We start from the raw sequence: 57671 nt of genomic DNA on the forward strand, positions 1-57671 counted from the left end.
TATTCCTGTTGTACAAATAGATTAAAAAGAGGTTTTGGTGGAATCGGTAATTGAACGTATAAAAAAAGGAAATTTTTCGCATTTTCACGGTGGTATTCACCCGCCTGAGCAAAAATTTCTTACCAGCACTAAACCTATTGCCAGTGCACAAATACCTGAGCAGCTAATAATTCCGCTACGCCAACATATTGGTCAAGCCGGCAAATTAATTATTAGTGTTGGTGACAAGGTACTTAAAGGACAAGCTCTCACGACTATAGATACCCCAATGTCGTTGCCTGTTCATGCACCAACAAGTGGTACAATTACTGATATCAAATTAATGCCGATACCTCACCCATCAGGGTTGAGCGAAGCTTGTGTAATATTAACTCCTGACGGTGACGACACATGGCAGCCGCGTAAAATATGTCCTGACTATAAGTTATTAAGCAAAGAAAATATTTTAGATAAAATTGCGAATGCTGGTATTGCTGGAATGGGCGGCGCTGGATTTCCTACCAAAGTAAAAGTAAGTACACTCTCAAAGATTGAATATTTAATTATTAATGCTGCTGAGTGTGAACCCTATATCACCGCTGATGATTTATTAATTCAAGAGCATAGCCCAACCATTTTAGATGGTATAAAAATAATCGACCATTTATTGTCACCAACAAACATTCTTATTGGTATTGAAGACAATAAACCCAAAGCAATTGACGCTTTAATGAAAGCTACCGCCGATATTGACCACCTTCAAGTTTGTGTTATTCCAACAAAATATCCGAGTGGCGGTGAAAAACAGCTGATTCAGATATTAACTGGGCAAGAAGTACCTTCAGGTGTTTTACCTAGCTCTTTAGGTATTATTATGCAAAACATTGGCACTTGTTTTGCCATTGCTGATGCTGTCATTAATGATACTCCTCTTATAAAGCGTGTAGTGACTATAAGCGGGCAAGCACTGGAGAAACCTCAAAATATCTGGGCATTAATTGGTACACCTGTCGGCTTTTTAACAAAGCATTGTGGTTATCAAAATAATGAAAAGCAGCATTTAATTATGGGTGGCCCTATGATGGGCTTTAGTTTACCCACAGATCAAATACCAGTCATAAAAAGCACTAACTGCATTTTAGCGCCGAGTGAAATTGAAATAGCTTCACCTTTTTCCTCTACCAGTAGTAAAGAAGTAGAATGTATTCGTTGCGGACAATGTGCTGATGTATGCCCTGCACAATTACTGCCTCAAGAATTACAGTGGAGTGCAAAAGCAAAAGATCAAGCTCAACTGGCCAAACTTAATTTATTTGATTGCATTGAATGTGGTGCTTGCGCTTATGTATGCCCTAGCCAAATTCCTTTAGTGCATTATTACCGTGTCGCCAAAGCTGAAATTCGTCAACAAAAGTTACTTGATATAAAAGCTGAAAAAGCCAAAGTAAGGTTTGAAGCACGAAAACTAAGACTGGAGCGTGAGAAAATTGCCCGCGCCGAAAAACACAAAAAAGCAGCAGAAGCTCGCAAAGCTAGAATGAACTCTGGCACAGCAGCAGCTAAATCTGAAAAATCCGCAGTTGCCGATGCTCTCGCACGTGTAAAAGCTAAAAAAGCACAAGCTAATAAAGCGATAGCTAGTTCAGATAACAACAAAGAAAACCCAGCAACAGAGCAAGTTGACTCAGGTAAAAGCCAAGTAGCAAATGCCATTGCTCGAGCAAAATCGAAAAAACTAGCTCAGCAAGAACAAGCGCAGTTAGACGCTATAGATACGCAACAAGACAACGAATCTCCAAGTTCACTAGCAACTAAACAAATCGAGCCTGTTGTAATAGATAAAAAAGCAAAAGTAGCCGCTGCTATTGCAAAAGCGAAAGCAAAGAAACGTCAAAAAGAAACAACAGCGAATAATACTGATAGTAATAGTGAAAGCGAAAGGAATGATTCAGCTACTACTCAAAGTACATCAAATAAAGCGGATCATGAAACAATAGATACCGCAGTAACAGAATCGGTTAATGCACCTGAAAGTGCTAACAAAACGCTAGATAAAAAAGCAAAAGTAGCTGCAGCTATTGCAAAAGCGAAGGCGAAGAAACGTCAAAAAGAAACAACAGCGAATAATACTGATAGTGATACTGATACTAATAGTGAAAGTAATAGTGAAAGCGAAAGTAATGATTCAGCTACTATTCAAAGTACATCAAATAAAGCGGAACATGAAACAATAGATACCGCAGTAACAGAATCGGTTAATGCACCTGAGAGTGCTAACAAAGCGCTAGATAAAAAAGCTAAAATCGCGGCGGCAATTGCAAAAGCTAAGTCAAAAGCTAAGTCAAAAGCTAAAGCTAAATCAGCTATAAAATCAGAGTCTGACGCAAGTTTACAAAATGTTGAGACATCAACAACAAAGATAGAACCAAGCCAAGAGCCAATGAAAAACGCTGAAATTGAGCATGAAACTAGCGACGTTCAATCAAAAGTTAACAATAATACAGCTGATATAGATAGAAAAGCTAAGATAGCCGCCGCAATAGCTAAAGCTAAAGCCAAAAAACTGGCTAATAATACGCAAAAATCTTCAAGCGAATCTTCTAAGCAAAAGCTACAACAACCAGAGCATTCAGAAATTGTTGAGGCAAAAGCCAAAAACCTTGAAGCTGAAAACAAAAAAGCGCGCGTTGCTGCTGCAGTCGCTAAAGCGAAAGCAAAAAAGCTGGCTGCTTCAGCCAATAAATCAACCCATTCAGAGTAAATTAGCACCATGGCATTTTGGATAGCAAGTTCTCCACATAATCATCAACAAAGCGAAACCTCGGCCCTGATGAGGCTCGTTATATATGCCACAATTCCGGGTATATTGGCTCAATGGTACTTTTTTGGTTGGGGGAATTTAATCCATATAGCTTTAGCTGTTACCACTGCAATCGTCGCCGAATTTACTGTTTTGTCTCTTCGTGATAAAAAAATCACATCACAGTTATTTGATGGTAGCGCGATATTAACCGCCGTATTACTTGGCATTAGTTTACCTGCTCTAGCACCGTGGTGGATAACCATTATTGGTAGCATATTTGCTATCGCAGTCGTTAAACAGCTTTACGGTGGTTTGGGCCATAACCCTTTTAATCCTGCGATGGCAGCGTATGTCATGTTGTTAATTTCATTCCCTGTACAAATGACCCAGTGGCAACCGCCATTGTCTTTGTTGGCTATGGACATACAATTTAATGACACACTTGCGGTTATTTTTTCTGGTTATACCCCTCAAGGTTACTCTGTAGAACAAATTCGTACCCATATCGACGGCTACACCATGGCAACACCTTTGGATACCGTGAAAACTAACCTTACCCTCGGTTTAACAGTCGCTGAAAGTATGAACTCACCCGTTATTGGCAAGCACTTTGGTTTAGGGTGGGAATGGATAAACGCAGGTTTTTTACTGGGTGGCTTATTTTTACTGTTCAAAAAAGCAATCCACTGGACCACACCATTTAGTTTCTTAATCAGTTTATTTGTTTGTAGTTTTATTGCTTTTATTATCAGCCCTGACAGCAGTACATCTACTATGTTTAACTGGTTTACCGGTGCAACAATGCTCGGCGCATTTTTCATTTTAACCGACCCTGTTTCAGGTGCAACCAGTGTAAAAGGTAGGTTAGTTTTCGGTGCGCTTGCTGGTTTATTAGTTTATTTAATTAGAAATTTTGGTGGTTACCCAGATGCAATAGCGTTCGCGGTATTATTATGTAATATGGCAGCCCCTTTAATCGACCAATACACTCGACCGCGTACCTACGGACATGATTTAGGAGCTAAAAAGTAATGTCTGAATTAACGCCAGCAATCAGTAAAAACTCACTAATATTAGCCTTATTTGCTATTTCTTGCACAGCGGCAGTCGCTATTGTACAACTGCTTACTGCTGATCGTATTGAACAACAAGCGCAACAAAAACTTATCAGGCAGTTAAATCAAGTCATTCAAAAAGATAATCACGACAATGAAATGTTTCTTGACTGTATTGTCGCGCCTGAAGATAACAATTCAGATTTACTCATCGATGTTATCTATCGCGCTAGGCTTAATAATGCTCCAACTGCCGCAGCAATAAAAACCGTTGCCCCTGATGGTTATAGTGGCAATATCGAATTGTTAATTGCTATTAATACCGACGGCAGTGTTAGTGGCGTTAGAACCCTAATGCATAAGGAAACACCCGGTTTAGGTGATAAAATAGAGCGTAGAAAAAGTGCTTGGATAGATAGTTTTTCAGGAAAAAAACTTCTCGACGACAACGATAGTCGCTGGGCTGTTATAAAAGATGGTGGTATGTTCGACCAATTTACTGGCGCAACTATAACCCCGAGAGCTGTAGTTAAAACGGTAAGAAAAACAATCGAATATTTTGAGAGTAATCAAGAGCGTATTTTTTCTACCGCCAGTAATTGTGGAGTTTACCCATGAAAATAAATCCAGAATATAAAGAACTCGCATGGCAAGGTTTATGGAAAAATAACCCAGGGCTTGTGCAGTTGCTTGGCCTTTGCCCTTTACTTGCTGTCACATCAACGGTTGTTAACGCCTTAGGCTTAGGCATAGCAACGCTGTTTGTGCTTATTTGTTCGAATGCTACCGTGTCTGCCATAAGACAATGGGTACCTAAAGAAATTCGTATTCCAATTTTCGTTCTTATTATTGCCACTTTTGTTACCTGTGTGCAATTACTCATGAACGCCTATACCTACGATTTATATCAATCGTTAGGTATATTCTTACCGCTTATTGTGACTAACTGCGCCATTATTGGTCGTGCCGAAGCCTACGCCTCTAAAAACCCGATCAAACAAGCAAGCTTCGATGGTTTAATGATGGGCCTTGGCTTCTTGGCAGTACTTCTGGTGCTTGGTGCGATACGTGAAATATTAGGCCAAGGAACATTATTTGATGGTGCAAACTTATTTCTTGGTGAATGGGCGACTCAACTTAAAATAGAAGTTTACCAGCTTGATAGCCAGTTTTTATTAGCCATACTTCCTCCGGGTGCTTTTATTACTATGGGCTTTTTAATTGCAGGTAAAAATGCTATTGATCAAAAAATAGCGCAAGCTAAACCTAAAAAATTAGAACAAGCCATTGAGCGTGTACGTGTAAACTTTGAAAGTTAACACGACATATTTACTTGAAACTTAAAGTATAAAGAATCAAAAAGCCTGATGAATAAAGATAAAAGAATAGAAATGCTAACTCGGTTAAGGGATAACAATCCAAACCCGACCACCGAGCTAAATTTTTCCAGCCCTTTTGAGCTTTTAATTGCGGTACTGTTATCGGCTCAATCAACCGACGTTGGAGTTAATAAGGCTACGGATAAATTATATCCTGTCGCTAATACCCCACAAGCTATACTTGACTTAGGCCTTGATGGCCTAAAATCTTATATTAAAACCATTGGCTTATTTAATACTAAAGCAGTAAACACGATTAAAACCTGTCAAATGTTAATAGATTTGCATGGCGGTGAAGTGCCTGAAAACAGAGCTGCGCTCGAAGCTCTGCCTGGTGTTGGTCGTAAAACGGCTAATGTCGTGTTAAATACCGCATTTGGTTGGCTAAAAGATAACGAAGGTAAATACTTTATTGCCGTTGATACCCATATTCAACGCGTAGCTAACCGCACAGGTTATGCTAAAGGTAAAACAGTTGAAGAAACCGAACAAAATATTGTTAAAAATACCCCAAGAAAAACTGAATTTTTCTTTAACTTGCACCACTGGTTAATACTGCACGGTCGCTATACTTGTGTAGCAAGAAAACCACGATGTGGCTCGTGTATTCTAGAAGACTTATGCGACTTTAAAGATAAAACTGAAGACTAATAGCTAACGCAAAAGTTTACGAAACATATTCATAAGCAATTAATAGCATTATCAATTGAACGTTAAAAGGATAAATCAACGATGAAATTTTTACACTCGATGGTTCGTGTTAACGACCTAGAAAAATCACTCGACTTTTATATTAAGCATTTAGGTTTAGTAGAAACTCGCCGTGTTGATATACCTGAAGGTAAATTTAGCTTAATATTTTTAGCAACTGAGCCAGGCGCGGCTGAAATAGAGCTTACCCACAATTGGGGATCGGAAGAAGAATATACTGTTGGCAGAAACTTTGGTCATTTAGCCTTTGAAGTTGACGATATTTATGCGTTATGTGAAAAGCTAATGGCTGCTGGTATTACCATCAATAGGCCTCCGCGTTGTGGCCATATGGCTTTTGTTAAATCGCCTGATAATATTTCCATTGAATTACTACAAAAAGGCGAAAAACTTGCGCCAAAAGAACCTTGGTTAAGCATGGAAAACACTGGTAGCTGGTAAGCTTAGTTGTTCTGTTTTAATAAGAAACAACGTTTACATTAACTTCTGTTATCTACTATCCTCTTGCACTAGCTCTCGTGAATTAAAGCCTGAACTATGATTTAGTTTAGGTTTTTAGTCATTTTATCTAGCCGTTTTTTGCTAATTATTATTTAATAAAAAAGAAAAGCTATATTTTTATCTCAAGTGTTGATTTTAAGTGCTTAATAAAAGCTTTACTGGCATTTGAGAGCGAATGACTCTTTTTCCAAGCTAAACTCAGTTTAAATTCAATGTTAGGTTCAAATGGAATTGAGGTCATCTGAGCTTCGTTTTGTAAAATACGCGACAAACATGTGGTTATTCCAACGTTATTACGCACTAATGATTTTTGTAATTCAATCAAGTTTGTTTCCATGCGTATATCGAGTTCAACTTGCTGCTGCTTAGCATATTGACTTACCACTTCACGTAAAAAATACCCTTGATGAAACAATACTAAAGGCTGTTGGCAAAATTTTGCGAGTGAAACCGTATTTGCTTTCGCCAATGGATGTAAGCTAGACATGCCTGCAACTATTTCTTGATTTATCAATTGTGTGTAACGCAGCTGCGAATGTTCTATATCGCCACGTATTAGCGCTAAATCTAATTCGCCATTCAGTAACATTTTCTCTAGCGCTGCTGTGCCTTGATCTATTAATTGAATTTTTATTTTTGGGTATTGTTGCTTAAACTCAGTTAATACTGTTGGGAAATAATAAGAGCCCATCATAGCTGAAACGCCAAAGCGAATAGCCCCTTGTTCAAGGTTTTTCAAATCTTCTAACGCTAACTCAACTTGGCCAACTTGGCTTAAGAGCTCAATGGCTAATTTATATAACACCTCGCCTTCTGCAGTTAATAAGGCATTTTTTTCTGCTCGATTTATTAGCTTGAGCCCAACTTCATGCTCTAGTTTTTGTATCGCAATGGTTAACGCTGGCTGAGCAATACCTATTTTTTCAGCTGTGCGAGTAAAGTTACCTAATTGGGCTAACTGGCAAAAATATTCAAGGCGTTTTAAGTTCATAGTAGCTCATCATAAATAAAATATATCAAACAAATAAAAACTATATATTATATTTATTTATCTATTAAAGGTAGAGTGAGATCATAATTTAAAAACACGACTAAATACTCACGCAACAAGGTATTCAAATGACAAAAACATTAGCCGCATTCAATTGGCAAGATCCTATGCTTTTAGATAATCAGCTCACTGAAGAAGAGCGTATGATCCGTGATACCGCTTATAACTATTGCCAAGAAAAATTGCTGTCACGGGTGCTTGAGGCTAATAGACATGAACATTTCGACCGTGAAATTATGCGAGAATTAGGTCAACTAGGCTTGTTAGGTGCCACGTTACCGGCTAAATATGGCTGCAGTGAAGTTAATTATGTTAGTTATGGCTTAATTGCACGTGAAGTAGAGCGAGTAGATAGTGGTTATCGTAGTGCAATGAGTGTGCAGTCATCATTAGTTATGCACCCCATTTATGCATACGGTACTGAAGAGCAACGTATGAAATATTTGCCTAAACTTGCTTCTGGTGAATGGGTTGGTTGTTTTGGTTTAACTGAACCAAACTCAGGTAGCGATCCGGCTTCTATGACCACTCATGCCAAGAAGGTCGAAGGTGGATATCGTATAACCGGCAATAAAATGTGGATCACCAATTCGCCCATTGCTGATGTTTTTGTAGTTTGGGCTAAGCTCGAAGGGAAAATTAGAGGCTTCGTACTAGAAAAAGGCATGACAGGCTTATCTGCCCCTAAAATTGAAGGTAAATTTTCTTTACGCGCTTCAGTAACTGGCGAAATCGTTATGGATAATGTATTTGTGCCAGATAAAAACATGTTTCCTGAAATTAGCGGTTTAGCTGGCCCGTTTGGTTGTTTAAATAAAGCACGTTACGGTATTGCTTGGGGTTCATTAGGTGCAGCAGAGTTTTGCTTTAATGCCGCAAGAACATACACGATTGATCGTCAACAATTTGGGCGTCCTTTAGCGTCAAATCAGTTAATTCAAAAAAAGCTCGCTGATATGCAAACTGAAATATCACTGGGCTTACAAGGTTGTTTGCAAATGGGCCGTTTAATGGATGCTGACCAATGTCCAGTCGAGTTAATTTCTTTATTAAAACGAAACAACTGTGGAAAATCACTTGATATAGCACGTGTTGCTCGTGATATGCACGGTGGTAATGGTATAAGTGATGAATTCGGTGTTATTCGCCATATGATTAACCTGGAAGCCGTAAATACCTATGAAGGTACACATGATATACATGCCCTCATTCTCGGACGAGCTATTACTGGTTATCAGGCTTTTTGCTAATGACAAGTGCATTAGGGAACATTAAGGTTGTCGATTTAAGTCGAATATTAGCTGGGCCATGGGCTTCGCAAATGTTAGCTGACATGGGGGCAGAAGTAATTAAAGTTGAACGCCCTCACAAAGGAGACGACACACGGTTTTGGGGTCCTCCTTTTATAAAAACTGCCTGCGGTGACCAACCGCCACAAGCAGCTTACTTTCACTGTGTAAACCGCAATAAAAAATCGATAGCAATCGACATAACACAACAAGCTGGTCAACAAGTTATAAAAGACTTAATCATGCAGGCTGATGTACTCATTGAAAACTATAAAGTCGGTGGATTAGCAAAATACAACCTTGATTATGACAGTGTAAAAGCACTTAATCCTCGTTTAGTTTATTGCTCTATTACCGGCTTTGGTCAAAGCGGCCCAAGTGCCCATAAAGCAGGTTACGATGCCATGATACAAGGTGAAGGCGGCTTAATGAGTTTAACTGGCCAGCCTGATGGCATGCCAATGAAAGTTGGCGTGGCCGTTGTTGATGTAATGACAGGTTTATACAGTTGTAATGCAATACTGGCAGCGTTGATGGCTCGACATCAAACTAATCAAGGGCAACACATCGATATTGCCCTGCTCGATGTGCAAGTAGCAACGTTAGCCAATCAAGGGATGAATTATTTAGCAACCAGTAAAAACCCACAAAGATTAGGCAATGAACATCCTAACATTGTCCCGTATCAAACCTTTGCAACACAAGATGGCAGTCTCATTTTAGCTATTGGTAACGATAATCAATTTATCAAATTTTGTCAGGTTGCTAACTGCCCTAGCCTTGCTGACGATGCATTATATGCTACAAATGCTCAGCGTGTGGTTAATCGAAGCAAGCTTATTCCATTGTTAGCAACCAAACTTGCTTCGCATCCTACCCTTTGGTGGATAGAGCAACTTGAGTCGGTCGCGGTTCCCTGTGGGGCCGTTAATACCTTAGAGCAAGTGTTTAATCATCCGCAAATTAAACACCGTGAAATGGTAAAACACGTTGCCAATCAACAAGGAGAGTTAATTAAAACAATTGCATCACCCATCAATTTATCAGCAACACCTCTACAGTATCACAGCGCTTCGCCTGACTTAGGACAACATAGTTATGAGGTTTTAACGAACTTACTTGCTTACACTCAAGCAGATATAAAAAAATTATTTACAGATAAAATCATCAGCTAAACAAACGGATAAGGTATTAATTTTACATTATCCGTATTCTTAACATAAAGTCGATACAACGAATTATTAACTCACCCAATACACTTCGATTCAATTCAAAACCTATAAAATTACAGCAAACGCTTATTGGTAACACAGGGTTGAAATAGCTAATTTCTGATAAGTCACTATCACGTGTGCTTAATTCACGTTAATATACTGAATTAATTACTCAAAATATTATTCAAAAATTCATGGCCTTAAAATCAACCATCAATAAAGCGACTGTTCATTTATCAGATATGGATCGTAACTATTACGACACCATACAACTGACCATAGCGCAACACCCGTCTGAAACCGATCGTCGTATGATGATCCGCCTTATCGCTTATGTGTTAAACGCCAGTGAAAACCTGCAATTTGGTAAAGGTGTGAGTGATGAAGACGAAGCAGCCATTTGGCGAATTAATTACAGTGAAGTTATCGAGTTGTGGATTGAACTGGGGCAACTCGACGAAAAACGTCTTAAAAAAGCCTGTAATCGCGCACAAGAAGTAAAACTGTATTGCTATGGCAGTAGTGTAGACACTTGGTGGCAACAGTCTAAAAGTAAGTTGAATCAATTTAGTAAACTGTCAATTGAATCTTTTAGTGAAGAAACAGCGCAAGCATTAGAACTGTTAGCTGACCGCTCCATGGAATTTCAAATTAGCATTCAAGATGCCCAAGTTTGGCTGACCAGTGGCGAACAATCCTTGTTAATTGAACTAACGAAACTTAAGTAACCTGAACTCTAGATAAGCAGCACTTGCTCAAAGCACACACATTCGCTTGCAGTTAGTGGCTTACTTTACTTTTTTTATGCTGTTGTAAAGTTTCGCTTCAGCTATGATAACTTTATGATTAATTGAACTAGAATGACAAAAACTATGATGAAAAAATTAAAGTTTATCCCTAAGAAAAAACAACATTCGACACTAAAAACTGTTTTAGTATCTCTCTTAATTACCAGTTCATTTTACACTACGGCTGAAATAATACCGTCTGAACAGGTTATAAAAGATATTACATATTTAGCGTCTGACGATTTAAAGGGCCGTGCAAGCTTTAGTCCTGAGATTGACAAAGCCGCAAATTATATTGCTAAACGTTTTGCTGAAATTGGTCTTCAGCCATTGCACAGCGAGAGTTTTTTACAAACATTTACTGTTAGTCAAATACAACCGAATACACTGAGTGTTAATCTAAATGGCGAAAAAATTAGTCCTAAAAATACGGCTATAGCTTCAACAATAGAAAAGCTTGAATGGGATAGTAATGTTGCTCAAGTGCATATTATTAATAAAGATGATGATATGCGAACAGCCTTAAGAGAGTTAAATCAGCAAGGTGGACAGCATTTAATCGTTATCGATAATTCACATAAGAAAACTTTTAAAGCTTATCAAGGGTATTTTAATCGTGGCTTAACTAAGCTTTCACTTGAACACTCTGGCGCACTTGTTTTGGTATTACGCGATGACAATAGCGTTGAAAGTAAAATTGAACAATATAAGGTGAGCGCCAGCGCAACAATTACGCAACAAACATTAACCAATGTTGTTGGTGTTCTTCCCGGTAAACAAAGCCCTGAAGACATTGTTTTATACTCTTCACATTATGATCATTTAGGTGTTACTGAAGATGGTAAGCAAATTTATAATGGCGCTGATGACGATGCTTCAGGCACTACAGCGGTATTAAACTTAGCACAGTTTTTTGCTAATAAAGGCGACAATAAACGCAGCTTAATGTTTAGTGCATTTACTGCTGAAGAAATTGGCGGCTTTGGTTCAAAGTATTTTTCGCAGCAACTTAATCCTGACCATGTTGTTGCGATGATCAATATTGAAATGATCGGTAAACCATCTAAGTTTGGAGCTGGCACGATTTGGATGACAGGTATGGAACGCTCGAACTTAGGTGAGCTACTGAATAAAAATCTCGTAGAAATTAACACAAAAATTTATCAAGACCCGTATCCAGAGCAAGGCTTATTCTATCGTTCTGACAACGCCACGCTAGCCCGATTAGGTGTGCCTGCACACAGTTTTAGCAGCACACAACTTGATAAAGATCAGCATTATCATAAGGTAACTGACGATATTAATAGCTTAGATCTTTCGTCAATGCATAAAGTAATAGAAACTTTAGCCACCGCGACTCAACCATTAGTTGACGGTTTAGCAACACCTACACGTATTGATAAAGCACAGGTGCGCTCAACGGGTAAGATTTACTAACATATTGAGAATAATCGCTGAGCCATAAGCCATGATAAATGATACGTGATACGTGATACATAATGGTTTTATGGCTTATGCGTATTAAATCTATTTTCAATGATTTATACCCTAGATTCAGCGCTGAATTTATCACTTACCTTGTTTAACCATTAAAACATTAATGTTGGCACTGCCAACGCATTTTAAACTCCAAAGCATTGCGCTCAGTTACCATAAAACCATGACGAAGATATAACGCCTTTGCAGGATTATGTAATAACACATTTAAGGTTATATCGAGCTGTTTCTCTTGTGCTTTTTGCTTAACTAAATCAAGTACCCTCCCGCCAATACCCAAACCTTGATAAGCCGGTAATAATTGAAATTGTCTGACATGAATTTTATCGGGAAATAAGCCTAATTTTAATAAACCAATGCTATCGTTTTCAATCAGAATAAGATGAGAATCAGCAAAAAATTCATCAATACGTTTTAAATGAGCGTTGTCATCAAGGTAAATTCCCGCCAGTTGTAAATGTTGATCCATAGCGGTTTTTCGCAAGGTTAACAAAAATGCTCTATCCGCTAACGTAGCTCGGCGGAAACTAATCATTGCAGAACGCTTTGACGAATTGCTTTTCTGCTTAAGAACTTGTGAAATTTTTGCCATTAAGAACCAATAACTAATTAACCCAGATACTTACTATATCAAGTTGATTAATTAGGTAAACCATTTACTCCTGCAGCTAAAAATTAGTAAAAAGTATTGAAGTAACGCAAAAAAACAGCCATTGAGCGCGCGAAGCTTGATCCGATGACAAAAATAACGGCAATATAAGGTATAAACTAATATAGGAAAATAACATGAACTTCAATAAATCACTTATTGTTATCTCTATCACCGCAGTATTAAGTGTTGCTTGTAGTAATGAAACAACTACTGCAGCTTCTAAAGGCAATAACGCCCTTGCAATGGCCACTGAATCAAACATTAATAGCACAGTAAGTGCTTCTCAAGCGGCTAATGAGTTATTCGACACAATTTTTATGGAAGGTGTTAATCGCAACCCCGTTAGACAAACCTATCTTGGTATAAAAACTGATTATGATAAGTGGCAAGACCTATCAGAAGAAAACAGTGCTAAAGAACTCGCTTATGCAAAACAAGCACTTAAACGTATTCAAATTATCAAGGTAGACAACCTTGATAAACAAACAAAGCTAAGTTATCAATTGCTGACTCAAAAGCTAGAACAACAAATTGCTGACTATCCGTGGCGTCATCATAACTACCCGGTTAATCAAATGTTTGGTGTGCATTCTCAAATACCGGCATTATTGATCAACCAACATAGCATTAAAGACACCAAGCAAGCACATGACTATATTGCCCGTGTAAAGAATGCAAAGGTATTGTTAGCGCAATTAGTTGATCAACTTAAAATCAGAGAAAGTAAAGGCATTATCGCGCCAAAATTTGTTTTTGGTCATGTTATTCGTGATTCAAAAAACTTAACAGTTGGCGCACCGTTTGATAATGGTGATGACAGTACGTTATACGCTGACTTTACGGCCAAAATAGCTAAGTTAGACATTCCTGATGCAGAAAAGAAAGCATTAACTGATGAACTATCTTCGGCATTAACCACTGAGTTTCAAACTGGCTACCAAACATTAGTTAGTTACTTAACCGAACTTGAGAAAAAAGCAGATAACACTGATGGTGCTTGGAAGTTTCCAAACGGTAACAAGTTTTACAACAATGCACTAAATCGCACGACCACAACAGATTTAACTGCTGATGAAATTCATCAAATAGGTTTAGATGAGGTGGCTCGCATTCATGATGAAATGCGTGTCATTATGACTAAAGTTGGTTTTAAAGGCACATTAAATGAATTTTTCCAATTTATGCGCCACGACCCACAATTTTATTATGCCGGAGATGATGCCGGACGTCAGCGCTACTTAACTGAGGCAACAGCCTTAATTAACACCATGAAAGGTGAATTAGACCAGTTATTTATCACTAAACCTAAAGCTGATTTAAAAGTTAAAAAAGTTGAAGAGTTTAGAGAAAAATCTGCCGGTAAAGCATTTTACCAACAGCCTGCACCAGATGGTTCACGTCCAGGTATTTACTACGCCAACCTATACGATATGGCCGCTATGCCAACTTACCAAATGGAAGCTTTAGCTTACCATGAAGGTATTCCTGGGCATCATATGCAAATAGCCTTAAAACAAGAGCTTGAAGGTATTCCTAAATTCAGAAAATTTGGTGGATATACAGCTTATAGCGAAGGTTGGGGCTTATATTCGGAAATGATCCCGAAAGAAATTGGCTTTTACCAAGACCCATATTCTGACTTTGGCCGTTTAGCCATGGAACTATGGCGTGCTTGTCGTTTAGTGGTTGATACCGGTATACACAATAAAAAATGGGATCGCGCTCAAGGTATTGAATATTATGTCAATAACACGCCTAATGCAGAGTCAGATGCTATAAAAATGGTTGAACGTCATGTGGTAATGCCATCGCAAGCAACTGCTTATAAAATTGGTATGTTAAAAATTGTTGAGCTGCGCGCAAAAGCAAAACAACAATTAGGCGATAAGTTTGATATTCGCGAGTTTCATGATGTTGTACTAACCAATGGCGCAGTACCACTTAACGTACTTGAAGATATGGTTAACGACTATATTGCCTCTAAAAGTTAAGCTTACTGAAAAATAACTATTTCAAAAGCTAACATTAAAAAACGCCAAATATTTATATATTTGGCGTTTTTGTTTTTGTATATTTTTACTTTTAGCTGTATTTTATTAAAATAAATCAGTGTATTAATAAAGCTTAAAGTAAAACCCTTATAAAATATTCTATCAGGGCATGTCATTAACAAGGAATAAAAATGGAATTGAAAGTTATCCCCGTATTACAAGTCGCCATTGCGGTAATCTTAATGAGCCTACTTCAATACTACCTGCCTGATATAACTTTCAGTAGCTATATTGCTTCCTCAGTTACAATTTCCTTAGTCATATTATTAATGGTTATTGCAATAGTGATTGGGTTTCTTGCCATTTATAGTTTTCGAGTACACCAAACGACTGTTAACCCGACTAAGCCTGAAACGTCATCTCAAGTAGTGGATAGTGGTATTTACAAGTATTCTAGAAACCCAATGTACTTAGCGATGTTACTAGCGTTAGTTGCTTTCGCTTGTTACCTTCAGAGCCCATTAAATTTATTAATTTGTGGACTTTTTGTTTGCTATATCACGAAATATCAAATAGTGCCCGAAGAACGTATGTTAATAAAATTGTTTGGTGAAGATTATGTCAGTTATAAAAACAAAGTTCGCCGCTGGCTATAGGTTTACAGAATTTTCTTTAAACAAAAAGTGTTACGTTTAGAAATGGTAAATATTGCGATATGAACTTCATACTAAGCAGATGTTTAGTCGTGACTTAAATTCGATTTTCACTGGTTATTCGAGGGAATATGCTGTTAAGACACTGGACACATAATCAGAAAAAAATTGAGTTTTCCCCTTTAACAGGTGAAGCTAAAACCATACTTTTAAAAAGTTCAAAAAGTACAGATTCTACCTGTTTAGGTTTTTCTCATTGCGAAAAAAAATTGTTTGGCTCTAAAGTCAATTTTGCGACTTACATTGAAGATACAAAAATAATATTTAACGCAGGTAAAAAAAGCTGGGATACGGGTGCTGATGGAATTCAATTTAAACATTCAACACCGTATCCATTTATATCTAAATTTCAAGTTATTGAAAATGGCAATTGTACTTTTAGTATTCTCTACTCCCATTTAGGCCGAGCACTACTCTCTCTTATTGATGTTACCTACGATCAACTTGATAAAGATGCTGACTTTTATTTAGAGTATATGGCAGAAGTCTTACTTGACTCTGAATGGCGAGCTACAGCTAAAGATAGATGGGGACAACATAAAGTAGGGTCAGATACACATTAATTGATTTTGGTGGTTTTGGTAACTGTAAAGCATTTATGTTGAGCTTAAAGCTTGATCATCTTGCTCGCTTTTGGAAATATCAGATAACTAAAGATTAATGTGTACCTGACCCTACTTTATTTGATTGTGTTTATATGGGGATAGGTCAATATCAGAATTATTCAATAGTTATAACACCTGACCAAAATATTAGGGAGGGTTTATTTCCCGTAACACTTTCATCAGGCTTTATGACAATCAAATTTAAACTAGGCTTTCTTTAAGTAACTGGCAACTAATACAATACGTGTACCATTTACCTTACCTTCAATATGCTCTGGGTTGTCAGTTAAACTGATGCCTCGAACCATGGTGCCTTGTTTAGCGGTAAAGTTTGCACCTTTTACTTTTAAATCTTTAATAAGCGTAACATTATCGCCATCTTGTAATTCAGTACCATTACTGTCGCGTGTAGGACCTTCTCGCTCGGCAGCAGCAATGCCCTGCTCAGCCCAAGTTTTAACAGCGTCTTCAAGGTAAATCATATCTAATGCATCTTGTGCCCAGCTTTCAGCTGACAATTTATGTAACAAACGATAAGCCATTACTTGAACTGCAGGCTCTTGATTCCACATAGCATCGGTTAAGCAGCGCATATGGTTAACATCAAGCGCTTTAGTGCCTTCAACTTGCTCTAAACAGTTGTTACATAGATAAATACTTTGCTGGGCACTTAAATCGCTAGTAGGAGGTACAGAAAATACCGATAAGTTATCTGGTGAGGTACATAATTCACAGCTGTTATTGCTGCGTGCTTTTAAAGCATTTTCAGTTGGCATAAAAGGATCTCCTAAAATTTTTGCGCTATTATGCTCCTAATTCACGAATTTAAAAAGTGGCGATTATAAAAACGAGAGATTTTATACTTAGAATGAGTTATCTAAGGCTGAGGGTTTTGCTGATTTTAAACTGCTGTTCGAAGAGAAAACAGCTTTGTTACTTTTAAATATTAAAGCAACAAAGCTAGAAATAAATTCAAATAAACATGTAAAGATTTACTCTAAATTTTTAGTGATATGATGAGATGCCGCTGCGGTAAATACCACATCAGTAGAGCTATTTAATGCTGTTTCAGCTGAATCTTGAATTACGCCAATAATAAAACCTATCGCAACAACTTGCATCGCAATATCGCTATTAATACCAAACAAACCGCACGCTAATGGAATAAGTAGCAATGAACCGCCAGCAACACCTGAAGCTCCACAGGCTGATACCGCAGCAACTACGCTCAGAAGTATCGCCGTAGCAAAATCAACTTCAATATTTAAGGTGTTAGCCGCCGCAAGTGTTAGTACTGTAATAGTAATAGCAGCGCCCGCCATATTAATGGTGGCACCTAAAGGGATAGAAACCGAATAAGTGTCTTCATGTAAATCAAGCTTTTCACATAACTCCATATTTACGGGAATATTTGCTGCTGAACTTCGGGTAAAAAATGCCGTAATACCAGATTCTTTGATACAAGTTAGTACCAATGGATAAGGGTTTTTGCGCATAATAATATAGACAATTAATGGGTTAACTACCAAGGCAATAATTAGCATTGCCCCGATTAACACTAGTACCAAGTGCGTAAATTCACTTAGAGTTTCAAAGCCAGTTGTAGCTACAGTATTGGCCACTAAGCCCATTATGCCTAATGGCGCAAAACGTATTACTAATTTAACCACGCTAGAAATAGCATCAGCAAGGTCATCAACCATGACTTTAGTGCTGTCACTAGCTTTTTTTAATGCAAAGCCTAAACCTAAGCCCCAAGCTAAAATACCAATAAAGTTACCAGTAATAACAGCATTAAAAGGGTTATCAACAATTTTAAATGCCAGTGTTGTTAACACCTCTCCTAGCCCTTGTGGCGGGTTAGCGCTAGCGCCAACAATATCTAAGGTTAAATGAACTGGAAAGAGAAAACTTAGCGCAACAGCAATTAGCGCCGCACTGATCGTACCAATTAAATAAAGCCCTACTATGGGTTTTAAATTAGCATCACTATTAGGTTTTTGATTCGCAATAGATGCCGCGACTAAAACCAGCACCAAAATAGGTGCTACTGCTTTTAAAGCATTTACAAACAAGTCACCTAAAATAGAAAATGACATCGCGAGTTTAGGCGATACAACAGCTAAAATAACGCCAAAAACAATGGCAATAATGATTTGATTTACGATATTTATTGACTTGAGTTTGGTTATAAAAGATGGGCTTTGTGTAGTATTTTCTAATGTCATAATTTATCTTATTTGAGTTATTATACTTATGAACACGCAAGCGTGTAGTGCAAGATTTTTACCATTTAATGGCGGTTATTGTCTAGTTTATTCGTTATATGGTTAGTTTAAAAAGACGATTCACTGTTCCATGATATAAACAAAGACTCTTCCTTGTTATCAACCAAAAAAGGCTTACAAACAAAGTGCCCCGCCACGGCTACTAATTCATTATCAAAAAAAATAAATGGCAGCCTTTTTCGTTGCCAGGGTGGAATATTAAGTTCTTGTAAAACCTTTTTTAAGGCACGTGAATGCTGTCTATATTGAGGTAAACATTTAGGGTTTTCGTGAGAAAATCTAACAGTAACAATTTGATCAGCTGTAGGCTTTTTGATAGCAGCTTGCCAGCTGTTTATTGTGTCAATCTTTTCTTTATTAGTTGAAATATTAAGAGCGCCAAGCGCATCAGGCAAGGTTAAATTGAGGCTATTTTCTAATGTGAAGTTTTCAAGATTAACCTCTTGTTGCCATGAACTAATATCTTGATAAATTGAAGTTAAATAAAACTCATCCTTAAAACGCCTAAAACAATAATTACTCAGCTGAATAACCGGCGACTTATCGATATTAGCATTTAGCTGTAAACATATTTGCTGCATCTGCTGACGTGAAGGCATGAGTAAATCATGACTGGAAATAAAATAGCGCAATAAATTTTTAAGCCGTATTTCACTGAGCTTATTTAACATAGCTACCGAAAGTTTACCTGGTGAAACCTGACAATTGAATAAGTCTTCTTGTGCTAATTCATCCAGTAATTGCTGCGCTTCAAAACAATGTTCGGCACTGCGAGCAATCGTATTATTAATACTAGGCCAACGCGTATTTAAGTTAGGTAAAACCTGATGACGAATGAAGTTTCGATCGTAGTGTTCATCATTATTAGATTCATCTTCAACCCAACTGAGTTGTTGTTGGTTAGCATAGTTAACAATATCAGCACGAGACACCGTTAATAACGGGCGAGCTATAGTGTGTTGAGCTAATTTGGCACTTGCTGGCATTGCCGATAAACCTTTAACCCCTGCACCACGCTTTAATGCCAGTAAAAAAGTTTCAGCTTGGTCATTAAGGTGATGGCCAGTAACAATAATTGCAGGCTCTGTACATGTTTTGATTAATACTTTATAACGCGCATCTCTTGCCATCGCTTCAAGGCTTTGCTGAGCTTCTTTCTTCAAATACAGTTTATGGCTAACTAATGGTAGAGAAAAACGCTCACATTGTTGCTGTGCAAAGAGCTGCCATTCATCGGCATGTCGGCTTAAACCATGATTAACATGACAAACGACAACATCATTGATTATCTTTTTCTGCTGCTTTAACGTCGCTAATGCTACCAATAGCACTTGTGAATCTACACCGCCGCTATAAGCAATAACAAGTGTTTGATCTGGAGTATCTTTAAAAAACTCTATCAGCGATGATTCAATTATATTCACAGGTTCAAAAACTATTAGGTAAAGTTACAAGTGCGAGAGGTATCATAATAAAGGTAATAAAAAGCGACCTATTGAGGTCGCTTATTTAATGTTAACAGTAACCAAATGACATGAGTTTTTCGTAACGACTTTCGATTAACTCGTCTTTAGACATTTTATCTAGTTCAGCAAGATCAGATTTTAACGCCTGCTTAAGGAATGCCGCCATCTGATCCATATCACGATGAGCGCCACCTAAAGGCTCTTCAACAACGCTATCGATGAGCTCTAATTCTTTAATTCGTTTAGCAGTAATACCCATTGCTTCAGCAGCTGTCGGTGCTTTTTCAGCTGTTTTCCACAAAATAGAAGCACAACCTTCAGGAGAGATTACTGAATATGTTGAATACTCAAGCATATTAACTTTATCACCAACACCTATAGCAAGTGCTCCACCAGAGCCACCTTCACCAATAACGGTACAAATAATCGGCACGTTCAAACGTGACATTACTTTTAAGTTCATCGCTATCGCTTCACTTTGACCACGCTCTTCTGCACCAATGCCGGGGTAAGCACCTGGCGTATCAATAAAAGTAATAATTGGCATATTAAAACGTTCAGCCATTCTCATTAAACGTAATGCTTTTCGGTAGCCTTCAGGACGAGGCATACCAAAATTACGTTTAACTTTTTCGTTAGTTGAACGGCCTTTTTGATGACCAATAACCATCACTGGGCGACCGTCTAAACGTGCTGTGCCACCGACTATCGCTTTATCGTCAGCATAAGCTCTATCACCTGCTAATTCATCAAACTCAGTAAAAATACGCGGTAAATAGTCTAAAGTGTATGGGCGTTGAGGGTGGCGAGCAACGCGTGCAGTTTGCCAAGGGTCTAAATTAGAAAATATTTTCTTAGTTAAGTCGCTATTTTTCTCTCGCAACTGAGTTATTTGATCTTCTAAATCGAGATCCAGTTCTTGGCCATTGTTGACCAATTGCAACTCTTCAATTTTCGCTTCAAGTTCCGCAATTGGAAGCTCAAAATCTAAAAAATTTAATGACATATGATTATTCTTACCTATGTTGTCTTTGAGTAACGTTAGTAATTAACACTACTTATTTAAATTTTAACTCGACTTGCTCGTCACCCAGTAGGGTTTTTAAATTGTATAATAGCATGTCGCTTGGCGATACGCGCCACTGTACCCCTAACTCTAGCATACCTTGCGCCTCATCTCTTTGATAAAAAACGCGAATTGGGCAAATACCATCTTTATAGGGTGTTAGCACCTGTGTAAATTGCTCGATAAACTGTCCTGACAGCTGATTTTTATCGACTTGTAAATCTAGTGACGTAACATAATTTTCCCTTGCATCTGCAATGGTCATTATGTCGCGAGCGGTCATTGTAATACCACCAGAGTAATCATCAAAGCTGACCTGTCCACTACAGACTAAAATTGCATCAGAAACAAGCAATTCTGCGAACCTATCGTAGTCGTCAGGGAATAAACGTATGTCCATTCTGGCGCTTTTGTCGTCTAATGTTACTAACGCCCAACGGCGCCCTCGTTTATTAACCAAGACCCTTACACCTAGTACCAACCCTACCGCTACGGTAGTTTTATCTTTATTCGTAGGTTGTAAACTGACTAAGCGCCCGGTTGCATAGCGCTTAATTTCACTTAAATAACGGTTAATAGGATGACCCGTTAAATATAGCCCTAAAGTTTCTTTTTCACCATCAAGCCATTGTTGTTCTGGCCATTTAGGTACTTCTTTGTAGACTTGCCTATTATCTTCAGGTTCTTCGTTGATTAAACCAAATAAATCATTTTGCCCCAGCGCTTGCGCCTTTGCGTGCTGTTCTGCGGCTTTTAATGCTTCTGTAAGCGATTCGAAGATAGCGGCTCTGTGTGGCCCATCTTTCACCTTAGGACCTAATGAGTCCATCGCACCTGATTTAATTAATTTTTCCAATACCCGTTTATTAATTTTTTTCAAATCAACACGGGCACAAAAATCAAATAAATCAATAAAATCACCACCGTTTTCACGGGCAGCTATAATTGCTTCAATAGGACCTTCACCAACACCTTTAACAGCACCTATACCATAGATAATTTGGTCTTCATCATTAACGGTGAATTTATATTGTCCTAGGTTTACATCTGGCGGTAATAGATCAATCCCCATGTTGCTACATTCATCAACTAAAGTAACAATTTTATCGGTGTTGTCCATATCAGCAGACATAACCGCCGCCATGAATGGCGCTGGAAAATGGGTTTTCATCCATAAAGTTTGATATGAAACTAAAGCATAAGCAGCAGAATGAGATTTGTTGAAACCATATCCGGCAAATTTTTCAACTAAGTCAAAAATCTTCATTGCCAGTTCGCCGTCAACACCTCGACCCACAGCGCCCGCTTCAAAACCTGCACGTTGTTTAGCCATTTCTTCAGGCTTTTTCTTACCCATAGCACGACGTAACATATCGGCACCGCCTAGCGAATAACCGGCAAGTACTTGCGCTATTTGCATTACCTGTTCTTGATACAAAATAATACCGTAAGTCGGTTCAAGAATAGGTTTTAAATCAATATGTTGCCATGTTTCATCTGGGTAGCTAATGGCTTCACGTCCATGTTTACGTTCAATAAAGTTATCAACCATGCCCGATTGTAATGGGCCGGGCCTGAACAAGGCTACCAAAGCGATAATATCTTCAAAGCAATCTGGTTTTAGTTTTGCGATCAGTGATTTCATACCACTAGATTCAAGTTGGAAAACAGCCGTTGTTTCCGACTTTAATAACACTTTAAAACTGGCTTTATCTTCAAGATCAATCGCAGCTAAGTTAATCGGCTCTTTGCCCTGCTTTAATAATTTTGCATCCGCCATTTCAATGGCCCACTGCAAAATAGTTAGTGTACGTAAACCAAGAAAATCGAATTTAACTAAACCAGCATCTTCTACATCATTTTTATCAAATTGCGTTACTGGATTTTTACCTTCTTCATCGCAATATAATGGAGCGAAGTCGGTGATTGTGGTGGGTGAAATAACAACACCACCCGCATGTTTACCTGCATTTCGTGTTGTGCCTTCTAGAATTCGGCACATATCAATTAAGTCTTTTACATCACTGTCTTGAGCATAAACCTCAGGCAGTTTAGGCTCTTCTTCAAACGCTTTGGCTAAGGTCATGCCCGGAGTTGGTGGTATAAGCTTTGAAATTCGATCAACAAAACCATAAGGGTGGCCTAATACTCGGCCCACATCACGAATAACGGCTTTGGCAGCCATAGTACCAAAAGTAATAATTTGTGACACTGCATCTCGGCCATATAACTCTGCCGTGTGTTCAATAACCTCATCGCGTCGGTCCATACAAAAATCGACATCAAAATCAGGCATCGAAACACGTTCAGGATTAAGAAAGCGCTCAAACAGCAAGTCATACTCAAGCGGATCAAGGTCGGTAATTTTTTGTGCGTAAGCTACCAATGAACCTGCACCAGAGCCACGACCGGGCCCTACGGGAATATTATTGTCTTTACTCCACTGGATAAACTCCATCACTATCAAGAAATAACCAGGGAACCCCATATTATTAATGACTTCCAGTTCGATAGCTAAACGCTCATCATAAGGCTTACGCTTTTCAGCAAAATCAGGTGCATCTTTATCAAATAAGAACTCTAAACGTTCTTGTAAGCCTTCTTCTGAAACTTTGACTAAATAGTCTTCAATTGCCAAGCCTTCTGTCGGAAAATCAGGTAAAACGTATTCTCCTAGCGTAACGGTAACATTACACCTTTTCGCTATTTCAACTGAATTTTGTAGTGCTTCAGGTATATCGTCAAAGAGTGCGAGCATTTCTTCTTCGGAACGTAAATATTGCTCTTTGGAGTATTTTCTTGGTCTACGCTTATCATCTAAAGTAAAACCATCATGTATCGCAACACGAATTTCATGGGCATCGAAGTCTTCTGGACTTAAGAACATAACTTCATTGGTAGCAACAACGGGTAAATTATGACTCGCAGCAAGTTCTACAGCTAGATGGATGTAATTTTCTTCATCATTTCGCCCAGTACGAATTAACTCAAGGTAAAAACAGTTTGGAAAGTATTGTTGATAAAACCCTACCATTTCTTCAACAAACTCACTATTACCTTTAAGTAGCGCTTTGCCTAAGTCTCCTTCGCGACCACCTGAGAGAAGAATTAAGCCCTCAGTGTGATCAATTAGCCAGTCTCGATCTATAACGGCTTTACCTTGAATATGTCCGCGTAAATAAGCTTTAGAAATTAATTCAGTGAGGTTTTTATAGCCGGCATTATTTGTTGTTAATACTACAATTCGCGATAATTCACCTTCTAATGCCTTGCTTTTAACCCAAAAATCGCACCCGATGATTGGCTTTAAGCCTGCACCATGTGCGGCATGATAATATTTAACTAAACCACACAAATTTGTTTGGTCAGTAAGGGCAATGGCAGGCATTTTAAACTCTGCAGCACGAGCAACAATCGGCTTAACTTTATTTAAACCGTCTGACATGGAGAAGTCGCTGTGTATTCTTAAATGAATAAACGCTGGATCATTACCTTTATCGACCACCATAGAATCAGGCGCGATGGTATTAATTGTTGCTAACTCGGTTTCAGACATTGAATACTCTAGTTATTTTTATTTGGTATAGCTGAGTTTGCGAGTACATTAGCTACCGGTTTAAAACTTCTTCGGTAACAATCTAGTACGCCATGCTCAATGATTTTTTCTAAATGAGCTTTTGTCGGATATCCTTTATGTTGAGCAAAACCGTAATAAGGATAAAGTTTATCCAAGGCTATCATTTCGTCATCTCTTGCTACTTTAGCTAAAATCGAAGCAGCACTAATTTCTATGACTCGGGCATCACCTTTAACAACACTTTGACTTGCTATTTCACCATTTTCATGAGCAAATGTCGGGCAACGATTGCCATCGACTAACACGAAGTCTGGTGTAATGCTTAAGCCTTGAACTGCACGTTGCATGGCTAACATAGTGGCATGAAGAATATTAAGGGTATCAATTTCCTCAGGAGAAGCTCGCCCAATAGACCAAGCGATTGCATTTTGTTTAATTTCTACTGATAATTGCTGCCTTTTCTTTTCTGACAGTTTTTTTGAATCCATTAATCCAGCTATCGGGTTATCGGGATCTAATATAACAGCTGCAGTTACTACATCCCCAACTAATGGACCACGTCCTACTTCGTCAACACCTGCAATACAATAAGCAATGGGATACTCAAAAGGAGGTAAAACTTTTTTAACTACCGGCATAATAACTCTGCTTAAAAATTATAATAAATTGGTTACAGCGATAGCCGCTTGTTCACTTGCGTTTTGCTTAAGTGCTAAATGAATATCTGTAAACGCTTGATTCAACGCTGACTGATCTTCAAACAAACGCTCTTCAACTAAAGGTAATATGTTTTCTACTGTTACTTGAGCTTGCAGTAGCTCAGGCACTAAACTTTTATTGGCCAGTAAATTAGGTAATGAAAACCACTTCAATTTTACAAAACCTTTAAACATATGATAGGTAAGCGGGTTGAATTTATAACAGATCACCATAGGACGTTTTATTAAAGCAGCTTCAAGTGTAACCGTACCAGACGCAGTTAATAAACAATCGCTAGCCGCCATCACTTGTTGTGTTTTACCAACAATAACTATTACGGGAAGTTCAGGTGCTATTTGTTGATGTAATTGATTAAATTGTTCTGCCCTTTTATCACTAACCATAGGCACAACAAAAGTTAACTCGTCAGCTTTATCTGGGTACTTGCTGAGTAATTTTTGGGCACTATGTAAGAATGGCTCAACTAAGCGCGACAGCTCACCACCTCGGCTACCAGGCATTAAAGCTAAAATTTTTGCTGAATCAAGTAAACCTAGCGCCTGTCTCGCCGAATGCTGCTCAGAAACTAGTGGAATATCGTCAGCCAACGAATGCCCAACAAAAGTACAGGGGATTTGGTGTTTGTCATAAAAAGCTTTTTCAAAAGGTAATAACGACAAGACCATATTGGTTGCTTTCGCAATTTTAAACACCCGCTTCTCGCGCCACGCCCAAACTGAAGGGCTAACGTAATGAACTGTTTTAATACCCTCTTTTTTTAACTTTCCTTCAAGAGTAATATTAAAATCAGGAGCATCTATACCAATAAACACATTGGGCTTGTTAGCAATAAAGTATTCTACTAAAGATTTACGAATATGCAGTAATCGGCGTAATCTACCCAGTACTTCAAAAACTCCCATTACGGATAGTTCTTCCATATCAAATAGTGATTCGAAGCCTAACGCTAGCATTTTAGGACCTCCAATGCCGATAAACTTAGCGTTTGGGTATCTTAACTGCAACTGTTGCACTAAACCTGCGCCTAAAGTGTCGCCAGAGTGCTCTCCAACGACCATAGCAAAAGTAATAATGGCATCAGGTGATGCTTTGATTGACGCAATATCTGTGGAGTTAGTTGTCATCACCATAAATTAACGAACAATGCCGCGACTAGAGTTTTCAATGAAATGAGTAAACGTATCGAGCTCAACTAACTTGTGTTCTGAAGCGTTAATTTTTGCTATCGCTTCATCAACAGTTAACCCTTGACGGTATACAGCTTTGTATGCACGTTTAATTTGCAGAACAACCTTGCTATCAAAGCCGCGACGTTTAAGACCCTCGCTATTTAAACCAAATGGTTTTGCCGGCTGTCCAGACGCCATGACGTAAGGCGGCACATCTTTAAGAATCAAAGAGTTTGCAGCAATAAAGCAATGATCGCCAATATGGCAGAATTGGTGAACGCCTGCCATTCCACCAATAATCGCATGGTCACCGACATGAACATGACCAGCAATTGAGGCACCGTTCGCTAAAATACAATGACTTCCTACCATGCAATCATGAGCAATATGGGTATAAGCCATAAATAAATTATTGCTGCCAATTTGGGTTAAGCTATTGTCTTGAACAGTACCACGATGAACAGTACAGTTTTCACGAAATGTATTGTTATCACCAATCACTAGTTCAGTTAATTCACCCGCATACTTTAAATCTTGGCAATCTTCGCCAATAGAAGCAAACTGAAATATGCGGTTACCTTTACCAATAGTAGTGGGACCATTAATAACAACATGTGAGCTGATATGACAATCGTCTCCAACAACTACATTTGCAGCTATATGTGTCCAAGGGCCAATTTTCACATTTTTGCCGATAACTGCGCCATCTTCGATAATCGCTTGCGGGTGGATCATTGCCGTTGAATCAATCATATTACAAAGCCTTTCTTGCGCACATTAAGTCTGCAGAACAGACAACTTTACCGTCAACTTTAGCTTCACCATAAAACTTCCACATACCGCGACGTTCTTTTATCAGCTCTAAATGTAAATGCATAGTATCGCCTGGATGTACTGGTTTTTTAAACTTTGCTTTATCGATTGAAGCAAATAGAAATAACTCACCTTCACTTTGATCTCTAACAGATTTAAAGCCAAGAATGCCACTTGCTTGTGCTAAAGCTTCAAGAATTAATACACCTGGGAAAATAGAATAATTTGGAAAATGTCCCATAAATGCAGGTTCGTTAACAGTAACGTTTTTAATTGCATGAATCGACTTACCAGGCGTGTAATCGAGTACACGGTCAACTAATAAAAACGGGTAACGATGGGGAATAAGTGTTTTTATCTCTTCGACATCAATAATATTTTTTTGCGATTCCAAAATTACTTCCTCTTTTTACTTATCTAAGACGTCAGATTACTAGTTTTTTCTAAAACACTTAACCGCTTAGTTAAGGATTCTAGTTTACGGATCCTAGCATTATTTTTGTGCCATTCTTTATTAGGCTGGCATGGCATACCCGATGAATAAACACCCGGCTCTTTTAAGGATTTGGTAACCATTGTCATGCCAGTAAAAACACAGCCATCTGCAATGTTAATATGGCCATTGACGCCAACCAGACCAGCAATAATACAATTTTTTCCAATTTCAGTGCTGCCAGCAATAACACTGCACGCTGCTATAGCGGTATTCTCACCGATCACAACGTTATGAGCAATCTGTATTTGGTTATCTAAAATAACGCCATTTTTAATGATAGTGTTACCTAAGGCACCTCGGTCAATGGTAGTACTGGCACCAATTTCAACATTGTCCCCAATAACAACTGTCCCCAACTGCGGTATTTTTACCCAAGTGCCTTTATGATTTGCATAACCAAAGCCGTCAGCACCGATAACCGTATTAGCATGTACAGCACAATTCTCGCCAATAATCACGCCATGATAAATACTAACATTAGACCAAATAGTAGAATTAACGCCAATGGTTGCACCAATCCCGATAAAACTACCTGCTCCTACGCTAACGCCCTCGCTAAGGTTAACCCCAGCTTCAATAACAGCATTAGCGCCAATTGAAACGTTATTACCTATAATAGCACTATCATCAATAACAGCTGATGCATGTATAAGGTTTGCAGGTTTAGGCGTTGTATCAAGTAATTGTGCTACCAAAGCATAACCAACGTAAGGGTTGTCCATAACTAAGGCATTACACTGACATTTTGAGGCTTCCGCTTGAGTTACAATAACCGCACTAGCATTGGTTGTGGCTAATTGATCACTATATTTACTATTTGCTAAAAAGGCGATCTGTCCGCTAGTGGCTGATGCTAAAGTTGCTAGACTGACAATATTGCATTGTTCATCACCTTGAACAACAGCGCCAATTTTTTCTGCGATTTCTGCAAGAGTGTAACTCATAAGAATAAACTTCTTTTATATGTGCTCTAAAGTATTATTTTAAAGTATAGGCTTAAAGGAAGCGTTAACCAGCATAGGGCTAAACGCAATATTCCGAATCAACTTGATTCGGAATATTAAAGAGTCGAGAAGCGATGAATAAAAATCGAAATGACTTTTATTCGAACAGCTTAAAACTAATGATTAGTTTAATTTGCTAACTTGTTTAACAACTTCTTCGGTAATTGCTGTTTGTGGTTTTGAATAAACAACAGCACTTTGTTCAAGTACTAAATCATAATCGCCTTTGGCTGCAATGTTATCAATTGCTTGACGAACTAACGCAATAATTTTGTTAGTTTCTTCATTTTTTCTAGCGCCTGAGCTCTGCTGAAAAGCTTTACCTTTAGTTTGGTAGTCTTGGTACAGCTTACCAATTTTACCTTCTAATTCTTCAATTTCTTTAGCGCTCATTAAAGCACCATCACGCTTACGTTTTTCTTGAAGGTATTTAAAGTCTTGCTCAAGTTGCGCAAGCACAGCTTTTTCATCTTTAAACTCTTCTTCTAAGCTTTTCATTATTGCCGCAGTTTGTGGGATTTTACCCATAACTTCTTGGAAGTTAACTACACCAATTTTTTGGTCTGCAGCCATCGCTGAACTAGCTAAAATATATCCTGATGCTGCTGTAGCGAATGCAATAGATTTAATCAATTTTTTCAAACTTTACTCCTAAAATATCTTCTAATATTTTTTATATAATTTTGTTATGCGGTAGTTATACCGCCTCAGTTAACTTGGTTCAAGCCTATTTATTTAAAGCGCACACATTTTGCGCAATTATTAGCCTTTATCTACTTAAAACCTAAATAAATTTAAAACGTTTGCCCAATATTAAAGCTAAAGAATTCGGTATCATCACCCTCTTCTTCTTTCAATGTTTTAGCAAAACTAAAAATCATCGGCCCCATTGGAGATAACCATTGAACAGATAAACCAGCAGATGCCCTATAACGCCCAACATCTGAATAGTCTGCTATTTTGTCAAACTCAACGCCATTTAAGTCTTTATAATCACTTAAACTGAACTCAGTATCCCAAACATTACCTGCATCAACAAATATACTTGAGCGTACACTATTACTAAAACCTTCGTCTAAAAATGGTGTTGGTACAATCAATTCAACACCAGCAATGGCGATGGCATTACCACCTACCGAGCGTCGTGATGTTTGAATAAAGTCGTGATCAGGACCTAAACAACAACCACCTGCCGAGCCAACGGCATCGGGTGTGCCAGGAATTGTTGTTGAACGGCGGTAAATAGCGCGTGGGCCAACAATATTAGATTCGAAACCACGTAACGTGCCTGAGCCACCTGCTCTAAAGTTTTCCCAAAATGGTAATATTTGATCATTACCTTCAACTGAACCATAACCGTTACCGTAGCCTAATTGAAACTTAGCTAAAACTGTCCAGCGTTGGTCACGTGTTAATGGGAAGTACCATTTTGTGTCCAAATTAATTTTGAAATAATTCACATCAGAATTAGGCGTTGTCATCTTATAAGATAAACTTTGTTGCGAACCATCTGTTGGGAAAGTACCACGGTTTAGTGTTGAACGAGATATAGCCGCGTTAATATCAAAACTTTCAAAGCTTAAGCCACCATCTGGATCGTTTGGATCTGAATATAATTCATAAAACTGTTGAATTTGTTCGTAAGTTTCTAAACGTGTAATACCGTTGTTTTTATATCCTAAACCAAAGCTTAATCTTACATATTCGTTAATCGGAAAACCTAAAGTAACACCAGCACCATAAGTTTTGTTGTTATATTCAACAAGGTTGGCGTTACCAGCATCAAATTCTTGATAGAAAATATTTCCGCCTAATGAGATACCATCAACCGTAAAATATGGGTCGGTGAATGAAATATTTGCACTTCTTGAGTAACTAGAAGTGTTTATACTAAAACCTAAACGGTTACCTGTACCTAAAAAGTTATTTTGTTGTACACCAGCGTTTAAGCTCAATTGTGTTTGTGAACCGTAACCAATACCTGCGGTAAAAGAGCCTGACGGCTGCTCTTTAACTTCAAAGTCAATATCAACAAGGTCGTCTTCGCCCGGAAGCTGATTAGTTTCAAATTCAACAGTTTCCATATAAGGTAAACGTTGTACCCAAGCTTTTGAACCTTCAACCAGGTTATTAGATAACCACGCACCTTCCATTTGACGCATTTCGCGACGTAGAACATGCTCAGCGGTAACATGATTACCTTTAAAGTTAATGCGGTTAACATAAACGCGCTTACCAGGATCCACTGACAATACTAATTTTACGGTTTTGTTTTCTTCATCAATTTCTGGAATTGTCACTACTTTTGGATAAGCGTATCCATAGCGACCAAGAAATTTACTGACCAATTCTTCAGAATAAGTGACTAACGCACCGTTATAAAGCGTATCTGTTTGAATGGGAGTGATGGCACGAATAGTTTTTTCAAAACCGGCCATATCGCCAATAAAGTCTACTTCACTAACGGTATAAAGATCACCTTCAGTTACGTTAAGCGTAATATATACCGCTTCTTTATCTGGCGTCATTGAAACTTGTGTAGAATCAACCTTATATTGCAAATAACCACGGTCAAGATAGTAACTTTGTATAGTTTCCATATCACCTTGTAAGGTTTGTTTTTGATAGCGATCTTGCGCCATAAAATCCCACCAGGGTGAATCGTAGGTTAATTCAATGCGTTCTAAAAGCTCAGCGTCTGAAAACTTTTCATTACCAACAATGTTAATTTGTTCTATCGCTGCTGCGTCGCCTTCTTTGAAAACGAAATCAATATTTACACGGTTACGCGGTAAGTGAGTAACATTGGCTTTAACATCAGCGTTGTATTTACCTACGCTGTGGTAAAAATCTTCTAGGCCAACCTCAATACCAGAAATAACGGTCATATCAAGTGTTTCACCAACACGAATATCACTACCATCAAGACTTTCAGTTAGCTGCTCTTCTTTTAAGTCTTTGTTACCATCAAAAGTTATCGCACTTATCGTGGCTCTTTCTCGTACACGATAAATAACGGTATTAGCATCTCTAGACACCACAACATCACTAAAATGACCAGATTTGTAAAGTGCTTTGATTGACTGAGAAACACGAAACTCGTTTAAGTTATCGCCAACGTTGAATGGAATATGTGTTAATGCTGCTCCCAACGCTACGCGTTGCAAACCTTTAACTTGAATATCTTCCACTTGAAAGTCATCAGCAGCTTGTGCTGTTGCTCCCAAACTACCTAATAATACCGCCAGGGCAAGTTTTTTAATAATCATAAAATATTAACTTTATACTTCTTTTAGTTATAATCGCGATAAATCGTTAAATATGGCGATACTCATTAAGCTTAGTAGCGCTATAGTACCAAATTTAAAACCTATTTCTTGTATTTTTTCTGGTACGGGTTTCCCCGTTAAAAGCTCGATAAAATAATAAAATAAGTGTCCTCCGTCTAATACTGGTAAAGGTAAAAGGTTAATTATGCCCAAGTTAATACTAATTAATGCTAAGAAGCCTAAAAAGTACACTAAACCATAATCAGCACTACTACCGGCACCTTGTGCTATCGATATTGGCCCACTTAGATTTTTCACTGATACATCACCGGTAAATAGCTTACCGATCATATCAAAACTTAATACTACTAAATTCCACGTTTTTTGAACGCTTTGCTCAATTGCAGCAACGGGTCCATATTGGTGATCAAACAAATACTCTTGAGGGTATGGTGCTGAAATTGGTTGTACACCTAAATACCCAACAACTTTATTCTGAGTTTTTTTTGCTTCAGGAAAAACATCGAGTGTAATTGTTTCTCCGTTACGTAACACTTCGATTGAAACATTTTGTTCAGGGTATAATTTAATTTTTTCTGAAAACCTTGACCATTGACCCTCAATGTTTTCACTAGCAATCGACAATAATTCATCGCCAGCCTTTAAGCCTGCTTTTTCTGCGGGGCTACCTTTGGCCACTAAGGCTAACTTTGCCTGTGTTTCAGCTCGATATGGCATAAACCCTAAACTCGCCATTGCTGATTCTTTCTCTGGAGCAAATGACCAATTGTCAGTATTTAAAGTAAACTCTTGGCTTGTTGTTCTATTCGCCTGTTTTACTGTAAAGGTAATTTGTTTATCGCCAATGGAACTCACTAAGGCTAAATTTACATCTTGCCAATCAACCGTTTTTTGTCCTGAAATAGCAATTATTTCACCTTGTTTTGGTAACTTGGCTTTAGCCGCAATTGAGCCGACCTCCACGTCACCAATTATAGGCTTAACACTCGGCACACCAATTAAAAACATGATGTAGAAAGCGACAATAGCAAACGCAAAATTAGCAAAAGGTCCGGCAGCTATAATAGCAATTCGTTGGTAAACCGACTTAGCATTAAATGTACGGATTATTTGGCCTTCGCTAACCTCGTCGACGCGGCTATCAAGCATTTTAACATAGCCACCTAGCGGTATCATCGCAATAACAAACTCAGTGCCATGGCGATCTACTTTTCGCCAAATAGCCTTACCAAAACCAATAGAGAACTTATCTACTTGCACCCCATTTTTGCGTGCAACCCAAAAGTGACCGTATTCATGAACAGTGATCAAAATACCCAGTGCAACGACAAAAGATGCAAGATTCCAAATAAACTCTATCATGCTACTACTCTATTTATGCTCGGGTTCAGTTATTAATGATTGCGCAAATACTCTGACACTTCTATCAAGAGCAACAACTTCTTCAATTGAAGTTACCTTTTCTGAGACAAATTTTTTCACAGAAGTTTCATTTATTTTTGCAATATCAGTGAATTTAATTTTTTCGTTTAAAAAAGCATCAACCGCAATTTCATTAGCAGCGTTAAGTGCAGTACATGCACCTTGACCACTTTTACATGCATCAATGGCTAATTTTAAATTTGGATATTTGATGAAGTCAACAGCTTCAAATTCGAAAGATTTAGCGTTAAAAAAGTCAAAGGGTTCAACACCAGATTCAATACGCTGTGGGAAACTTAACGCATGTGCAATGGGTGTTCGCATATCAGGGTTACCCATTTGCGCTAATACTGAACCATCTTTATATTGCACCATTGAATGAATGGTACTTTGCGGGTGCAGTACTACTTGAATATCTTCTGGCTCAAGATTGAACAGCCATTTTGCTTCAATAAACTCTAAACCTTTATTCATCATGGTTGCTGAATCAACTGAAATTTTACGTCCCATATCCCAATTAGGATGTGCACAAGCTTGTGCTGGAGTTACCGTTTCAAGTTCATTAAGTGCCCATGTTCGAAAAGGCCCGCCAGAACCAGTGAGTAAGACTTTACTAACACCTTCATGCGATAAATCGCAATAACCTGGTTGTTGTTGGGCGTTTAGGGGTAAACATTGAAATATAGCATTGTGTTCGCTATCAATAGGTAAAAGCTGAGCGCCCGACTGTTTAACAGCTTCAATAAAAATTGCACCAGAAGTTACTAGCGCTTCTTTATTCGCTAATAATACCTTTTTGCCTGCTTTAACTGCTGCCAGTGTTGATAACAACCCAGAAGCACCTACTATAGCCGCCATGACAGTATCTGTAGCACTATCTTGAGCAATAAGTTCTAGCTCTAATATGCCTGAAGTTACTATAATTTCACTTAGATTTACGCGTTTAAGTTTATCAGCGAGTATCTCAGCATGTTGCTTAGAAACCATCACCACTTTTTGTGGCTTAAACTCTATACACTGCTCAAACATAAGATCAACGCTAGAATGTGCCGATAAACTCACAACATTAAATTTTTCAGGATGTAGGCGCACAACATCCAAAGTACTTCTACCGATTGAACCGGTAGAGCCTAAAATACAAAGTGTTTGCATTTACTCTACCAACCCAAATATGCGTAACATAAGGCATATATTGGAGCAGTTGCCGTTAAACTATCTATTCTATCCAAAATACCGCCATGCCCAGGTAGTATTGTGCCGCTGTCTTTAACACCCGCTTGACGCTTAAACATGCTTTCGTTTAGATCACCAAGCACCGAAATAGTAGTAATTAGAATGGTTACTGGAATAACTATGCGATATTGTGCCATTGTCCAATCGATAAAATAACCGGCAATTACCACCATAACACAAGCAAATATAACCCCACCTAAAAAGCCTTCTAGTGTTTTCCCAGGACTTACATTTGGCAATAATTTATGTTTACCAATTGATTTACCGACAAAATATGCACCAACATCAGCGCTCCAAACCATTAAGAATAAGAACATTAATAATTGTGCACCGTGGTAGGGATCAACTTGATAGTCGCTGCTTCTTAGTGCCATAAAAGCAAGCCAAGTAGGTACTAAAGTTAACCAGCCAAATAGTCCTCGAACTGAACGATGACTTGACCAAAACTTGCTGAATCTTGGGTATAAAAACGTTAAGCCTGCTGAAAGTAACCACCAAGCAACCGCTAGCCACAGCACTATGTTAGCTTCGTCGACTAAATGTTTAGGTGCATCCCATAATGTATCTAACGGTAAAAAATACCACAATGTGGCTATTAAAATGCTGGTAACACTAACGAATGCAATACGATAACGTTTATTAGCACAGCCCATTAAAGGCCCCCACTCCCAAGCTCCTATTGCCATAACAACCAACATTACTGCTGCGAAGTTAATGAGAGATAAGTAAAAAATAGCCGAAATCGCGGCTGGTGCGAGAATTAATGCAGTTATAATACGTTGTTTTAACAAACGATATTCCTTAAATTGTGTTAAGTATTTTTAATTATTATTATTTACTTGTTCACCAGTTTTCCCAAATCGTCGTTCACGCTGGTCAAACACAGTTATTGCTTTGGTTAATTCTTCTTCATTAAAATCAGGCCAGAGAACATCGGTAAAATATAACTCGGCATAAGCGGCTTGCCAAAGTAAAAAGTTACTTATGCGATAATCGCCACCAGTTCTAATAAGTAAATCTAACGCGGGTAATTCAGACAAACTTGTATGAGAATTTAATGATGCTTCAGTAATATCGTCAATCGATATTTCTTGGTTCGATACCTGCTCTGCCAACTTTTTAGCTGCGTGAGTTATATCCCAACGTCCACCATAGTTAGCTGCAACAGATAATACCATACCGGTATTATTTGCGGTTAATGCCTCTGATTGTTTAATCATTTTCTGCAATTTATTAGAAAACTTACTCAAGTCCCCAATAACATTAAATCTAATGCCATTTTTATGTAAGCGTTTAACCTCACGTGTTAAGACAAACATAAACAAATCCATTAAAACGCTAACTTCACTAGCAGGACGTTGCCAGTTTTCACTACTAAACGCGAACAAAGTTAATGCTTTTACACCATGCTTTGCTGCAGATGCAACGGTAGTCTTCACTGATTCAACACCAGCCTTATGACCCGCAACGCGTTTTTTACCAATTAACTGAGCCCAACGACCATTACCATCCATAATAATTGCTATATGTTGTGGTATCTTCACTTCAGCTGCTAACAGTTGATTAGTTTGATTTTCTGTTGTACTCACATACTCTCCATTTGTAAGCTTAACGCTGAGTAATAAAATAGGTAAAGGTATATATTCGCATTTTAGCATTAACGCTAGAAATCAAACTATGCCAGAACATGCCGATAATAGTTTGTCTTTTATATGCAAAAACGCCGTAGTCATTATCTACGGCGCTATAGATTAAGCAATGAAAACTTTAGATTTCCATCAATTCTGTTTCTTTTGCGGATAAAACTTCATCTACTTGCTTAATAAATGTATCAGTAATTTTTTGCACTTCGTCTTCTGCTTGGTGCATTTCATCATCACTGATCTCTTTCTCTTTGTTTAATGATTTAATATCGGTATTAGCATCGCGACGTATATTGCGAATAGCAACTTTACCGCCTTCGGCTTCACCACGCACAACTTTAACTAAATCTTTACGACGTTCTTCTGTTAACGGAGGTAAAGGAATACGAATTAACGTACCTTGTGATGAAGGATTAAGACCTAAATCTGATTTTAAAATTGCTTTTTCAACGGCACCAATCATGCCCTTGTCAAATACAGTAATGGCTAAAGTACGCGCGTCAGGCACTGAAATATTACCTACTTGGTTTAATGGAGTATCCATGCCGTAATATTCAACAACAATGTTATCCAATAATGAACGATGTGCTCGTCCGGTACGCACTTTGTTCAAACTAATTTTTAATGACTCGATACTTTTCGCCATTCTTTCTTGAGCGTCTTGTTTTATTTCGTTTATCACTATGTTATTCCTGCACTAATTAATTTAAATTTTCAGCGTGATCAATTGTTGTACCTTCTTGTCCACCCATAATGACAGATTTTAACGCGCCGGGCTTATTCATATTAAAAACACGAAGCGTCATGCTGTGATCACGAGCAAGTGTGAAGGCAGCTAAATCCATCACTTGTAATTCTTTTTCTAAAACTTCTTGATAGCTTAAATGGCTATATAAGGTTGCATCTGGATTAGCTACTGGGTCTTCTGAGTAAATACCATCAACTTTAGTTGCCTTAAGAACTACATCAGCTTCTATCTCAATACCGCGTAAACATGCAGCAGAGTCAGTGGTAAAAAATGGGTTGCCTGTACCAGCACTAAAGATAACTACACGGCCAGATTTTAATAAGCTAATAGCGTCAGCCCAATTATAACGGTCACAAACACCGGCTAGATCAATTGCTGACATTAAGCGAGTATTAACAAATGCACGATGTAAAGCATCACGCATAGCCAAACCATTCATTACGGTAGCTAACATACCCATTTGGTCGCCAACAACACGATTCATACCTGCTTCAGCTAAGCCTTTACCTCGAAACAGATTGCCGCCGCCAATAACTAAGCCGACCTGAATGCCCATTTCGATTAATTCTTTGATTTCTTGCGCCATACGATCCAGTACTTTTGGATCGATGCCAAAACCTTCTTCGCCCATTAAGGCTTCACCACTAAGTTTTAAAAGGATTCGACGATACATTGGTTTGGGATTGATGCTCATGTAATAAACATTCCTTAAGAATTATAAATTAAAATAGTCTAGGCCGGATCGACCGCGGCTATTTTAATACGTTTAGCCACGGTTCGAAAGTCAAATATGAAAAAAGTCTAAAGTGGAAGCTATTTATCGTTTTTTATTAACAAATGTGTTTGATTTTTAATCACAAATAATATTGAGTCGATATTTTTATCAGTCAGAAATAAAGTTAGCTGTTAGATTTTAGTCATAAAAAAAGCGCCAATCGGCGCTTTTCTATTTGAGCTAACAATTAATTCAGTGTTGAATTAACCTTTAGCTGCTGCGATTTGTGCTTCAACTTCAGCAGCAAAATCTTCTTCTTTTTTCTCAATACCTTCGCCAACTTCTAAACGAACGAATGAAGAAATTGTTAAACCTTTTTCTTTTAAAACAGCGCCAACAGTTTTCTTAGGCTCCATGATAAAAGCTTGACCTGTTAAAGAAATTTCACCCGTAAATTTCTTCATGCGACCAATGATGATTTTTTCAAGTAAATCAACTGGCTTTTTCTTGTTTTCTTCAAGCGCATCGTTTTCAGCTTTTAAGATATCTAACTGAATACGTTGTTCATTTTCAACTACGCTAGCAGGAACATCTTCAGGGTTGATGAACTCTGGCTTGCTTGCAGCAACGTGCATAGCAATGTGCTTAAGTGCTTCTGCATCGCCTTCACCAGCAACAACAACACCAATAGTAGCACCGTGCTTGTAAGAAGCTAGTGCAGAACCTTCAACATAAGCTACACGACGAACATTGATGTTTTCACCAATTTTAGTCACTAAAGCAACACGCTCTTCTTCAAATTTTGCTTGTAACTCTTCAATAGAAAGTTTTTCAGCAGCAGCAACTTCAGCAACTTTGTTAGCAAATGCTAAGAAGTTGTCATCTTTTGCTACGAAATCAGTTTGACAGTTAACTTCAACTAATGTGCCATCTTTAATGATGATTTGACCTTCAGCAGCAATGTTACCTGCTTTTTTAGCCGCTTTCGCTTGGCCAGACTTACGCATGTTCTCAATTGCAAGTTCCATATCACCATCAGCTTCTTGTAAAGCTTTTTTACAATCCATCATGCCCGCAGCTGTGCGTTCACGTAATTCTTTTACTTGTGCAGCAGTAATTGCCATCGATTTTTCCTCAATATAAATAGTAGTAATTAATTACCACAACAACCTTAGTTGCTGTGGTAACTATAAGCATAAAACGTTAGGTAAAACTGAAATTATTCAGTTTCAACAAAACCGTCTTTTTCTGCTTGTACTGCGATGTTTTGCTCACGACCAGAAAGAACAGCGTTAGCAGCTGAATCTAAGTATAAGGTCACAGCGCGAATCGCATCATCGTTACCTGGAACGATGTAGTCAACGCCATCTGGGTTTGAGTTAGTATCAACAACAGAAATTACTGGAATACCTAAGTTGTTAGCTTCTTTAATAGAGATGTGCTCGTGATCAGCATCGATGATGAATAAAACATCAGGTAAACCACCCATGTTTTTGATACCACCAAGGCTTTTCTCAAGTTTTTCCATTTCACGTGTACGCATTAAAGCTTCTTTCTTAGTAAGCGCTTCAAAAGTACCGTCTGAAGATTGAGCTTCAAGATCTTTTAAACGTTTGATTGATTGACGAACTGTTTTCCAGTTAGTCAACATACCACCTAACCAACGGTGATTTACGTAGAATTGATCACATTTAATCGCTGCATCTTTTATAGCATCGCTTGCTGCGCGTTTAGTACCAACAAATAAAACTTTACCTTTCTTTGAAGAAACGTTGCTTAATACAGCAAGTGCTTCGTTAAACATAGGTACAGTTTGTTCAAGGTTGATGATATGAACTTTATCGCGAGCACCAAAAATGTAAGTTTTCATTTTTGGGTTCCAGTAACGGGTTTTGTGACCGAAGTGAACACCGGCTTTAAGCATATCGCGCATAGAAACGTTTGGCATGTTTTTTCCTTTGTGGGGTTAAGCGTTCATACATCCAATATACACGACCCTTATTGCGTTTTACTTAATGTAAATTCGCTGAGCACCCCGGTATATCTTCGTTAGATGTATGTGAGTTTAGTTTTAATGTATTGAATTTTTCAATACCGTTTAAAGTTAAAAAGGCTTGGTAAATCTTATTGTGGGCCATAGTGTAAACACTAATGACAACCTCGCTGATTTAGACAAACAATTTAACGGCGCACTTTATACCATAATCACATACATTTAACTAGTATTTTGCGCTAAAAACCTGCTTAAAATATTTTATTTTGTTAAGGACTAGGATCTTTAATAGTGGCGAGTTAAAATTGCCGCACTTTTTTATACCAAGTTAGTTAAATCATGTCATTGAAAACACCAAACGCAGATCTTTTTTATATTTACGATAGTCATTGCCCTTGGAGCTATGCCTCAGCTGTTTTAGTAGAAAAAGTACTAAGTGCTTTTCCAAAAATTACCCTTAGAGCAATGCACGTAGGATATTACGATGGTGACAATAAAGTGTCTCCTCTTACATTAACTGCTGTTGGCGAATTCAGTAAGGTCAAGTTTGGCGCTAACTATGTTGATACACTTAACTACCCAAAAGACTCTACATTAGTCGCTAATTTAATGGCTTGGGTGCAAAATAAGTCAGCAAAGTCTGCCTTTGAGTTACTCACAAAACTTCAGCATGCGCATTTTGTTTTAGGTAACGAATTAACAGACAAAGAAAGTGTTATTGATATAATTGACGAACTTAAACTTTCACCACCTGCTAAATGTCTGCAGTCAAATAAACTTACCAAAGATGCTGAGTTTGCAATCCACGATATCATCGAAATTCAAGAAATTATTGGCACGCAAGCCATTCCGGCTCTTTTATTAGCCTGTAATGAAAGCTTAGTGTTACTTAACCATAATCTGTATTTAGAAAATCCTGATGCAATTGTTGATGCAGTTAAACTTGAATTAGAAAATTTATCCTAAATATTTACCTTCGATGCTTTGATTTAGCGATTAATAAATTTTACTGAGCACCATTTTTTGCTGCTGACAATTAAAGCGATTGATAGACCGAACTTTACTTTTACAACTGTTCAGTCAACAACAAGTTATAACCACTATTTTATGCCGAAATACGCACGATATATTTTTCGGTTGGGCAAAGGTTAAAAAACAGGTAAAATCGTTAGCAATTATGATGTATCTTTGCCTGAAATATTTGTTTTCAATCAAAGGCATTTTAACAAGATAGCTCATGCATACCCTGTATACAGCTTATTAAAAACAATTACGCTACTGGGTATTACACCATTTAATTATTTACAGCGTTACATTTGAGGTTTTATGACAATTACGATTAAAGATCAGCAAGAAATAGAGAAAATGAGAATTGCGGGAAAACTTGCTGCAGATGTATTGGAAATGATCGAGCCTCATGTAAAGGCTGGCGTAACAACAGATGAATTAAACACTATCTGTGCAGAATATACCGATAAAGTGCAAGGTGCTATCTCTGCACCATTAAATTATCACGGTTTTCCAAAGTCAATTTGTACTTCAGTTAATCATGTTGTTTGTCATGGTATTCCAAACGACACACCATTAGTTGATGGGGACATTATCAATATCGATATTACTGTTATAAAAGACGGTTATCACGGAGATACAAGTAAAATGTTTTTCATTGGTGAAACATCTGCAGAAGATAATCGCCTTTGTCGCATTACCCAAGAAGCACTTTATATTGGTCTTAAAAAAGTAAAACCCGGCAATACTTTTGGAGAAATTGGTACTGCAATTCAAAAGTTCATTAAAAAATCAGGTCGTTACTCAATAGTAAAAGAATACTGTGGACATGGTATTGGTCAAGTATTTCATGAAGAACCTCAAATTGTGCATTATAAAAATAATGACAGTGAAAAAATGCTGGAAGGTATGTGTTTTACGGTAGAACCTATGATTAACTTAGGCCGAGCAAACACGCTACTTGATAAAGAAGATAATTGGACAGTATATACCTTAGATGGTAAAAAATCGGCGCAATGGGAACATACCGTTGTCGTAACTAAAACAGGTTGCGAGGTATTAACTCTGCGTAAAGACGATACCATTCCAAGAATTTTACATAATTAAATTTGCTAATACTCGGAAAATCATTAGGGTTGTACATTACTGACTAACTGCAAACTGATCTAACATGAGAGCTTATTGTTGAACACTTCATCATTAATACCGGAAAAATATACCGAAGCATTAGCTATTAGTGCGCCTTCACTTAGTAGCGCAGAAATATGCGCACTTGGGACTGAATTTTTTCAGTGGCAAAAAGAGCAGTTTCCAATAAGCGAAGTAACCTCACTTGTTGCAGCACGAGCCTTTTATGTTGACCTAATTTTAACCAAACTATGGTGTCAGCATCATTTAGATGAATTTCAAATCAGCCTAGCAGCTGTTGGTGGTTATGGCCGTAAAGAACTTCACCCTTATTCTGATGTTGACATCTTATTAATTACCCAAGAAGTTATTGATGATGATTTAGCCGAGAAAATATCGGCATTTATTACACAGCTCTGGGATGTAAAACTCGATATTGGACACAGCGTTCGTAGTATTAAAGAGTGTTTAAATCAAGCAATTGACGACGTAACCATTGCAACAAACCTAATGGAAATGCGAAAAATTTGCGGCAATGACGCACTCATTTCACAACTTGAACCACTTTTAGTAGAAGATATATTCTGGACTTCTGAAAAGTTTTTTATCGCTAAGCGTGATGAGCAATTTAATCGCCACCAACAATTTCACGGTGCATCTTATACGCTCGAACCCAACTTAAAAGCGAACCCTGGTGGCTTGCGAGATATACAAACTATTGGTTGGGTTGCCAAGCGCCATTTTATGGCTGACACCCTCGAGCAATTAATTGATCATAATTATTTAACCACCAATGAATTTTTCGAACTAATCGAGTGTCAAGACTATCTCTGGCGTATGCGTTGTGCATTGCACTTTATTGCGGGACGAAACGAGAATCGACTATTATTCGACTATCAAGCCGATGTAGCTGAACTAATGGGCTTCGGTGATGGCGGTAAGCTTGCCATTGAACGCATGATGAAACGCTTTTTCCGCATTATTTCGCGCGTTTCAGAACTAAATGGCATGTTATTACACCATTTCGAATATGCTATTTTAAACGACAAAAAGCACAGTAAAGAAATTGTCCTTAACGACGACTTTGTTATTATCGACGGACAAATCAAGGTTTGTAATAAGCGCGTATTTACTCGCTCGACCATGATTATGGAAATGTTTTTACTGATCGCACAACACGAAGAAATAACCGAATTACACCCTGAAACCCTGCGCTTAATGCGTAATGCCAGACGCCGTTTAGTTTCAGGCATGATTGATTACGAACGTTGTCGCCAAATTTTTGTTGCTCTTATTAGGCACCCACGTGGGTTAGGTCTAGCATTTACATTAATGCATCGCCATTCGATTATTGGCGCTTATTTACCCTTATGGCGTAATATTGTTGGTCAAATGCAATTTGATTTATTCCATGCCTATTCAGTTGATGAACACAGCTACCGCTTAATAAAGAATTTATACCGCTTTAGTCAACCTGAACATACAGCCGAATACCCGTTGTGCAGTAAAATAGTGCAGCGTGTACGTAAGCCAGAATTATTATACTTTGCTGGTATATTCCACGACATTGCTAAGGGTCGTGGTGGTGATCATGCAAAACTTGGCGCAGTTGACGCATTAGAATTTGCTAAAATTCATAAACTTGGCGATCACGATGGACGCTTAATCGCATGGCTGGTAGAAAAACACTTATTAATGTCGGTTACCGCTCAGCGCAGAGATATATCGGATCCTGAAGTCATAAAAACTTTCGCTGAAATTGTTCGCGATGAAGTACATCTTGATTATTTATATTGTTTAACCGTAGCCGATATGCGTGCTACCAACGAAAGTTTATGGAATAGTTGGAAAGCTAATTTACTTGAAGATTTATATAACAGTACTAAGCGCGCCTTCAGACGCGGACTAGAAAAGCCAGTAGACTTAAGAGCTAAAATTAGAGAAAACCAACAACAAGCTATTGAAATACTTCAAGCTGAAACTATAGATCAAGACCGATTAAAGCAGTTATGGAAAGAGTTTAAAGCGGATTACTTTCTGCGTTACACACCAGAGCAAATTGCTTGGCATTTTAAGCATATATTAGAACATAATAAAGAAAAACCCATGGTTATTATCAGCCCGAAACCTTATCGCGGCGGTACAGAGGTTTTTGTTTACACGAAAGATAAACCGAATATATTTTATAATATTGTCTCACTACTTGGTGCTAAAAAATTATCGATTCTTGATGCAAAAATCACCACCAATAAATCAGGTTATACAGCTAATACATTTGTGGTATTAGATAATCGTAATAAGGCAATTAACGACAGTGCTAGAGCGTTGACTATCGCACGCTCTTTAAGTGGTAAACTCGCTTCAAAACAAATTAAAATCAAACCGAAACCTCTCGCAAAAAGATTTCGACAGTTTAAGGTACCAACACATGTAAGTTACCTTAAAGGTGCAGCTAAAAATCGGACTATGATTGAAATTGTAGCACTAGACCACCCAGGTCTATTAGCCAATATAGCGGCAATTTTTCAACGCTGTAAAGTACAGATTCATTCAGCCAAAATCACCACTTTCGGTGAAAAAGCTGAAGATGTATTTACCGTTTCAAATATTGATAATCAGCCGTTAACTGATGCACAAAAAGCCACTTTAAAAGCTATGCTTAGCAATGAAAGCCAAAAACAAATTTTACCAAATTAATACTAGGAATTTCCGATGTTAAAATTACAAACAATTATTGAACAAGCGTTCGAAGATCGCATAAACATTAGTCCAGCTAGCGTAACCTCAGAAGTAAAAGCTGCGGTTTTAGAGGCGTTAGCTGCATTAAATAATGGTTCAGCGCGCGTAGCAGAGAAAATTGCTGGTGAATGGGTTGTACACCAATGGCTTAAAAAGGCAGTTTTACTGTCATTTAGAATTTGGGATAACGAGGTTATAGACGGAGCTGAAAGTAAGTTTTTTGATAAAGTTCCAATGAAATACACTGATTATACACATGAAGATTTCGTTGCCGATGGCGTTAGAGTTGTACCTGGAGCATCTGTACGCACAGGTAGCTTTATAGGTAAAAATGTCGTTGTTATGCCTAGCTTTGTTAACATTGGCGCCTATGTTGACGAAGGTTGTATGGTTGATGGCTGGGCTACTGTAGGCTCATGTGCTCAAATTGGTAAAAACGTACATTTATCAGGTGGTGTTGGTATTGGTGGCGTACTTGAGCCCCTACAAGCTGGCCCTACTATTATTGAAGATAACTGTTTTATTGGTGCTCGTTCTGAAATTGTAGAAGGCGTTGTAGTTGAAGAAGGTGCAGTTATCTCAATGGGTGTTTATATTGGTCAAAGCACGCGTATTTTTGACAGAGAAACAGGCGAAGTTCATTACGGTCGCGTACCCGCTGGCTCTGTTGTAGTACCAGGGAACTTGCCTTCTAAATGTGGTACTTATAGCTTATATGCTGCTATTATCGTTAAAAAAGTAGATGCTAAAACACGTGCTAAAGTAGGAATTAACGCTCTACTTCGTTCGGTATCTGAAGAGTAATTTATTACTTATTAGCATAAATTCACACAATTTTACTTATTAGTAATATTGTGTGAATTCTGACAATGATATTTTTTTGACACTTAATTAAAAGCATAATAATCAATAATTAATTCGCCTAAAAACTGCTTTTAATATTAATTATATAAATAACGTCCCCTCAACAAAAAAACAAAATATTTCATATTTAAATCAGTAATTTGCCTTTTAATCTTACAATATTTATCTATTAAAAAATGCTATCAAGCTGTGTCAAAATAATAGTTGGCATAACCTTTGCGATAGAGGCTATAAGTACTCTTAACTAGCAAAAGTATTATGAAAAAATTCCCTCTACTGCTCACTGTTTTAATTGTTACATTACTATCGGCGTGTAATTCAACACCGACAATAGTTATGGAAAAGAAGCCTTTGGTTTCAGATCATTATTTAATGCTGAGTTTATTGAATCGAGAAATGACACAAGATCAACAAATGATGCTAGCGTTTGCAGAGCAGCGCGATAATTATCAATCGATATACTTTGTTAATGCGGTAGAGATCAGAGGTCCAAATGATGATAGTGATTACAGCAGCCAAAGACCAGAAAACAGTTACAGCAAATTAATTGCTCAAGACTTTAATTCTGTACATATAAGTGGCCCAAATTAATAACACGGCCACTAACTTATTTAGCACAAGTTTATTAAACTCAAGCGCTTAACAGTGACTAAAGTTTAAAACACAACAAGGCGTATTTAATAAACTACAATTCGTCTTTTAAAGTGAAATGCCTTGCCATTGAAATTCTTTGAATACCTGCTGCCATTGTGCGTCAAATTCAGCTTCAACTTTCACTGCCTTCTCTGTAACAGGATGTATAAATTCAACTTGCTTTGCTATTAACATTAAACGTTTAAAACCAAAGTACTCACCAAAAAATGGATTTTGTTTATTATCGCCGTAATTTATATCACCAATAATTGGATGACGTAAATGCGCTAAATGCCGCCTTATTTGATGACGTCTGCCCGTATGAGGCTGACATTGAATTAGCGAATACCTAACACTAGAATACTTCCCTAACGGCACATCTATCGTGGCAATAGCTGCTGATTTATAAAACGTTGTTGCACTTTGTGGCGCTTTGTCGCGACTCACATCCTTATCACCTAAGTCATCTAGCTTTTCTTTTAATGGATGTTCAATAACGCCTTGATCCACTAAATGCCCTCGCGTTAGTGCATAATAAGTTTTCTGAATTTTTCTCTCGGCAAATGCCTGTCCCATTAGACGAGCAATATCTTGAGTTAATGCAAAAAGTAAAACACCTGAGGTAGGTCTATCTAAGCGATGTAAAGGGTAAACATATTGCCCGATTTGATCGCGAACCAGCTGCAAAGCAAAATAAATTTCATCTTTGTCCATAAAGCTTCGATGAACAAAAAGCCCTGCCGGTTTATCAACAGCGACTAGGTACTCATCTTGATATAATATTTTTAATACAGGCTTATCTATAATTACTGAACCGGCATTTTCAATTGTCATGTTAGAGAATTCTTCTTTTATTAATCATGGTTTCTAACGACTGAAAATACAGGGCTAGAAATTTAACAATTTTGATAAATCAACCATTTTAATTTTCCATTAATCAAGAAAAAGATTAACGGTGGAGTTAAAGCGCTATTATCTCTATAATATTGCGCCATAACAACTTGTACCTACTTTTATCAATTTATATCAACCTTTATAGCGACAATATTATTCTATGAGTTCATCTTCAGACACTATTTCTTCAATTTCCGCATTACTGAGCTTATCAGATTCTCAATACCGTGTTTTTGATATTGGCCGTAGAGTAGATAAAATTTCAAAAGAGCAGTTTGCTAAAATTGAAGCGGCAGAGCTAGCATATCCTTATCCTATTCAAGGGCATGCCCTACTCGCCATAGCGTTTTGGCAAAAGCAATCAACGAGTCCCTATTTATGGTTTATCAAACTGCCATTAGACGAAAGAGGTTTATTAAACCAAGGTGCAAGAAACCACTTTATAGCGATTATTATTGAAGCTTTAGGTGATGATCTCTCTGTTAATCCCACCGAGCAACAAGAAGCCTTATTAAAGAAAAATCCCTACCATTTTACGCCTGCCCAATATAAATTGGCGGCAGTAAATAGTGTTGTATCTACCTCACTCAAACAAGTAGCAAGCAAATTTTATCCGCCAGCCCAACATTATTTATCGGGCGTTAACGGTTGGGAAGCCTGGCAAACAGTTGGCGTGCAAGGCTTATCAGATTTTGCCTTTAGATTAGACGAAGCTCAAAACAATCAAATTTTAACCAATGCTTTACCATACCTTCCTGAAGAAGTTTTAGTGCCTTTATGCTCTGCGCTTGAAAATATTAACTTAGCTCCAGCAGTAATAAAACAATTAACAACACGTTATCAACAAGAAGAAGAAAAAGCTGAAGTTAATAATACAATTTTGATAGCCTTGTTACGTGCATTAGCGTCAAGTACGCAGCACCCTTACAGCCAAGAATTTATCGCTAATTTAATCGAAAACACCGATTTAGCTGAAGATGCACTTATTATTATCGCAGGTCGATTATGGCCAACATTAATTGATGAAAAGTTATTATTTAGCTACTTAGAGCAATTAATAAAAGATAACGACAACGCATTATTTTCGGCAATATTTAAAGATTTAGTTGCAATACCTATGATTCGCCCCGTACTATTGCAAGCCATTCGTTCACCAAAACGCAGCCCTGAATTGGCCAAAGCCATTGGCATGCTTTTTAAACCTTAGGCATTTCATGGAAAACATTTATTACCTACTCTTTATTGGTTTACTCTTCTGGTATTTTGTCTATTTACGCAAAGTATCAGAGCACGCGCGCTCGCACGCTGACCAATATTGTAAACAAGAAAACTTACAATTTTTAGCGATTGCCCGCCAATCAAGTCGATTTAGATTTTCTAAACGTTTAGGACCACACTGGTTGAGTAGTTTTGATTTTGAATTTAGTGGTGATGGTGAATCAACTTACCATGGCACAATGACATTACGTGGTTATAAGCTCGATAATATAGATACCCCGCCTTACCGAGTGAATTAATAAAATAGCTATTATGGGTGGCGTAAAAAAGAGACAAAAAAAAAGCGACATAATGTCGCTTGTTTTTTGATTATTTAACTATTTCCGTGGTTTACATCCCTTTGTGCTTATTCCATAAGCGCTCTTTTCATTCCATGAAAAAAGTTGCATCGTGCATAACATCCGTATTTACCTTAAGCAAAATAACCTTAATTCCATTTACTAATTCATAAATCCGTTTAATCCATAAATACTAACCGCAGTCGGTAAATACTTGGTTTCCCTAACGCTTTGTCTCCTAGACGAAATTAATTATACTTCAAGCGTTGTTTTATAATAGACGGGGCAAACTAAAAGAAATTATTTTTTTTCATTACTTACAAAGAAATACATTAATAAACCTTAATTATCAGCAGCTTAAAAACTTAACAGGTCAATAAACTCAAGTTTATTCCTATAAACTAACAACATATGCAGACATGTCTTACGTACTGTTGGCCGAATTAGGTCAATAGTTTACATTTTGCGTTATTTGTCGTTTCACGAAAACATCAGATCAAATCAAATTTAATCTGCTCGAAAATACATCGGTTTAAGCTAAAAATTCCGTTAAAATTCTAATCTTCCATTTTCAATATACCCAACCATCCATACAATTAGTTGGCATACCTAGTTCACCTATTTCAGCATAAATATCATCAATATAATCTGGGTCTTTAGCACCTTCTTTGGCGATATTTAACCAATATTTAGCCTTTATACTGTCTTTATTACACGCATAGTAAGTACCTAACCAGATTTCACCATATTTATACCCTTGCTTAGCCGATTGTTCAAATGCATTGAATGCATCAGCCCTAGAGTTTTTTTGCAGTAATATACCAATATAGTAATAGGCTTCAGGATTATTGAACTTTTCAATAGCGTACTTCCATAACTCTATCGCTTTACTTTTATCTATGGTTAATGAATGTGATAAGCCAAACATTGAATAGCTATATGAACCATGCTCAAGAGCAGATGCTAAATCAAATAATTCTTGATAAGGTAAACGCTTATAATCTTTTAACTTATTCTTAAATGCTCGCTTAATTTCAAGGTCGGATCTAATGATCTTAGGTAAACCAAACAAAATGTCATTTCCCCTCAAAAATTTAAGGTTATTCTCTTCATTATGTTTTTTAACAAACTTAGCCCAATGTTCAAGCGGTGCTGTGTTGCAGCCTCCATTTTGTTGTATTACTTCACTCACTAATTGATTGGCAAAATTTTCAGTTTCGGTTTCATAACCCATGAACTCTACAAATTCATTGAAGGTATACCCGGTATTTTTTCTCAGGTAATAATCTGTTTCTAAAAGGAACTCCGATGAATTTTTAAATGTTGTTTTACATCGCTCATTCATTATTGAAAAAGCCACATTTCCTAAGGCTATATCACCAATAACTTCTGCATAAGCTATAGACGTTTTTTCGAATTGATTTAATTCTTTTGCGTTTATTTCAAATTGCCATAAACCAAATAATATTAAATAAAGTAGAATTCTAGTCATTAACTAATCCTTGAGTAATATTTGACGCTTTTGATAAGTTATCAATAACAGAGAAACAATCATCGATAAAGTAAGTAAAAAAATATGCCCATTTGTTTCACTTTTAACAGTATGATTAGAAGCTGATATTCATCCATAACGTATTTGTCTATCGCTATAGTCTACGTCATTTGGTAACTAAAAATGAAATGTGCATAGAAGTTTAGATTAAAGCAAAGCCAACCACTTCTACACTTGGTTGATTGGTTTAAAGTTGCCAAATTCTGTAACGTGCCAAAGTTCACCAGATGGCCCCCACAAATAAACAACTTTCCCCCAATGTTCTGTTTTAATAGGCTTATACTTAATATCGAAACCATCTAGATTTGAAATAACTTCAAAAGCCTCGTTTATGTTTAAAACCGACAGCTGGAACATTAAGTTTTTAGCCAATTCTTCGTTATAAAATCTTTGTAAGAAAAATGTACACTCACCGTTCTCAAATAAAGATAGGTCGTCACTCACATAATCCATTTTAAAGCCCAGTGCTTGATAAAATGATTGCGATATTTCGTAATTTTTACTAGGAATAAAAACCCTAATGTCATCTACTTTCATCTGATTGTCCTTTGGTAACTAACACGCCCTTATATCAGTAAAATAACCAAGAAATACAGGGGTAACTATGAATGAAAAACTGTGCTTTGTTCCGGCTAGTTCTATATTCAGTACAACATGCCATTAACCGCTTTTGCAATTGGGTATTTTCACAGCTAATAATATTGAGACCACTAACTTTATTTTTAGCTGAGTACGTTAACATAGCCTTATATTCATTGATGCCCGTTGGAAATCTATCTTCAATCTCCTCAGGATGATAACCCATAAATTCAATGGTAAATGCTGATTATCTGATGCAAATGAAGCACAAGCAAGCATTGCACAGCTATCGAGTTGTTCGGCAAACCATCTTCATCTTCTGCAATTAAAAAAGACTTAACTTCGTGAAATAGATCAGCTAATTTTTCTTTTAACTCTAAAGCATCCATTGCACCTAATATTTTGTTTAAAACTGTTCAGCATCTTCAAACAGTAGCATGGCTACAATATTTATTAAAATCTCATATGTAGACTAAATCTACTTAGAAAATAGTAACGAGATTAATAACATTTAAACAACTTGAACTCTTGCCATTTTAAATGACAAATAAAATGAAAAATCGACGAGATAAACTGACTTTAAGGTTCAAATTAGTTAACCTTGCCCACTCTTATAGTTTTATTATTTTAGTGCTTTTTTAAGTTCGCTATTTTTGTACTTTAGCTAACTTATTTTGTGGAGATTTTATGCAATTTATTCAGTCATTATTTTGCTGGCAAGGTTTTGATAATCGACAACGTTTTATACTTATCGTACTGTCTTCTTTATTCTTTTTTAGTACATTAAGCACAATTTTTAGTAATTCTATATTATTCAGCGCTGTCATCTTACTTTTATGCTCTGTTGTATGTTTCGCTACAACAAAACGCCGACAAAATGATGCTCAGTTTGATAAAAAATGGCTTATGGCTCCCACTGGTAGTTTATTTATTACGGGCTTAATCATTGTGCTGCTTGGGAATGGCATGAGCTATTGGTTGCTATTGTTACCCGCCGGCTTGAGCACACTATTGTTAACTTACCCGAGTAAAAATAACAGGCATTATGTGCTAGGTTACAGTGGGCCGATAAATTTATCTGAGTTCGAAAAAACGGTGAAGAAGAACTCTTCACGTAATAGCCAACGTGTTGAGCCTACCATTAACAGTATTGATGTAACCCCTTCTAACGCATTTTCATATGCAAATAATGTTGAAAACTCAACATCAACAACCTATAGAGACAATACTAACTCAAACAGCCAAAATTCAAATAAAGATCAAGGGCTTGAGTTTGCAGAGTCGCTTCGATTAACACTGTTTAGTAAAATAAATACCCGCTTAACTATTGCGGTAATCATTTCATTTTTCGTGCTAGTTTTATTTATATTTGCCTTATTTTCTGACAATATTGAGGGTGAAAATTTAGTAGAAGAAGAAGCGCTTCCTGAAAAGAGCACGACCTTTGAGCATAAACTCACATTACCCGATAACTTCTCTATAATGTTTAATGATCAAAAAGCCCTTGTTGTTCACTGGCAAGCTGATGTTGTAGATAATAATGAGTTTTGGACATTAGGCACAGCCATTGGTGATAAAAGCTGTAAGGCTATTGAATTTAATAATGAGTTGCCAATAAGAACACTTAAAGTTAGTACAGAAAACAATGGCTTTTATGCCTATTTTTCGCCATTAGATACTAAAGCGCTAATTAAAAATATTGCTTTTAAAAACAATTTTGCATTATGTGGTTATAAGTTTTCTTTGAAAGGTAGCCAAGCCGCATTAGGGAAGTCTGCATTTTATTCACCGTTAGTTGAATACTAACGCTGCAAAATAAGTAAGTAATATGCCTAACGACGATGTTTGAACTCGTTAACAGTTTTAGTGCTTCTAATATCGGTGATTAGAATAAACGACCAATATAAGCGACTAAGGCAAGTGATTAAGGCTAATGAGTTGAAGGAGATTACTTTTATGTCAAATATGGCTAGAGAAATTACATTAGGAATAAGCTTAATTATCCCTAATGTAGTCATTTAAACTTTTTATTTAATTTCTTATTTAATTTCTTATTTAAGCGCTTATTTAAGTTAAGAAGGACAAACTGAACTCACTCAATTAACGTGAATAAGGTTTTATAAAGACATAACAAAGTAGCGTATAACCCCCTTGAACTTTATGCATTTTAGTGGGAGTTTATCAATTAACTCAAATATTATTAATTTTTAAGTCGCCAGGTTATTTTACTTTTTGGTAACCTGAACGTAAATGTAAGTCGATAGCGCGCAATACATCATTACGAGATATTGTCCCCAATAAGTTTTCATCGTCATCAACTACTGGGTAGACCTTAGGTTTATTTTTTAACATTTGTTGGCCTAGCTCAATAACACTGTCGTATGGCTTAACAGTTAACACATCTTTACGCATTAGATCGGCCACATCTGCAATATGCTCGTTATAATAAATGGTTTCTATCATTTTTGATAAGACATCACTTTCAGATAAAAAGCCAATTAATTGATTATTTTTATCAATAACGGGCCCACCAATTTGCTTGGTTTTTAAAAACCTCAATGCTGCTTCTTCAACCACCATTTCTGGCGCGAAAGTCACTGGATAATGGTTCATATATTCTTTTACTTGTAATGATTCCATACTCGATCCCTAAAATTTAATTAACACTCATAGCCAAATATTGATCAGACTTTTTTTATTTATTTACTTTCCATTATTAACTGTAGACTCATTTGCAGATAAATCATCCATTTACAGGTTTTTTCTTACATTTTTGCTTACTTTTATCTACTTTTTATTTAGTTTTTATTTAGTTAACTGGCTAAAGCTAATAACGCGGGTTGTGTTGTTGCGCCAATTGACTGTTCAATCGACTTATAAGCATTAACAAAGTCTTTCTTTAAGTGTGATTTTAAATGCCCTTTCACTTGCTTTATTGGCTCTTTTTTCAAAACACAAAATAACGCCAATGCATAAACAGTTTCAGGCTCAGTTAATGCCGCTTGACGATTTAAACTGGCATTATTGCATGAGCCGCAGCCGCCCTTAAATTGATAAGCAGTATTAGCAAAAATAACCCCAAAGCCCATAAAACAAGCAACTAAATCTATTGCCTGTGGCAAATACTCTTTCCCACCAGGCGGTAATACTTTATTTGAGATGACTAAAATACTCGCGAGTGCTTGGCTAATACCAGCTATTAAATCTTGTGGTTGATTTACTTGGTTCGGATTAAAGCCCAGCATGAGTGGCGCATTACTCAAATTTATATTAATTTCAGCGTTTTCACCGCGAATAACATTCCCTAACCTTAAGTCTTCAATCGCTGTAGTAGAGGTGGGTGAACTTGAAGTAATATCAATCGGCCAGTTTTGCATACCGGCGTATTTCTTTGTATTAATAAACATCGCTTGTGCCATTTCATCAATACTGCTGACTTTTCCTGGATAAAAGTCATTACTCGGTAGGATCAAACGCGCGTCATTTTTCAGCACATTTATATCAAAATTTTCAATCGCCCAGGCAAAAGTATCCCAGATCCAGTTTTTGGTGTTTTCATCAATTATTTCTTTTGGGCCAAATAGTTTTGCTAACATAATTTCACTACTTCTATTTTATTACTTTCAGTTCTAGTTTTTAATATTTTGATCCAATGCCCATTGCCAAGCTTTGGTATTGTATAGAGGCACCGTTGATAATGAGTGGTGATGACTACCTGATGACTCTTTCGTTGAATAAGACAGGTAAATCAGGGTTTTATTTTCAGCATCATATATACGTCTGACTTTTAAGCTTTTAAATAATATACTTTTCGACTCTTTAAAAACCACTTCGCCGTTTTTCGAGCGATCTATTTTCGCTAAATGCTCAGCCGTTATTTCACCGGTTTGTCGACAAGCTATGCTCATATCTGAAGGATCAGAAAAGTCTAAATCGGCTTCTACATGGCTAATATGACAAGTTACCCCTGTAACAATAGGATCTTGTTGGGCTCTTATAACAACATCTTTTGTGGTGAATAGCCCTAAGCTAACTTTCCCAACATCTTCTGAACATCCTACAATAGCTAAACCACAAATTAAGGCTAAAGATGTGTTACACGCTATTTTCAATTTATTTATCATCTTTAAATATTCCTACAAACTCATTACCGTTCGACGATTTACTCGCACGATACATACCTGAGCTATTGAATGGCATGGTTATATTACCTTGCGTATCAATGGCAATAACACCACCTGAGCCGCCAGCTTTGACTAACACATCATTAATGACCACATCTGCCGATTTTTCAAGACTTAAACCTTGATACTGCATGCGCGCGCAAATATCTGCCGCAACATGGTAGCGAATAAAGTACTCGCCATGGCCCGTTGCTGAAACCGCGCAGCTATCATTATTAGCGTAAGTTCCCGCACCAATAATAGGGGCATCGCCTATGCGACCAAAGCGTTTAGCGGTCATGCCACCAGTACTTGTGCCTGCGCTTATCGTACCTGACTTATCAAGCGCAACAGCGCCAACGGTACCAAATTTATATTCATTATCAAGTGTTTGGTGAGCAGCTTGAAAATCCTTTAACTCTTTTTCTTGCTCTGCTAACTGTTTTTTAGCTTTTAGTAACGATTGAAATCTCGCATCAGTATTAAAGTAACTATTTTCAACCAGTGTTAAGCCTTGTTGATTCGCAAAAACCTCTGCACCTTCACCACTGAGCATTACATGCACCGATTCTTCCATTATCGCTTCAGCTAGCGCTATTGGGCTTTTTACGGTTTTTACACCGGAAACAGCTCCAGCATTTAAGGTTTTACCGTTCATAATTGACGCATCAAGTTCATGCTCGCCATCAAAAGTATAAACGGCGCCTTTGCCCGCATTAAATAATGGTGAATCTTCTAGTATTTGAATTGCCGCAATCACCGCTGCTTGGCTAGACTTACCATCAGCTAAAAGTGCATAGCCGGTGTCACGTGCTTTTTTTAATGCTGACTCATAAGCCTGACGTTTCTCTTGTGTCATTTTACTTTTATCAATTGTGCCTGCACCGCCGTGTATCGCTATAGCAAATGCTTGCTGTGCTTGTGCCTTATTAACCAACCATAAAGGTGAGGTCGATAAAGTTAAAGCCAGTACTAAAAATAGTTTATTTTTCATTGAATATCGCCATTATATTTGAGCTTGTTTCGCCGCACTTTTTTGCTGTGCTACTTTCGCTGCTATTTTTAACCGCCACAATTGCACGGTAAAAGTATAAGGTAACAATGTGCGATAAATTCTCCATATTTACAAGTACTCAGCTTGTGTAAAAAGCACCGGCTGTAAAAACTAATTCACAGTAGACATAAATGTACACATTAGTTACTGTACTGGTCATACCATTTTATTTTTTATAAATTAGCACTGATACCGACAAGGATTTTCATGACAGAACAACGCGTAATTGTAGAAATCGCTAATAACATAGCCCATGTTAAACTTAATCGTGCAGACAAGCTGAATGCGCTTGATATGGCTATGTTTAAAGCAATTAGTAATACGATTAAAACATTGCGTAAAAACCGCGACATTAGGGCTGTTATCGTTTCAGGTAATGGAGACGATTTTTGCTCAGGTTTAGATGTTAAATCGATCATGAAGTCACAAAAAAACATGATAAAACTACTTTTTAAAGCTTCACCTTGGCGATCAAACCTAGCGCAAGTAGTTTCTACTGGTTGGCAAGATATTGCTGTTCCGGTTATTTGTGTTATTCAAGGGCGTTGTTGGGGAGGCGGTTTACAAATTGCCTTAGGTGCCGATTTTAGGTTTGCTACACCCGACAGTTCGCTATCTATTCTAGAAGGTAAATGGGGCTTAATACCTGATATGGGTGGCACAGTAGCATTACGTGATCTTATTGCGATTGATCAAGCAAAAAAACTCGCCATGACAGCAGAAATGTTTACTGGTGAGCAGGCACACGCTTTAAATTTAGTGACTGAAGTAACCAACACGCCAATGGCTGATGCCCAGGCATTTGCGCTGTCTTTAATGTCACAATCGCCAGATGCAGTAGCGGCCAATAAGCGTTTATACAACAAAAGCTGGAACAGCAGTAAAGGCTGGGCGTTATTCAGAGAGTCTTACTATCAACTTAGAATATTAATGGGTAAAAATGTTCATCGTAAAATTTATAATCAAACTCATGACACTAAGCAGCACAAGCCATTTTTAACGCGCAAAAAGTGGTAGCTATACAACATAAAAACATAGCTAGGTTTAATAATTAAATATACTGATAAAACAGAGCTGAAGTAGTATGAAATAAACTATACAAAGCTCTGTCTAACTTATTGCTCTATACACAGATTGGCTTACTCTGATAAGCATAAACCTGAAATAACATCAGTCTTCTTGTACTTTCCACTCTAAGGTATCAAGTGGATATCCACCAAACCACTTTGCCGTATCTATTACAAAATGACTGGTAATTTTTTCAATGCCTAGCGTATCTTGCATCATGTCATTGCAAACGCTATTGAAATCTTCAATCGAAGAAGACATCATAAAAGCAATATAATCAATACCACCGTTAACTTTCATACAATCAACCACTTCGGTATATTTTTTTATACCTTTTTCAAAAATACTACAGTGTTGATAACTATTACTTTTTAACGTGAAATGTGCATAAGCTTTTACATTAACGCATAACTTATCAACATTAGTTACCATGGCATAGCCAATAATAAACCCAGCATCTTCTAACGATTTTACTCGCTGTAAGCAAGCACTTGGTGATAAACCTATAATTTCAGATAAATCATTATTACTAATACGCGCATTACTTTGCAGCTCAGTTAAA

The 57671-nt window shown here is 37.4% G+C and carries 53 protein-coding genes (2 of these 53 cut by a window edge); 23 read left to right on the forward strand and 30 right to left on the reverse strand.

The window, feature by feature from the left end:
• From rsxB to B6A32_RS07330, 7 genes are all read left to right on the forward strand, one after another.
• Positions 1 to 25: the 3' end of an electron transport complex subunit RsxB gene (gene rsxB, locus B6A32_RS07300; protein WP_085302483.1), read on the forward strand. Its footprint begins 530 nt before the window's first position; the window shows 25 of its 555 coding nt (coding positions 531–555); the start codon falls outside the window, past its left edge; the stop codon is at positions 23 to 25.
• 12 nt (positions 26 to 37) lie between these two features.
• Complete coding sequence (gene rsxC / locus B6A32_RS07305; RefSeq protein WP_233131350.1) at positions 38 to 2740, forward strand: electron transport complex subunit RsxC; 2703 nt, start codon at positions 38 to 40, stop codon at positions 2738 to 2740.
• A gap of 9 nt (positions 2741 to 2749) precedes the next feature.
• Complete coding sequence (rsxD, locus tag B6A32_RS07310; protein WP_085302487.1) at positions 2750 to 3814, forward strand: electron transport complex subunit RsxD; 1065 nt, start codon at positions 2750 to 2752, stop codon at positions 3812 to 3814.
• Positions 3814 to 4455, forward strand: a complete 642-nt coding sequence (rsxG, locus tag B6A32_RS07315) for an electron transport complex subunit RsxG (protein WP_085302489.1) — start codon at positions 3814 to 3816, stop codon at positions 4453 to 4455. The genes rsxD and rsxG overlap by 1 nt, the downstream gene beginning before the upstream one ends.
• Positions 4452 to 5156 carry an electron transport complex subunit E gene (locus B6A32_RS07320; RefSeq protein ID WP_085302491.1) on the forward strand — a complete coding sequence of 235 codons (705 nt, stop codon included), beginning with the start codon at positions 4452 to 4454 and terminating at the stop codon, positions 5154 to 5156. Before rsxG ends, B6A32_RS07320 begins: the two co-directional genes overlap by 4 nt.
• 48 nt (positions 5157 to 5204) lie before the next feature.
• The gene (nth, locus tag B6A32_RS07325) at positions 5205 to 5867 is read left to right on the forward strand and encodes an endonuclease III (RefSeq protein WP_085302493.1); all 663 of its coding nucleotides are present in this window, start codon (positions 5205 to 5207) and stop codon (positions 5865 to 5867) included.
• Between the two features lie 81 nt (positions 5868 to 5948).
• Positions 5949 to 6368, forward strand: a complete 420-nt coding sequence (locus B6A32_RS07330; RefSeq protein ID WP_085302495.1) for a VOC family protein — start codon at positions 5949 to 5951, stop codon at positions 6366 to 6368.
• Positions 6369 to 6537: 169 nt separating this feature from the next.
• Here the strand turns inward: B6A32_RS07330 and B6A32_RS07335 are convergent, their stop codons facing one another.
• A complete protein-coding gene (locus tag B6A32_RS07335) occupies positions 6538 to 7419 on the reverse strand; it encodes a LysR family transcriptional regulator (protein ID WP_085302497.1) in 882 nt (293 codons plus the stop codon).
• A 128-nt stretch (positions 7420 to 7547) separates the two neighbouring features.
• Here B6A32_RS07335 and B6A32_RS07340 point away from each other — a divergent pair, with 128 nt between their 5' ends.
• The 4 genes from B6A32_RS07340 (at position 7548) to B6A32_RS07355 (ending at position 12207) form a co-directional block, all read left to right on the forward strand.
• A complete protein-coding gene (locus B6A32_RS07340) occupies positions 7548 to 8729 on the forward strand; it encodes an acyl-CoA dehydrogenase (RefSeq protein WP_085302499.1) in 1182 nt (393 codons plus the stop codon).
• On the forward strand, positions 8729 to 9943 hold the full coding sequence (locus B6A32_RS07345) for a CaiB/BaiF CoA transferase family protein (protein ID WP_085302501.1): 1215 nt from the start codon (positions 8729 to 8731) through the stop codon (positions 9941 to 9943). The genes B6A32_RS07340 and B6A32_RS07345 overlap by 1 nt, the downstream gene beginning before the upstream one ends.
• Before the next feature lie 233 nt (positions 9944 to 10176).
• Positions 10177 to 10710 (forward strand): YaeQ family protein, encoded by a 534-nt coding sequence (locus B6A32_RS07350; RefSeq protein WP_085302503.1) that lies wholly within the window; start codon positions 10177 to 10179, stop codon positions 10708 to 10710.
• A gap of 132 nt (positions 10711 to 10842) precedes the next feature.
• Complete coding sequence (locus B6A32_RS07355) at positions 10843 to 12207, forward strand: M20/M25/M40 family metallo-hydrolase (protein ID WP_085302505.1); 1365 nt, start codon at positions 10843 to 10845, stop codon at positions 12205 to 12207.
• Positions 12208 to 12367: 160 nt separating this feature from the next.
• Here B6A32_RS07355 and B6A32_RS07360 read toward each other — a convergent pair whose 3' ends face one another.
• Entirely contained in the window at positions 12368 to 12859 is a 492-nt protein-coding gene (locus tag B6A32_RS07360) for a GNAT family N-acetyltransferase (RefSeq protein ID WP_233131351.1), read from the reverse strand.
• A 194-nt stretch (positions 12860 to 13053) separates the two neighbouring features.
• On the opposite strand from B6A32_RS07360, the gene B6A32_RS07365 reads away from it, so the two are divergent.
• The 3 genes from B6A32_RS07365 (at position 13054) to B6A32_RS07375 (ending at position 16186) form a co-directional block, all read left to right on the forward strand.
• A complete protein-coding gene (locus B6A32_RS07365) occupies positions 13054 to 14910 on the forward strand; it encodes a DUF885 domain-containing protein (RefSeq protein WP_085302507.1) in 1857 nt (618 codons plus the stop codon).
• A gap of 191 nt (positions 14911 to 15101) precedes the next feature.
• On the forward strand, positions 15102 to 15566 hold the full coding sequence (locus B6A32_RS07370) for a methyltransferase family protein (RefSeq protein ID WP_085302509.1): 465 nt from the start codon (positions 15102 to 15104) through the stop codon (positions 15564 to 15566).
• A 128-nt stretch (positions 15567 to 15694) separates the two neighbouring features.
• On the forward strand, positions 15695 to 16186 hold the full coding sequence (locus B6A32_RS07375) for a hypothetical protein (protein ID WP_085302511.1): 492 nt from the start codon (positions 15695 to 15697) through the stop codon (positions 16184 to 16186).
• 248 nt (positions 16187 to 16434) lie between these two features.
• Here the strand turns inward: B6A32_RS07375 and B6A32_RS07380 are convergent, their stop codons facing one another.
• The 20 genes from B6A32_RS07380 to rpsB all read right to left on the reverse strand — a co-directional run bounded on the left by B6A32_RS07380 (position 16435) and on the right by rpsB (position 39826).
• Positions 16435 to 17004, reverse strand: coding sequence for a PhnA domain-containing protein (locus tag B6A32_RS07380; RefSeq protein ID WP_085302513.1), 570 nt, complete (start codon positions 17002 to 17004; stop codon positions 16435 to 16437).
• Positions 17005 to 17220: 216 nt separating this feature from the next.
• Positions 17221 to 18456: a serine/threonine transporter SstT gene (gene sstT, locus B6A32_RS07385; RefSeq protein WP_085302515.1), complete on the reverse strand. Its 1236-nt coding sequence runs from the start codon at positions 18454 to 18456 to the stop codon at positions 17221 to 17223.
• Positions 18457 to 18563: 107 nt separating this feature from the next.
• Positions 18564 to 19940 (reverse strand): tRNA lysidine(34) synthetase TilS, encoded by a 1377-nt coding sequence (gene tilS, locus B6A32_RS07390; protein WP_085302517.1) that lies wholly within the window; start codon positions 19938 to 19940, stop codon positions 18564 to 18566.
• 91 nt (positions 19941 to 20031) lie between these two features.
• A complete protein-coding gene (accA, locus tag B6A32_RS07395; RefSeq protein ID WP_085302520.1) occupies positions 20032 to 20988 on the reverse strand; it encodes an acetyl-CoA carboxylase carboxyl transferase subunit alpha in 957 nt (318 codons plus the stop codon).
• A 52-nt stretch (positions 20989 to 21040) separates the two neighbouring features.
• A complete protein-coding gene (gene dnaE / locus B6A32_RS07400) occupies positions 21041 to 24556 on the reverse strand; it encodes a DNA polymerase III subunit alpha (RefSeq protein WP_101685934.1) in 3516 nt (1171 codons plus the stop codon).
• Positions 24557 to 24612: 56 nt separating this feature from the next.
• Complete coding sequence (rnhB, locus tag B6A32_RS07405) at positions 24613 to 25263, reverse strand: ribonuclease HII (RefSeq protein WP_085302524.1); 651 nt, start codon at positions 25261 to 25263, stop codon at positions 24613 to 24615.
• Positions 25264 to 25281: 18 nt separating this feature from the next.
• Positions 25282 to 26469 carry a lipid-A-disaccharide synthase gene (lpxB, locus tag B6A32_RS07410; RefSeq protein ID WP_085302878.1) on the reverse strand — a complete coding sequence of 396 codons (1188 nt, stop codon included), beginning with the start codon at positions 26467 to 26469 and terminating at the stop codon, positions 25282 to 25284.
• Positions 26470 to 26478: 9 nt separating this feature from the next.
• On the reverse strand, positions 26479 to 27267 hold the full coding sequence (lpxA, locus tag B6A32_RS07415; protein ID WP_198946880.1) for an acyl-ACP--UDP-N-acetylglucosamine O-acyltransferase: 789 nt from the start codon (positions 27265 to 27267) through the stop codon (positions 26479 to 26481).
• Position 27268: 1 nt separating this feature from the next.
• On the reverse strand, positions 27269 to 27721 hold the full coding sequence (fabZ, locus tag B6A32_RS07420) for a 3-hydroxyacyl-ACP dehydratase FabZ (protein ID WP_085302526.1): 453 nt from the start codon (positions 27719 to 27721) through the stop codon (positions 27269 to 27271).
• Positions 27722 to 27744: 23 nt separating this feature from the next.
• On the reverse strand, positions 27745 to 28773 hold the full coding sequence (gene lpxD / locus B6A32_RS07425; protein ID WP_198946886.1) for a UDP-3-O-(3-hydroxymyristoyl)glucosamine N-acyltransferase: 1029 nt from the start codon (positions 28771 to 28773) through the stop codon (positions 27745 to 27747).
• Positions 28774 to 28950: 177 nt separating this feature from the next.
• Positions 28951 to 29469, reverse strand: a complete 519-nt coding sequence (locus B6A32_RS07430) for an OmpH family outer membrane protein (protein WP_085302530.1) — start codon at positions 29467 to 29469, stop codon at positions 28951 to 28953.
• 152 nt (positions 29470 to 29621) lie between these two features.
• Entirely contained in the window at positions 29622 to 32096 is a 2475-nt protein-coding gene (bamA, locus tag B6A32_RS07435) for an outer membrane protein assembly factor BamA (protein WP_085302532.1), read from the reverse strand.
• Positions 32097 to 32123: 27 nt separating this feature from the next.
• A complete protein-coding gene (gene rseP / locus B6A32_RS07440) occupies positions 32124 to 33479 on the reverse strand; it encodes a sigma E protease regulator RseP (protein WP_085302534.1) in 1356 nt (451 codons plus the stop codon).
• 9 nt (positions 33480 to 33488) lie between these two features.
• Entirely contained in the window at positions 33489 to 34691 is a 1203-nt protein-coding gene (gene ispC, locus B6A32_RS07445) for a 1-deoxy-D-xylulose-5-phosphate reductoisomerase (RefSeq protein ID WP_085302536.1), read from the reverse strand.
• 5 nt (positions 34692 to 34696) lie between these two features.
• Positions 34697 to 35563, reverse strand: a complete 867-nt coding sequence (locus tag B6A32_RS07450) for a phosphatidate cytidylyltransferase (protein ID WP_085302539.1) — start codon at positions 35561 to 35563, stop codon at positions 34697 to 34699.
• Positions 35564 to 35593: 30 nt separating this feature from the next.
• Complete coding sequence (locus B6A32_RS07455; protein ID WP_233131352.1) at positions 35594 to 36361, reverse strand: isoprenyl transferase; 768 nt, start codon at positions 36359 to 36361, stop codon at positions 35594 to 35596.
• A 178-nt stretch (positions 36362 to 36539) separates the two neighbouring features.
• Positions 36540 to 37097, reverse strand: a complete 558-nt coding sequence (frr, locus tag B6A32_RS07460; protein WP_085302543.1) for a ribosome recycling factor — start codon at positions 37095 to 37097, stop codon at positions 36540 to 36542.
• A 19-nt stretch (positions 37098 to 37116) separates the two neighbouring features.
• On the reverse strand, positions 37117 to 37857 hold the full coding sequence (pyrH, locus tag B6A32_RS07465; protein WP_085302545.1) for a UMP kinase: 741 nt from the start codon (positions 37855 to 37857) through the stop codon (positions 37117 to 37119).
• 284 nt (positions 37858 to 38141) lie between these two features.
• Positions 38142 to 39002: a translation elongation factor Ts gene (gene tsf / locus B6A32_RS07470; RefSeq protein WP_085302546.1), complete on the reverse strand. Its 861-nt coding sequence runs from the start codon at positions 39000 to 39002 to the stop codon at positions 38142 to 38144.
• A 95-nt stretch (positions 39003 to 39097) separates the two neighbouring features.
• Complete coding sequence (gene rpsB / locus B6A32_RS07475) at positions 39098 to 39826, reverse strand: 30S ribosomal protein S2 (protein ID WP_085302547.1); 729 nt, start codon at positions 39824 to 39826, stop codon at positions 39098 to 39100.
• A 384-nt stretch (positions 39827 to 40210) separates the two neighbouring features.
• On the opposite strand from rpsB, the gene B6A32_RS07480 reads away from it, so the two are divergent.
• The 5 genes from B6A32_RS07480 to B6A32_RS07500 all read left to right on the forward strand — a co-directional run bounded on the left by B6A32_RS07480 (position 40211) and on the right by B6A32_RS07500 (position 46201).
• Positions 40211 to 40837: a hypothetical protein gene (locus tag B6A32_RS07480; RefSeq protein WP_085302548.1), complete on the forward strand. Its 627-nt coding sequence runs from the start codon at positions 40211 to 40213 to the stop codon at positions 40835 to 40837.
• 360 nt (positions 40838 to 41197) lie between these two features.
• Complete coding sequence (map, locus tag B6A32_RS07485; protein ID WP_085302549.1) at positions 41198 to 41986, forward strand: type I methionyl aminopeptidase; 789 nt, start codon at positions 41198 to 41200, stop codon at positions 41984 to 41986.
• A gap of 78 nt (positions 41987 to 42064) precedes the next feature.
• On the forward strand, positions 42065 to 44704 hold the full coding sequence (gene glnD, locus B6A32_RS07490; RefSeq protein WP_233131353.1) for a [protein-PII] uridylyltransferase: 2640 nt from the start codon (positions 42065 to 42067) through the stop codon (positions 44702 to 44704).
• A 15-nt stretch (positions 44705 to 44719) separates the two neighbouring features.
• The gene (gene dapD / locus B6A32_RS07495) at positions 44720 to 45550 is read left to right on the forward strand and encodes a 2,3,4,5-tetrahydropyridine-2,6-dicarboxylate N-succinyltransferase (protein WP_085302551.1); all 831 of its coding nucleotides are present in this window, start codon (positions 44720 to 44722) and stop codon (positions 45548 to 45550) included.
• 318 nt (positions 45551 to 45868) lie between these two features.
• Positions 45869 to 46201 carry a hypothetical protein gene (locus B6A32_RS07500; RefSeq protein WP_085302552.1) on the forward strand — a complete coding sequence of 111 codons (333 nt, stop codon included), beginning with the start codon at positions 45869 to 45871 and terminating at the stop codon, positions 46199 to 46201.
• Between the two features lie 108 nt (positions 46202 to 46309).
• Here the strand turns inward: B6A32_RS07500 and truC are convergent, their stop codons facing one another.
• The gene (gene truC / locus B6A32_RS07505; protein ID WP_085302553.1) at positions 46310 to 47077 is read right to left on the reverse strand and encodes a tRNA pseudouridine(65) synthase TruC; all 768 of its coding nucleotides are present in this window, start codon (positions 47075 to 47077) and stop codon (positions 46310 to 46312) included.
• A gap of 220 nt (positions 47078 to 47297) precedes the next feature.
• On the opposite strand from truC, the gene B6A32_RS07510 reads away from it, so the two are divergent.
• Complete coding sequence (locus tag B6A32_RS07510; protein WP_085302554.1) at positions 47298 to 48344, forward strand: DUF3549 family protein; 1047 nt, start codon at positions 47298 to 47300, stop codon at positions 48342 to 48344.
• 7 nt (positions 48345 to 48351) lie between these two features.
• Positions 48352 to 48654, forward strand: a complete 303-nt coding sequence (locus B6A32_RS07515; RefSeq protein ID WP_085302555.1) for a DUF3301 domain-containing protein — start codon at positions 48352 to 48354, stop codon at positions 48652 to 48654.
• A gap of 610 nt (positions 48655 to 49264) precedes the next feature.
• Here the strand turns inward: B6A32_RS07515 and B6A32_RS07520 are convergent.
• Positions 49265 to 50185, reverse strand: a complete 921-nt coding sequence (locus B6A32_RS07520) for an SEL1-like repeat protein (RefSeq protein WP_085302556.1) — start codon at positions 50183 to 50185, stop codon at positions 49265 to 49267.
• Positions 50186 to 50413: 228 nt separating this feature from the next.
• Complete coding sequence (locus tag B6A32_RS07525) at positions 50414 to 50782, reverse strand: VOC family protein (protein ID WP_085302557.1); 369 nt, start codon at positions 50780 to 50782, stop codon at positions 50414 to 50416.
• Positions 50783 to 51511: 729 nt separating this feature from the next.
• Here B6A32_RS07525 and B6A32_RS07535 point away from each other — a divergent pair.
• Entirely contained in the window at positions 51512 to 52630 is a 1119-nt protein-coding gene (locus B6A32_RS07535) for a hypothetical protein (RefSeq protein ID WP_085302560.1), read from the forward strand.
• 414 nt (positions 52631 to 53044) lie between these two features.
• Here B6A32_RS07535 and B6A32_RS07540 read toward each other — a convergent pair whose 3' ends face one another.
• From B6A32_RS07540 to B6A32_RS07555, 4 genes are all read right to left on the reverse strand, one after another.
• A complete protein-coding gene (locus B6A32_RS07540) occupies positions 53045 to 53464 on the reverse strand; it encodes a CBS domain-containing protein (RefSeq protein ID WP_085302562.1) in 420 nt (139 codons plus the stop codon).
• A gap of 173 nt (positions 53465 to 53637) precedes the next feature.
• Positions 53638 to 54420 (reverse strand): hypothetical protein, encoded by a 783-nt coding sequence (locus B6A32_RS07545; protein WP_085302564.1) that lies wholly within the window; start codon positions 54418 to 54420, stop codon positions 53638 to 53640.
• 33 nt (positions 54421 to 54453) lie between these two features.
• Entirely contained in the window at positions 54454 to 54948 is a 495-nt protein-coding gene (locus tag B6A32_RS07550) for a CreA family protein (protein ID WP_085302566.1), read from the reverse strand.
• On the reverse strand, positions 54938 to 55981 hold the full coding sequence (locus B6A32_RS07555) for an isoaspartyl peptidase/L-asparaginase family protein (protein WP_085302568.1): 1044 nt from the start codon (positions 55979 to 55981) through the stop codon (positions 54938 to 54940). The genes B6A32_RS07550 and B6A32_RS07555 overlap by 11 nt, the downstream gene beginning before the upstream one ends.
• Positions 55982 to 56248: 267 nt before the next feature.
• Between B6A32_RS07555 and B6A32_RS07560 the strand changes: the two genes are divergently transcribed.
• Positions 56249 to 57058, forward strand: coding sequence for a crotonase/enoyl-CoA hydratase family protein (locus B6A32_RS07560; protein WP_085302570.1), 810 nt, complete (start codon positions 56249 to 56251; stop codon positions 57056 to 57058).
• A gap of 153 nt (positions 57059 to 57211) precedes the next feature.
• Here the strand turns inward: B6A32_RS07560 and B6A32_RS07565 are convergent, their stop codons facing one another.
• On the reverse strand, positions 57212 to 57671 hold the 3' portion of the coding sequence (locus B6A32_RS07565) for an Lrp/AsnC family transcriptional regulator (protein WP_085302572.1). The gene runs 44 nt beyond the window's last position; 460 of the gene's 504 nt are visible here — the last part of the coding sequence; its start codon lies off the right edge, out of view — the gene reads right to left on this strand; it ends in the stop codon at positions 57212 to 57214.

Origin of the sequence: Colwellia polaris (assembly GCF_002104515.1) — a bacterium.
Taxonomy (GTDB): Bacteria; Pseudomonadota; Gammaproteobacteria; order Enterobacterales; family Alteromonadaceae; genus Cognaticolwellia; species Cognaticolwellia polaris.

Coding starts and splice junctions, on each gene's coding strand:
- rsxD (WP_085302487.1), top strand. CDS start 2,750: ATGGCATTTTGGATAGCAAGTTCTCCACATAATCATCAACAAAGCGAA.
- rsxG (WP_085302489.1), top strand. CDS start 3,814: ATGTCTGAATTAACGCCAGCAATCAGTAAAAACTCACTAATATTAGCC.
- B6A32_RS07320 (WP_085302491.1), top strand. CDS start 4,452: ATGAAAATAAATCCAGAATATAAAGAACTCGCATGGCAAGGTTTATGG.
- nth (WP_085302493.1), top strand. CDS start 5,205: ATGAATAAAGATAAAAGAATAGAAATGCTAACTCGGTTAAGGGATAAC.
- B6A32_RS07330 (WP_085302495.1), top strand. CDS start 5,949: ATGAAATTTTTACACTCGATGGTTCGTGTTAACGACCTAGAAAAATCA.
- B6A32_RS07335 (WP_085302497.1), bottom strand. CDS start 7,419: ATGAACTTAAAACGCCTTGAATATTTTTGCCAGTTAGCCCAATTAGGT.
- B6A32_RS07340 (WP_085302499.1), top strand. CDS start 7,548: ATGACAAAAACATTAGCCGCATTCAATTGGCAAGATCCTATGCTTTTA.
- B6A32_RS07345 (WP_085302501.1), top strand. CDS start 8,729: ATGACAAGTGCATTAGGGAACATTAAGGTTGTCGATTTAAGTCGAATA.
- B6A32_RS07350 (WP_085302503.1), top strand. CDS start 10,177: ATGGCCTTAAAATCAACCATCAATAAAGCGACTGTTCATTTATCAGAT.
- B6A32_RS07355 (WP_085302505.1), top strand. CDS start 10,843: ATGACAAAAACTATGATGAAAAAATTAAAGTTTATCCCTAAGAAAAAA.
- B6A32_RS07360 (WP_233131351.1), bottom strand. CDS start 12,859: ATGGCAAAAATTTCACAAGTTCTTAAGCAGAAAAGCAATTCGTCAAAG.
- B6A32_RS07365 (WP_085302507.1), top strand. CDS start 13,054: ATGAACTTCAATAAATCACTTATTGTTATCTCTATCACCGCAGTATTA.
- B6A32_RS07370 (WP_085302509.1), top strand. CDS start 15,102: ATGGAATTGAAAGTTATCCCCGTATTACAAGTCGCCATTGCGGTAATC.
- B6A32_RS07375 (WP_085302511.1), top strand. CDS start 15,695: ATGCTGTTAAGACACTGGACACATAATCAGAAAAAAATTGAGTTTTCC.
- B6A32_RS07380 (WP_085302513.1), bottom strand. CDS start 17,004: ATGCCAACTGAAAATGCTTTAAAAGCACGCAGCAATAACAGCTGTGAA.
- sstT (WP_085302515.1), bottom strand. CDS start 18,456: ATGACATTAGAAAATACTACACAAAGCCCATCTTTTATAACCAAACTC.
- accA (WP_085302520.1), bottom strand. CDS start 20,988: ATGTCATTAAATTTTTTAGATTTTGAGCTTCCAATTGCGGAACTTGAA.
- dnaE (WP_101685934.1), bottom strand. CDS start 24,556: ATGGTGGTCGATAAAGGTAATGATCCAGCGTTTATTCATTTAAGAATA.
- rnhB (WP_085302524.1), bottom strand. CDS start 25,263: ATGCCGGTAGTTAAAAAAGTTTTACCTCCTTTTGAGTATCCCATTGCT.
- lpxB (WP_085302878.1), bottom strand. CDS start 26,469: ATGACAACTAACTCCACAGATATTGCGTCAATCAAAGCATCACCTGAT.
- lpxA (WP_198946880.1), bottom strand. CDS start 27,267: ATGATTGATTCAACGGCAATGATCCACCCGCAAGCGATTATCGAAGAT.
- bamA (WP_085302532.1), bottom strand. CDS start 32,096: ATGATTATTAAAAAACTTGCCCTGGCGGTATTATTAGGTAGTTTGGGA.
- rseP (WP_085302534.1), bottom strand. CDS start 33,479: ATGATAGAGTTTATTTGGAATCTTGCATCTTTTGTCGTTGCACTGGGT.
- ispC (WP_085302536.1), bottom strand. CDS start 34,691: ATGCAAACACTTTGTATTTTAGGCTCTACCGGTTCAATCGGTAGAAGT.
- pyrH (WP_085302545.1), bottom strand. CDS start 37,857: ATGAGCATCAATCCCAAACCAATGTATCGTCGAATCCTTTTAAAACTT.
- tsf (WP_085302546.1), bottom strand. CDS start 39,002: ATGGCAATTACTGCTGCACAAGTAAAAGAATTACGTGAACGCACAGCT.
- rpsB (WP_085302547.1), bottom strand. CDS start 39,826: ATGCCAAACGTTTCTATGCGCGATATGCTTAAAGCCGGTGTTCACTTC.
- B6A32_RS07480 (WP_085302548.1), top strand. CDS start 40,211: ATGTCATTGAAAACACCAAACGCAGATCTTTTTTATATTTACGATAGT.
- map (WP_085302549.1), top strand. CDS start 41,198: ATGACAATTACGATTAAAGATCAGCAAGAAATAGAGAAAATGAGAATT.
- dapD (WP_085302551.1), top strand. CDS start 44,720: ATGTTAAAATTACAAACAATTATTGAACAAGCGTTCGAAGATCGCATA.
- B6A32_RS07500 (WP_085302552.1), top strand. CDS start 45,869: ATGAAAAAATTCCCTCTACTGCTCACTGTTTTAATTGTTACATTACTA.
- truC (WP_085302553.1), bottom strand. CDS start 47,077: ATGACAATTGAAAATGCCGGTTCAGTAATTATAGATAAGCCTGTATTA.
- B6A32_RS07510 (WP_085302554.1), top strand. CDS start 47,298: ATGAGTTCATCTTCAGACACTATTTCTTCAATTTCCGCATTACTGAGC.
- B6A32_RS07515 (WP_085302555.1), top strand. CDS start 48,352: ATGGAAAACATTTATTACCTACTCTTTATTGGTTTACTCTTCTGGTAT.
- B6A32_RS07520 (WP_085302556.1), bottom strand. CDS start 50,185: ATGACTAGAATTCTACTTTATTTAATATTATTTGGTTTATGGCAATTT.
- B6A32_RS07525 (WP_085302557.1), bottom strand. CDS start 50,782: ATGAAAGTAGATGACATTAGGGTTTTTATTCCTAGTAAAAATTACGAA.
- B6A32_RS07535 (WP_085302560.1), top strand. CDS start 51,512: ATGCAATTTATTCAGTCATTATTTTGCTGGCAAGGTTTTGATAATCGA.
- B6A32_RS07540 (WP_085302562.1), bottom strand. CDS start 53,464: ATGGAATCATTACAAGTAAAAGAATATATGAACCATTATCCAGTGACT.
- B6A32_RS07545 (WP_085302564.1), bottom strand. CDS start 54,420: ATGTTAGCAAAACTATTTGGCCCAAAAGAAATAATTGATGAAAACACC.
- B6A32_RS07550 (WP_085302566.1), bottom strand. CDS start 54,948: ATGATAAATAAATTGAAAATAGCGTGTAACACATCTTTAGCCTTAATT.
- B6A32_RS07555 (WP_085302568.1), bottom strand. CDS start 55,981: ATGAAAAATAAACTATTTTTAGTACTGGCTTTAACTTTATCGACCTCA.
- B6A32_RS07560 (WP_085302570.1), top strand. CDS start 56,249: ATGACAGAACAACGCGTAATTGTAGAAATCGCTAATAACATAGCCCAT.